Source organism: Cronobacter dublinensis subsp. dublinensis LMG 23823, from assembly GCF_001277235.1.
Classification (GTDB): domain Bacteria; phylum Pseudomonadota; class Gammaproteobacteria; order Enterobacterales; family Enterobacteriaceae; genus Cronobacter; species Cronobacter dublinensis.
Genome location: NZ_CP012266.1, coordinates 2408024 through 2465694, shown reverse-complemented (window position 1 = coordinate 2465694; position 57671 = coordinate 2408024). Strand labels below are relative to the sequence as shown.

The 57671-nt window shown below is 58.1% G+C and carries 48 protein-coding genes, 2 tRNA genes, 1 other RNA gene and 1 pseudogene (2 of these 52 running past the window's edge); 30 read left to right on the top strand and 22 right to left on the bottom strand.

Features of this window, described 5'->3' with window-relative positions; genetic code table 11:
* From AFK67_RS11185 to AFK67_RS11160, 6 genes are all read left to right on the top strand, one after another.
* On the top strand, positions 1 to 608 hold the 3' portion of the coding sequence (locus AFK67_RS11185) for a nitrate regulatory protein (protein WP_007715827.1). 598 nt of this gene lie to the left of the window's left edge; the window shows 608 of its 1206 coding nt (coding positions 599-1206); its start codon lies off the left edge, out of view; the stop codon is at positions 606 to 608.
* Positions 609 to 1282: 674 nt separating this feature from the next.
* Positions 1283 to 2533, top strand: coding sequence for a CmpA/NrtA family ABC transporter substrate-binding protein (locus tag AFK67_RS11180; protein WP_007715831.1), 1251 nt, complete (start codon positions 1283 to 1285; stop codon positions 2531 to 2533).
* 9 nt (positions 2534 to 2542) lie between these two features.
* Complete coding sequence (gene ntrB / locus AFK67_RS11175; RefSeq protein ID WP_007715835.1) at positions 2543 to 3424, top strand: nitrate ABC transporter permease; 882 nt, start codon at positions 2543 to 2545, stop codon at positions 3422 to 3424.
* A 9-nt stretch (positions 3425 to 3433) separates the two neighbouring features.
* On the top strand, positions 3434 to 4222 hold the full coding sequence (locus AFK67_RS11170; protein WP_007715837.1) for an ABC transporter ATP-binding protein: 789 nt from the start codon (positions 3434 to 3436) through the stop codon (positions 4220 to 4222).
* Between the two features lie 9 nt (positions 4223 to 4231).
* Positions 4232 to 8299, top strand: a complete 4068-nt coding sequence (gene nirB, locus AFK67_RS11165) for a nitrite reductase large subunit NirB (RefSeq protein ID WP_007715838.1) — start codon at positions 4232 to 4234, stop codon at positions 8297 to 8299.
* Positions 8296 to 10998: a nitrate reductase gene (locus AFK67_RS11160; RefSeq protein WP_038883462.1), complete on the top strand. Its 2703-nt coding sequence runs from the start codon at positions 8296 to 8298 to the stop codon at positions 10996 to 10998. The genes nirB and AFK67_RS11160 overlap by 4 nt, the downstream gene beginning before the upstream one ends.
* Here the strand turns inward: AFK67_RS11160 and AFK67_RS11155 are convergent.
* Entirely contained in the window at positions 10894 to 11445 is a 552-nt protein-coding gene (locus tag AFK67_RS11155) for a YbhB/YbcL family Raf kinase inhibitor-like protein (RefSeq protein WP_032966782.1), read from the bottom strand. The two genes, AFK67_RS11160 and AFK67_RS11155, sit on opposite strands and share 105 nt — an antisense overlap.
* Positions 11446 to 11623: 178 nt before the next feature.
* Between AFK67_RS11155 and AFK67_RS11150 the strand changes: the two genes are divergently transcribed.
* Positions 11624 to 13039: a YchO/YchP family invasin gene (locus tag AFK67_RS11150; protein ID WP_134792909.1), complete on the top strand. Its 1416-nt coding sequence runs from the start codon at positions 11624 to 11626 to the stop codon at positions 13037 to 13039.
* Here AFK67_RS11150 and narL read toward each other — a convergent pair.
* Both narL and narX read right to left on the bottom strand, forming a co-directional pair.
* Complete coding sequence (gene narL / locus AFK67_RS11145; protein WP_007715850.1) at positions 13036 to 13686, bottom strand: two-component system response regulator NarL; 651 nt, start codon at positions 13684 to 13686, stop codon at positions 13036 to 13038. The two genes, AFK67_RS11150 and narL, sit on opposite strands and share 4 nt — an antisense overlap.
* Complete coding sequence (narX, locus tag AFK67_RS11140) at positions 13679 to 15487, bottom strand: nitrate/nitrite two-component system sensor histidine kinase NarX (protein WP_007715859.1); 1809 nt, start codon at positions 15485 to 15487, stop codon at positions 13679 to 13681. The genes narL and narX overlap by 8 nt, the downstream gene beginning before the upstream one ends.
* Before the next feature lie 312 nt (positions 15488 to 15799).
* Here narX and AFK67_RS11135 point away from each other — a divergent pair, with 312 nt between their 5' ends.
* From AFK67_RS11135 to narI, 5 genes are all read left to right on the top strand, one after another.
* Positions 15800 to 17191 carry a NarK family nitrate/nitrite MFS transporter gene (locus tag AFK67_RS11135; protein ID WP_085958819.1) on the top strand — a complete coding sequence of 464 codons (1392 nt, stop codon included), beginning with the start codon at positions 15800 to 15802 and terminating at the stop codon, positions 17189 to 17191.
* Between the two features lie 446 nt (positions 17192 to 17637).
* Positions 17638 to 21384 (top strand): nitrate reductase subunit alpha, encoded by a 3747-nt coding sequence (locus tag AFK67_RS11130; protein WP_038883467.1) that lies wholly within the window; start codon positions 17638 to 17640, stop codon positions 21382 to 21384.
* A complete protein-coding gene (narH, locus tag AFK67_RS11125; RefSeq protein WP_007715866.1) occupies positions 21381 to 22916 on the top strand; it encodes a nitrate reductase subunit beta in 1536 nt (511 codons plus the stop codon). Before AFK67_RS11130 ends, narH begins: the two co-directional genes overlap by 4 nt.
* Positions 22913 to 23623: a nitrate reductase molybdenum cofactor assembly chaperone gene (gene narJ / locus AFK67_RS11120; RefSeq protein WP_007715870.1), complete on the top strand. Its 711-nt coding sequence runs from the start codon at positions 22913 to 22915 to the stop codon at positions 23621 to 23623. The genes narH and narJ overlap by 4 nt, the downstream gene beginning before the upstream one ends.
* Positions 23623 to 24300: a respiratory nitrate reductase subunit gamma gene (gene narI, locus AFK67_RS11115; protein ID WP_007715873.1), complete on the top strand. Its 678-nt coding sequence runs from the start codon at positions 23623 to 23625 to the stop codon at positions 24298 to 24300. The genes narJ and narI overlap by 1 nt, the downstream gene beginning before the upstream one ends.
* Positions 24301 to 24447: 147 nt before the next feature.
* Here the strand turns inward: narI and AFK67_RS11110 are convergent, their stop codons facing one another.
* Positions 24448 to 25392, bottom strand: coding sequence for an AraC family transcriptional regulator (locus AFK67_RS11110; protein ID WP_032966786.1), 945 nt, complete (start codon positions 25390 to 25392; stop codon positions 24448 to 24450).
* A gap of 94 nt (positions 25393 to 25486) precedes the next feature.
* On the opposite strand from AFK67_RS11110, the gene AFK67_RS11105 reads away from it, so the two are divergent.
* Together AFK67_RS11105 and AFK67_RS11100 are read left to right on the top strand one after the other, a co-directional pair.
* Positions 25487 to 26257, top strand: a complete 771-nt coding sequence (locus tag AFK67_RS11105; protein WP_007715879.1) for an SDR family oxidoreductase — start codon at positions 25487 to 25489, stop codon at positions 26255 to 26257.
* 113 nt (positions 26258 to 26370) lie between these two features.
* Positions 26371 to 26727, top strand: a pseudogene (locus tag AFK67_RS11100) (MFS transporter); the annotation flags it as partial.
* 111 nt (positions 26728 to 26838) lie between these two features.
* On the opposite strand, the gene AFK67_RS21845 reads toward AFK67_RS11100, so the two are convergent.
* From AFK67_RS21845 to AFK67_RS23525, 6 genes are all read right to left on the bottom strand, one after another.
* Positions 26839 to 26970: non-coding RNA, RtT sRNA (locus tag AFK67_RS21845), on the bottom strand.
* 48 nt (positions 26971 to 27018) lie between these two features.
* Positions 27019 to 27103: transfer RNA gene (locus tag AFK67_RS11095), tRNA-Tyr, on the bottom strand.
* A gap of 29 nt (positions 27104 to 27132) precedes the next feature.
* Positions 27133 to 27217 (bottom strand) — tRNA-Tyr (locus tag AFK67_RS11090).
* A gap of 155 nt (positions 27218 to 27372) precedes the next feature.
* On the bottom strand, positions 27373 to 28215 hold the full coding sequence (gene purU, locus AFK67_RS11085) for a formyltetrahydrofolate deformylase (protein WP_007719907.1): 843 nt from the start codon (positions 28213 to 28215) through the stop codon (positions 27373 to 27375).
* A gap of 52 nt (positions 28216 to 28267) precedes the next feature.
* Complete coding sequence (locus tag AFK67_RS11080) at positions 28268 to 28726, bottom strand: YchJ family protein (RefSeq protein ID WP_071602723.1); 459 nt, start codon at positions 28724 to 28726, stop codon at positions 28268 to 28270.
* 52 nt (positions 28727 to 28778) lie between these two features.
* Positions 28779 to 28913, bottom strand: a complete 135-nt coding sequence (locus tag AFK67_RS23525; protein WP_265093940.1) for a hypothetical protein — start codon at positions 28911 to 28913, stop codon at positions 28779 to 28781.
* Between the two features lie 213 nt (positions 28914 to 29126).
* On the opposite strand from AFK67_RS23525, the gene rssB reads away from it, so the two are divergent.
* The 4 genes from rssB to AFK67_RS11060 all read left to right on the top strand — a co-directional run bounded on the left by rssB (position 29127) and on the right by AFK67_RS11060 (position 33640).
* Positions 29127 to 30140 (top strand): two-component system response regulator RssB, encoded by a 1014-nt coding sequence (gene rssB / locus AFK67_RS11075; protein ID WP_007719912.1) that lies wholly within the window; start codon positions 29127 to 29129, stop codon positions 30138 to 30140.
* Between the two features lie 201 nt (positions 30141 to 30341).
* Complete coding sequence (galU, locus tag AFK67_RS11070) at positions 30342 to 31250, top strand: UTP--glucose-1-phosphate uridylyltransferase GalU (protein ID WP_007719915.1); 909 nt, start codon at positions 30342 to 30344, stop codon at positions 31248 to 31250.
* A gap of 21 nt (positions 31251 to 31271) precedes the next feature.
* Positions 31272 to 32612, top strand: a complete 1341-nt coding sequence (locus tag AFK67_RS11065) for a UDP-glucose dehydrogenase family protein (protein ID WP_007719917.1) — start codon at positions 31272 to 31274, stop codon at positions 32610 to 32612.
* Positions 32613 to 32626: 14 nt separating this feature from the next.
* On the top strand, positions 32627 to 33640 hold the full coding sequence (locus AFK67_RS11060) for an NAD-dependent epimerase (protein WP_007719919.1): 1014 nt from the start codon (positions 32627 to 32629) through the stop codon (positions 33638 to 33640).
* Between the two features lie 114 nt (positions 33641 to 33754).
* Here the strand turns inward: AFK67_RS11060 and hns are convergent, their stop codons facing one another.
* Positions 33755 to 34168 carry a histone-like nucleoid-structuring protein H-NS gene (hns, locus tag AFK67_RS11055; RefSeq protein WP_007679581.1) on the bottom strand — a complete coding sequence of 138 codons (414 nt, stop codon included), beginning with the start codon at positions 34166 to 34168 and terminating at the stop codon, positions 33755 to 33757.
* 541 nt (positions 34169 to 34709) lie between these two features.
* Between hns and tdk the strand changes: the two genes are divergently transcribed.
* Positions 34710 to 35315: a thymidine kinase gene (gene tdk / locus AFK67_RS11050; protein WP_038883475.1), complete on the top strand. Its 606-nt coding sequence runs from the start codon at positions 34710 to 34712 to the stop codon at positions 35313 to 35315.
* A 305-nt stretch (positions 35316 to 35620) separates the two neighbouring features.
* Here tdk and adhE read toward each other — a convergent pair whose 3' ends face one another.
* Positions 35621 to 38299 (bottom strand): bifunctional acetaldehyde-CoA/alcohol dehydrogenase, encoded by a 2679-nt coding sequence (adhE, locus tag AFK67_RS11045; RefSeq protein WP_007719924.1) that lies wholly within the window; start codon positions 38297 to 38299, stop codon positions 35621 to 35623.
* Between the two features lie 480 nt (positions 38300 to 38779).
* Here adhE and AFK67_RS11040 point away from each other — a divergent pair, with 480 nt between their 5' ends.
* From AFK67_RS11040 to AFK67_RS11010, 7 genes are all read left to right on the top strand, one after another.
* Positions 38780 to 39418, top strand: coding sequence for a YchE family NAAT transporter (locus AFK67_RS11040; RefSeq protein WP_007719927.1), 639 nt, complete (start codon positions 38780 to 38782; stop codon positions 39416 to 39418).
* A 790-nt stretch (positions 39419 to 40208) separates the two neighbouring features.
* Positions 40209 to 41837, top strand: a complete 1629-nt coding sequence (gene oppA, locus AFK67_RS11035; RefSeq protein ID WP_038883478.1) for an oligopeptide ABC transporter substrate-binding protein OppA — start codon at positions 40209 to 40211, stop codon at positions 41835 to 41837.
* Between the two features lie 83 nt (positions 41838 to 41920).
* The gene (gene oppB, locus AFK67_RS11030; RefSeq protein ID WP_007673995.1) at positions 41921 to 42841 is read left to right on the top strand and encodes an oligopeptide ABC transporter permease OppB; all 921 of its coding nucleotides are present in this window, start codon (positions 41921 to 41923) and stop codon (positions 42839 to 42841) included.
* A 14-nt stretch (positions 42842 to 42855) separates the two neighbouring features.
* Positions 42856 to 43764 (top strand): oligopeptide ABC transporter permease OppC, encoded by a 909-nt coding sequence (gene oppC / locus AFK67_RS11025; RefSeq protein WP_007719938.1) that lies wholly within the window; start codon positions 42856 to 42858, stop codon positions 43762 to 43764.
* 11 nt (positions 43765 to 43775) lie between these two features.
* Positions 43776 to 44792, top strand: a complete 1017-nt coding sequence (oppD, locus tag AFK67_RS11020) for an ABC transporter ATP-binding protein (protein ID WP_007719940.1) — start codon at positions 43776 to 43778, stop codon at positions 44790 to 44792.
* Positions 44789 to 45793 (top strand): murein tripeptide/oligopeptide ABC transporter ATP binding protein OppF, encoded by a 1005-nt coding sequence (gene oppF / locus AFK67_RS11015; RefSeq protein WP_007719941.1) that lies wholly within the window; start codon positions 44789 to 44791, stop codon positions 45791 to 45793. Before oppD ends, oppF begins: the two co-directional genes overlap by 4 nt.
* 45 nt (positions 45794 to 45838) lie before the next feature.
* On the top strand, positions 45839 to 46675 hold the full coding sequence (locus AFK67_RS11010; RefSeq protein ID WP_007719943.1) for an ion transporter: 837 nt from the start codon (positions 45839 to 45841) through the stop codon (positions 46673 to 46675).
* A 26-nt stretch (positions 46676 to 46701) separates the two neighbouring features.
* On the opposite strand, the gene AFK67_RS11005 is transcribed toward AFK67_RS11010, so the two are convergent.
* Together AFK67_RS11005 and cls are read right to left on the bottom strand one after the other, a co-directional pair.
* Positions 46702 to 47031, bottom strand: a complete 330-nt coding sequence (locus AFK67_RS11005; protein ID WP_007719944.1) for an HI1450 family dsDNA-mimic protein — start codon at positions 47029 to 47031, stop codon at positions 46702 to 46704.
* Between the two features lie 34 nt (positions 47032 to 47065).
* Positions 47066 to 48526, bottom strand: a complete 1461-nt coding sequence (gene cls, locus AFK67_RS11000) for a cardiolipin synthase (RefSeq protein WP_007749599.1) — start codon at positions 48524 to 48526, stop codon at positions 47066 to 47068.
* Between the two features lie 144 nt (positions 48527 to 48670).
* Between cls and AFK67_RS21835 the strand changes: the two genes are divergently transcribed.
* Both AFK67_RS21835 and AFK67_RS10995 read left to right on the top strand, forming a co-directional pair.
* A complete protein-coding gene (locus tag AFK67_RS21835) occupies positions 48671 to 48844 on the top strand; it encodes a YciY family protein (RefSeq protein ID WP_100207185.1) in 174 nt (57 codons plus the stop codon).
* 498 nt (positions 48845 to 49342) lie between these two features.
* Complete coding sequence (locus AFK67_RS10995; protein WP_007719948.1) at positions 49343 to 49612, top strand: hypothetical protein; 270 nt, start codon at positions 49343 to 49345, stop codon at positions 49610 to 49612.
* A gap of 82 nt (positions 49613 to 49694) precedes the next feature.
* On the opposite strand, the gene AFK67_RS10990 is transcribed toward AFK67_RS10995, so the two are convergent.
* Complete coding sequence (locus AFK67_RS10990) at positions 49695 to 49991, bottom strand: YciI family protein (protein WP_007719949.1); 297 nt, start codon at positions 49989 to 49991, stop codon at positions 49695 to 49697.
* A 213-nt stretch (positions 49992 to 50204) separates the two neighbouring features.
* Here AFK67_RS10990 and tonB point away from each other — a divergent pair, with 213 nt between their 5' ends.
* Entirely contained in the window at positions 50205 to 50945 is a 741-nt protein-coding gene (gene tonB / locus AFK67_RS10985) for a TonB system transport protein TonB (protein ID WP_197336853.1), read from the top strand.
* Positions 50946 to 50997: 52 nt separating this feature from the next.
* Here the strand turns inward: tonB and yciA are convergent, their stop codons facing one another.
* From yciA to AFK67_RS10960, 5 genes are all read right to left on the bottom strand, one after another.
* A complete protein-coding gene (gene yciA / locus AFK67_RS10980; protein ID WP_007698407.1) occupies positions 50998 to 51399 on the bottom strand; it encodes an acyl-CoA thioester hydrolase YciA in 402 nt (133 codons plus the stop codon).
* Between the two features lie 172 nt (positions 51400 to 51571).
* Complete coding sequence (locus tag AFK67_RS10975; protein ID WP_007719951.1) at positions 51572 to 53761, bottom strand: TonB-dependent siderophore receptor; 2190 nt, start codon at positions 53759 to 53761, stop codon at positions 51572 to 51574.
* Positions 53762 to 53994: 233 nt separating this feature from the next.
* Positions 53995 to 54531: a septation protein A gene (locus tag AFK67_RS10970; protein WP_007719952.1), complete on the bottom strand. Its 537-nt coding sequence runs from the start codon at positions 54529 to 54531 to the stop codon at positions 53995 to 53997.
* A 52-nt stretch (positions 54532 to 54583) separates the two neighbouring features.
* On the bottom strand, positions 54584 to 55327 hold the full coding sequence (locus tag AFK67_RS10965; RefSeq protein ID WP_007719953.1) for a YciC family protein: 744 nt from the start codon (positions 55325 to 55327) through the stop codon (positions 54584 to 54586).
* 23 nt (positions 55328 to 55350) lie between these two features.
* Positions 55351 to 55758 (bottom strand): YkgJ family cysteine cluster protein, encoded by a 408-nt coding sequence (locus AFK67_RS10960; RefSeq protein ID WP_007719954.1) that lies wholly within the window; start codon positions 55756 to 55758, stop codon positions 55351 to 55353.
* A 281-nt stretch (positions 55759 to 56039) separates the two neighbouring features.
* Between AFK67_RS10960 and ompW the strand changes: the two genes are divergently transcribed.
* Complete coding sequence (gene ompW, locus AFK67_RS10955) at positions 56040 to 56672, top strand: outer membrane protein OmpW (protein ID WP_007719956.1); 633 nt, start codon at positions 56040 to 56042, stop codon at positions 56670 to 56672.
* A gap of 142 nt (positions 56673 to 56814) precedes the next feature.
* Here ompW and AFK67_RS23520 read toward each other — a convergent pair whose 3' ends face one another.
* Together AFK67_RS23520 and trpA are read right to left on the bottom strand one after the other, a co-directional pair.
* Complete coding sequence (locus AFK67_RS23520) at positions 56815 to 56943, bottom strand: hypothetical protein (protein ID WP_265094091.1); 129 nt, start codon at positions 56941 to 56943, stop codon at positions 56815 to 56817.
* 404 nt (positions 56944 to 57347) lie between these two features.
* A protein-coding gene (trpA, locus tag AFK67_RS10945) for a tryptophan synthase subunit alpha (RefSeq protein WP_038883486.1) crosses the window boundary here: on the bottom strand, positions 57348 to 57671 show its final stretch. 486 nt of this gene lie beyond the right edge of the window; the window shows 324 of its 810 coding nt (coding positions 487-810); its start codon lies beyond the right edge, outside the window; it ends in the stop codon at positions 57348 to 57350.

Genomic DNA, 57671 nt, shown 5'->3' with positions numbered 1-57671 from the left:
ACGGTCAGCAGCGCTGTTTTGAGACTTTTTTAGCGCTGGCGGCGGCGGAGATCCGCGAAGGTTACTGGCGTCACGGCGAGGCGGGCCTGGAGCTGGAGCAATTACGTCGACTCGCCTGCACCCGTCTGCCTGCGGATAACGACAACGGCGCACGGGCGGTGCGCTGGTTTTCGCTGCAAACCACGCGGCTCGACGCGCTGCGTGAAACCGAAGAGGCGCTTATCGCCGCACTGCTGGCTGAGGCGCGCAGGCTGCTGGCCGAGGAAAACAGCGGCGAATCGCCACAGACGCTGCTCGCCAGGCGTGCAAGCCAGCAAAGCGAGCAGGACGCCCCGGCGCTGGAGCGGCACCTGTTACCGCTGGTGCGCCAGCAGGCCCGCGAGGTGGAGTCGCTGACGCGCCAGCTCGCGTCGTTACAGACAAGCCTTGAGGAGCGCAAGCTTATCGAGCGTGCCAAAAGTTTACTGATAACCCATCAGCAGCTCAGCGAAGAGCAGGCGTGGCATCAGCTGCGCAGGCTCGCGATGGACCAGAATAAGCGGATGGTGGACATCGCCGAAGCGATGCTGGCGGTCGCCCGGCTCTGGCCGGTTACCCCAAAGGAGTAGCTGCACAGCAACCGGGCATGTTATGCATGGTTATGGGGCAGGGATGGAGCGGTGTTTACCCGCCAGGATGCGTCAGGCACGCCTTTTGTAGGGTGGGTAAGCGAAGCGCACCCACCGTTTTGATGGCGGGAGCCGTGGCGGGTTGTAGGGTGGGTAAGCGAAGCGCACCCACCGCCCGGTTTCGGGGCCGCGTTGACGGGAAATATGCAACGGCGGTGAAATCGTTCCGTTCGCCATCACGCTGCGCTTATATGTGCCTCTTCCTCAAGCGAACGTGCAAAGGGGGCTCGCCGCCGCCCCCTTTGCAATCCCGGCTCCCGGCAGAAAATCGCCCCTTCGGGGAAGCCTCGCCTTATTCCCTCCGGCCACGGGTCGGGCATGACAATACATCCCTGTATTGTCATGCCCTCGCACCGGGTCCCTCCGGTGCGTCCCGGCCTGCGGCGAAACGGCGCGGCCGATTTTTTTAAGCCGGAGCAAAACCCCCCACATTGACGCCGTGACGTACGATTACCCAACATGCCACCCCTTAAACCTGGCACACCCCTTGCTTAATTCTTTCTGACAAACATTTTCGGCGGCTCGCCAACGGCGGCGGGCTAACCGGAAGGATAAAGGCGTCCTGCAATGTCTTCGGACATTGGCGGACGCCTTTTTTATTTTCAGGAGCAGCCATGAGCGATTCATCTTTTTCTCTTTCACGCCGTCGCCTGTTACAGGCCGGGGCGGCGCTTGGCGGCGCGATGCTGTTGCCGGGGCTGATGGGCAGCGTCTGGGCCGCAGGCACGGACAAACCCGAGCTCGACACCGTGCGCGTCGGCTTTATCCCGCTGACCGACTGCGCGCCGGTGGTAATGGCCGCGCTGAAAGGCTTCGATCAAAAATATGGCATCCGCATCGTGCCGAGCAAAGAGGCGAGCTGGGCGGCGGTGCGCGACAAACTGGTCTCCGGCGAGCTCGATGCCGCGCACGCGCTCTACGGCCTTCTCTACGGGCTGGAGCTTGGCATCGCCGGGAAAGCGCAGCCGATGGCGACCCTGCTGACGCTCAACCAGAACGGCCAGGCGATTTCGCTCAGCGCCGAACTGCTCAATAACGGCATCACCACGCCCGAGGCGCTGAAAAAGCTTATCGCGGCAAGCGCGCCTGGCACTTACACCTTCGCTCATACCTTCCCGACCGGCACCCACGCCATGTGGCTTTACTACTGGCTGGCGGCGGCGGGTATCCACCCGTTCAATGATGTGCGCACCGTGGTGGTGCCGCCGCCGCAGATGGTGATGAACATGCGCATCGGCAACATGGTCGGCTTTTGCGTCGGCGAGCCGTGGAACGCGCGCGCGATCAACGACCGCATCGGTTTTACCGCCGCCACCTCGCAGAGCATCTTCCCTGATCACCCCGAAAAAGTGCTCGGCACCCGCCGCCAGTGGGTGGAGCAGAACCCGCATACCGCCCGCGCGCTCACCGCCGCCGTGCTGGAGGCCGCCCGCTGGATAGACGCCTCGGATGATAACCGGCGCGAAACCGCGCAGGTGCTGGCGAAACGCGCGTACCTCAACACCAAAGCGCAATACCTCACGCCGCGCATGCTTGGGGAGTACGACGACGGCGCCGGAAAGCGCTGGAAGGACGACCACGGCATGCGCTTTTTCCGCGACGGCGAGGTGAGCTACCCGTGGCACTCCGACGGCATGTGGTTCTTAACCCAGTTCCGCCGCTGGGGATTGCTGAAAACCGACCCGGATTATGCGGCCATCGCCGCGCGCATTAACCGCACCGACATCTATCAACAGGCCGCAGACGCGGTGGGCGGCGTCGCGCTGCCCGGCACGCCGCTGCGCACCAGCCGTCTGATGGACGGCAGTCTCTGGGACGGGCGCGATCCCGCCGCGTATGCCGCCCGTTTTGCCATGCAACGTTAAGGGGGAACCATGAAAGAACTCAAACAGACCGTGAGCGCGCCGCAGGCGCAGCCCGGTGGTGAAGTGATTGTGATGCCGCGCGCGGTGGTGCGTAAACGCCGCACGCCGCGGGTCGCCCGGCTCAACGCCATCGCAGGCCATGTCGTGCCCGCATTGCTCGGTCTCGGGCTGCTGGTCATCGCCTGGCAAATCGCGGCCATCAATACCACAGGCTTTCCGACTCCGCTCAGCACGCTTGACTCGGCGCTGACGCTGTTTGCCGACCCGTTCTACAACGAAGGGCCGAACGATCAGGGCATCGGCTGGAACGTGCTGGCCTCGCTCAGTCGCGTGGCGGTGGGCTTTGGTCTCGCGGCGCTGGTGGGGATTCCGCTCGGCTTTCTGATTGGCCGCTTTACGTTTCTTGGCCGTATGTTCAACCCTCTCATCGCGCTGCTGCGCCCGGTAAGTCCGCTCGCCTGGCTGCCCATCGGCCTGCTGCTGTTTCAGAAGGCCGAGCCCGCCTCCAGCTGGACCATTTTCATCTGCTCTATCTGGCCGATGGTCATCAACACCGCTGAAGGGGTGAAACGCATCCCGGAGGATTACCTCAACGTGGCGCGCGTCTTACAGCTCTCTGAATGGACCGTGATGCGCCGCATTCTCTTTCCGGCGGTGCTGCCTGCGGTGCTCACCGGCGTGCGGCTCTCCATCGGCATCGCCTGGCTTGTGATTGTCGCGGCGGAAATGCTCACCGGCGGCCTCGGCATCGGCTTTTGGATCTGGAACGAGTGGAACAACCTCAACGTGGAAAACATTCTCATCGCCATCGTCATCATCGGCGTGGTGGGGCTTTTGCTGGAGCAGGGGCTGATGTTTATCGCCCGGCGGTTCAGCTGGCAGGACAAATAAGGAGCGAACATGAAACCCGTTATTCAGGTACAGAACGTCAGTCAGCGCTTCAACACCGCCAGCGGCGAATTTCTGGCGCTGCAAAACGTCAGCTTTGACATTAACGCGGGCGAAACCGTGAGCCTTATCGGCCACTCCGGCTGCGGTAAATCGACGCTGCTTAATCTTATCGCGGGCATCACGCTGCCGAGCGAAGGCGGGCTCTTGTGCGACAACCGCGAAATCGCCGGCCCCGGACCCGAGCGCGCCGTGGTGTTTCAGAATCACTCGCTGCTGCCCTGGCTGACCTGCTTCGACAACGTCGCGCTGGCGGTGGATCAGGTCTTTCGCAAAACCATGAATAAAGCGCAGCGCCGGGAGTGGATCGTGCACAACCTGGAGCGGGTGCAGATGGGCCATGCGCTTAACAAACGGCCCGGCGAAATTTCCGGCGGCATGAAGCAGCGCGTCGGCATCGCCCGGGCGCTGGCGATGGAGCCGAAAGTGCTGCTGATGGATGAGCCCTTCGGCGCTCTGGACGCGCTGACCCGCGCGCACCTTCAGGATGCCGTCATGCATATCCAGCAGGAACTTAATACCACCATTGTGCTGATCACCCACGACGTCGACGAGGCGGTGCTGCTCTCCGACCGCGTGCTGATGATGACCAACGGCCCGGCGGCCACGGTCGGCGACGTGCTGGAGGTGAGTCTGCCGCGCCCGCGCAACCGGGTCACGCTTGCCGACGACAGCCGCTACCACCAGATGCGCCAGCAGATCCTCCATTTCCTCTACGAAAAACAGCCGAAGGCGGCGTAAGGAGCGGCGATGGCGCAACGACTGGTGATTATCGGCAACGGCATGGCGGCGGTGCGTCTGGTGGAGCAACTGCTGGCGCGCGCGCCGGAGCGCTTCGCCATCACGCTTATCGGCGAAGAGCCGGCTGTGCCCTATAACCGCATATTGCTCTCGCCGGTGCTGGGCGGCGAAAAGCCTGCCGAACAGACGCAGCTCCACGACGCGTTGTGGTATCAGCGTTACGGTGTCACGTTACTGACCGGCGAGCGGGCGGTGGCGGTGAGTCTGACCGCGCGCACCGTCACCACGACGGCCCGCACGCTGCACTGGGATGAACTGGTGTTCGCCACCGGCTCAACGCCGTTTTTGCCGCCCGTTGAGGGCGGCGCGCTTGCGCATGTTCACGCCTTTCGCACGCTGGCGGATGTCGAAGCCATTCTCGCGACGCCCGGCCCCGCCGTGGTGCTGGGCGGAGGGCTGCTCGGCGTCGAGGCCGCGGCGGCGCTGGCGCGTCACGGCGCGGACGTCACGCTGGTACACCGCCACCCGTGGCTGATGGAGCAGCAGCTGGACGCGCAGGCGGGCGAATGGCTCGCGCAAAGCCTTCGCGCGCGCGGGATCCGCGTGGTCACCGGCAGCGGCATCGCCCGCATTACGCAAGGTAACGTCACGCTCGCCGACGGCGAAACCATAGCGGCCGGGCGGGTGGTGATGGCGACGGGCGTGCGTCCGGCCATCGGACTGGCGCAGGCCGCCGGGCTGCGCTGCGCGCGTGGAATTGTAGTGGATGACGCGCTGCGCGCCTCGCACCCGCAGGTGAGCGCGGTAGGCGAATGCAGCGAAATCAACGGGCAGACCTGGGGGCTGGTGGCGCCTGGTCTGCAACAGGCGGACGTGCTGGCCGCGAGGCTCTGCGGGGAGACGGCGCGCTTTGCTTATGAGGAGCGCGGCACGCGCCTCAAGGTGACCGGCATCGCGGTATTCAGCGCAGGCGTGGTCGACCCCGGCCCACAGGCGCAGACGCTGATAAGCCTCGACCCCATCGCCCGGCACTACCGCCGCCTGATTATCGAGGACGGCAGGCTCACCGGCGTGCTGCTGTATGGCGATACCGACAGCGCAGGCGCGCTGATGACTCACTTCGGGCAGCCGCTGCGCGCAGGCGTCGGGCTGCTGTTTGATGAACCCCATGAATCGCAGCCCGCGGCTGCAGGATGTGAAACGATGACGAAACAAACTCTGGTGGTCGTGGGCCACGGCATGGTTGGACACCACTTTCTTGAGCAGTGCGTAAACGCCGGGCTGCAGGAGCGTTTTCATATCGTTGTCTTCGGCGAAGAGCGCCACCCGGCCTACGATCGCGTGCATCTCTCGGAGTATTTCGCCGGACGCAGCGCGCAGTCGCTCTCGATGGTGCAGGGCGATTTCTTCGCGCAGACCGGCATTGAGCTGCGTACCGGCTGCCAGATTGTCGCCATTGACCGCGCCCGACAGACCGTGCGCGACGCGCAGGGCCATGAAACGCATTTCGACAAACTGGTGCTCGCCACCGGCTCCTGGCCGTTTGTGCCGCCGGTGCCGGGGCGCGACCTGCCGGGCTGCTTCGTCTACCGCACGCTTGACGATCTGGACGCCATCCGCGAGCGCGCGCAGCATGCCACGCGCGGCGTGGTGGTCGGCGGCGGGCTACTGGGGCTGGAGGCGGCGAACGCGCTCAAACAGCTGGGGCTGAAAACGCATGTGGTCGAGTTCGCACCCGGGCTGATGGCGGTACAGCTCGACGCGCCGGGGGCGGCGATGCTGCGTGAGAAAATCGAGGCGCTGGACGTCAGCGTGCATACCAGCAAATCCACCACCGCGATTGTGGAAGAGGAGGGCGGCCTGACCCTGCAGTTTGCCGACGGCGACCGCCTGCATACCGACCTGATTGTTTTTTCGGCAGGCATCCGCCCGCAGGACATGCTGGCGAAAGCCGCCGGGCTCACCACGGGCGAGCGCGGCGGCATTGTGATTAATGACCAGTGCCAGACCAGTGATGAGCATATTTTCGCCATCGGCGAATGCGCGCTGTGGGAGAGCAAAATCTTCGGCCTGGTCGCGCCGGGCTATCAGATGGCGCGCGTCGTCGCGGCGACCCTCGCGGGCGAGACGGCGGCGTTCCGGGGCGCGGACATGAGCACCAAACTCAAGCTGCTCGGCGTCGAGGTGGCGTCTTTCGGCGACGCGCACGCGCGCACGTCCGGCAGCCAGAGCTACCAGTGGACTCACGGGCCGAAGCAGATCTACAAAAAAATCGTCGTCTCGGCGGACGGCAAAACGCTGCTCGGCGGCGTGCTGGTGGGCGACAGCAGCGACTATGCGACGCTGTTGCAGATGATGCTTAACGGCATGGCGCTGCCCGCCGCGCCGGAGACGCTGATCCTGCCCGCAAGCCAGGGCGCGCCCGCGAAGGGCCTTGGCGTGGCGGCGCTGCCGGAAACCGCGCAGATCTGCTCGTGCCATAACGTCAGCAAGGCAGACATCTGCGCGGCGGTGGCGGGCGGCGCGAGCGACATGGGCGCGGTGAAAAGCTGCACCAAAGCGGCGACCGGCTGCGGCGGTTGCAGCGCGCTGGTAAAACAGGTGCTGGAGTACCAGCTTGAACAGCAGGGCGTGGCGGTTAAAAAAGATATCTGCGAACACTTCCCGTACTCGCGCCAGGAGATTTATCACCTGGTGCGCGTTAACCACATCCGCACCTTTGAGCAGCTCATCAGCCGCTATGGGCAGGGCCACGGTTGCGAGATCTGCAAGCCGCTGGCGGGCTCGGTGCTCGCCTCATGCTGGAACGAATACCTCCTGAAACCGGCGCATCTGCCGCTCCAGGACACCAACGATCGCTACTTCGCCAATATCCAGAAAGACGGCACGTACTCCATCGTGCCTCGCATGGCCGCGGGCGAGGTGACGCCGGACGGGCTTATCGCCATCGGGCAGATTGCGAAGCGCTACCACCTCTACAGCAAAATCACCGGCGGGCAGCGCATCGATCTCTTCGGCGCGCGGCTTGAACAACTCCCGGCGATCTGGGCAGAGCTGGTGGCGGCGGGCTTTGAGACCGGCCACGCCTACGGCAAATCGCTGCGCACGGTGAAATCGTGCGTCGGCTCCACCTGGTGTCGCTACGGCGTCCAGGATTCGACCGGGCTCGCGGTCGAACTGGAGAACCGCTACAAGGGGCTGCGCGCGCCGCACAAAATCAAAATGGCGGTCTCCGGCTGCACCCGTGAATGCGCCGAAGCACAGGGCAAGGATGTGGGCGTGATAGCGACCGACAAAGGCTGGAATCTGTACGTGTGCGGCAACGGCGGCATGAAGCCGCGCCACGCGGATCTTTTCGCAAGCGATCTCGACCGGGAGACGCTGCTGCGCACTATCGACCGCTTCCTGATGTTCTACATCCGCACCGCTGACCGTCTGCAACGTACCAGCACCTGGATGGATAATCTCGAAGGCGGCATCGACTATCTGCGTGAGGTTATCCTGGAGAATTCCCTCGGTATCGGCGAGGAGCTGGAGCGCGAGATGGCGCAAGTGGTGGAGAGCTACCAGTGCGAATGGCAGACCACGCTCGCGAGCCCCGACCGGCTGGCGCTGTTCCGCTCTTATGTGAATAGCGATATACCTGATGAAGCGGTGCAGCGCCGCACGCTGCGGGGCCAGCCGCAGCCGGTCGAGGTGGTGCAGCCGTTTACGCCCCGCGCGCCGGAGCGTCCGTGGCAGGCGGTGTGCGACGTCACAGACATTCCGCCGCAGGCCGGGATCGGCGCGCGTCTTGGCGAGAGGCAGATCGCGCTGTTCCGCTTCGGCGAACGTGTCTACGCGCTCGACAATCTGGAGCCGGGCAGCGACGCCAACGTGCTGTCGCGCGGCCTGCTGGGCGATGTCGGCGGCGAGCCGGTGGTGATTTCGCCGCTCTATAAACAGCGCATCCGGCTGCGCGACGGACGGCTGGCGGATACGCTCACCGACGCGGTGCGCGCCTGGCCGGTGAAAGTCGAGGACGGCAAAGTGTGGGTGGCGGGGCAGGCGCTGCTGTTACAGGCGCAGGCGTCATGAACGGCGTACACACGACCTGCCCGTACTGCGGGGTCGGCTGCGGGGTCGTGGCGCAGCGCGACGCGCGTGGCGCGGTGAGCGTGCGCGGCGACACGCAGCACCCGGCGAATCTCGGGCGGCTGTGCGTCAAAGGTGCCGCGCTTGGCGAAACTACCGGGCTCGACGGACGGCTGCTCTACCCGGAAGTGGACGGCGAACGCGCGACGTGGGAAGCGGCGCTGGATGCGGCGGCTGCGCGCTTTGGCGCGGTGATTGAGAAACATGGGCCGCAGGCGGTGGCGTTTTACGCCTCCGGCCAGCTGCTGACCGAGGATTACTACGCCGCCAACAAGCTGATGAAAGGGTTTATCGGCGCGGCGAATATCGACACTAACTCGCGGCTCTGTATGTCTTCCGCCGTGGTGGGCTACAAGCGGGCGTTTGGGGCCGACGCGGTGCCGTGCTGCTATGAGGATCTGGAACAGACGGATCTGCTGGTTTTCGTCGGCGCGAACGCCGCCTGGGCGCATCCGGTGCTGTATCAGCGCATCGCGGCGGCAAAACAGGCGCGCCCGGCGATGAAAATCGTGGTTATCGACCCCCGGCGCACCGCCACCTGCGATATCGCCGATCTGCATCTGGCGCTCGCACCCGGCAGCGACGCCGGGCTGTTTGTCGGGCTGCTGAACGCGCTGGCCGACGCGATGCCGTCTGAGGCGTTCGACGGCCAGGCGCAGGCGCTTGCGGCGGCGCGGGAATGGAGCGTGGCGCGCGTGGCGCAGTTCTGTGGGCTGCCAGAAGCCGAAGTGGCGCGCTTTTATGACTGGTTTTTGCGCGCGCCCACGGCCATGACGCTCTACACGATGGGCATTAATCAATCCTCCAGCGGCAGCGACAAGTGCAACGCCATCATTAACGCGCATCTGGCGAGCGGGAAGATCGGGCGGCCCGGCTGCGGGCCGTTTTCGCTGACCGGTCAGCCAAACGCGATGGGCGGGCGCGAGGTGGGCGGGCTTGCCAGTCAGCTCGCCTGCCACATGGCCTTCGAACCGGCGGATATCGCGCGGCTCGGGCGGTTCTGGGGCAGCGAGCGCATCGCGCAGACGCCCGGCCTGATGGCGGTGGAGCTGTTCGACGCCATCGGGCGCGGCGAGGTGAAAGCCGTCTGGATCATGGGTACCAACCCGGCGGTCTCGCTGCCGGACAGCGACGCGGTACGCCAGGCGCTGGCGCGCTGCGAACTGGTGATCGTCTCCGACATTACCGCGCAGACCGACACGGCGGCATTCGCGCATATTCGCTTCCCGGCGCAGGGCTGGGGCGAGAAAAACGGCACCGTGACCAACTCTGAGCGGCGGATTTCGCGCCAGCGGCCCTTTCTGCCCGCCCCTGGCGACACGCGCCCGGACTGGTGGATAGTCGCGCAGATGGCGCGTCGTCTGGGGCATGGCGAGGCGTTCGCCTGGCAGCATCCCCACGAGATTTTCTGCGAGCATGCGGCGCTCTCGGGGTTTGAGAACGATGGCGCACGGGCGTTTGACATCAGCGCGCTGGCGACCCTGACCCGCGAGCAGTATGACGCGCTCGCGCCGTTGCAGTGGCCGGTAACGGCGCAGCAGCCGCAGGGCACGCCGCGTCTGCTGGCGACGGGCGAGGGCTGGCGTGGCGGACGGCTGAACATGGTCGCCGTCACCCCGGCGCTGCCGCAGGCGCGGCCGGGCGCGGCGTATCCGCTGTGGCTTAACACCGGGCGCATTCGCGATCAGTGGCACACCATGACCCGCACGGGCAGCGTGGCGCGCCTGATGCAACATCAGCCGCTGCCGCAGGTGGTGATGCACCCGAGCGACGCGGCGCGCGCGGGTATTGGCGATGGCGACCTTGCAGAGGTGGCCTCAGCACAGGGCTTTATGGTGGGCTGGGCGGCGCTCAGCGATGCCCAGCCGCCGGGCGCGCTGTTCGCGCCGATGCACTGGAACGCGCGCTTTGCGAGCCACGGGCGGGTGAATACGCTGGTGGCGCCGGTCTGCTGCCCGCATTCCGGCCAGCCGGAGAGCAAACAGACCGCCGTGCGCCTGCAAAAGCGCCACAGCGCCTGGCAGGGCGAACTGTTTTGTCGCGTTATGCCGCCGCTCGCGCCAGACATGCTGTGGTGGCGACGGGCGCTGGACGGTTGCCTGCATTTCACGCTGGCAGGCCGCACGCCGCCGCACGGCTGGCTGCGTCAGCTGGCCGATAGTGAGGGCTGGCAGATACAGTACGCCGATGGTGTCGGCGGCTTTCACGCGCTGGCGTGGCGCGACGGCGCGTTGATGCTGGCGTTTTACAGCGCGCAGCGCCGCCCGACGGTGCAGACTGAGACGATCGCGGCGGCGTTCAGCGCGCCGCCCGCATCAGCGGCGGCTCGTCACGCGCTGCTGGGCGGAAAGGGCGCGGGCAACGCGCCCGCGAAGGGGCGCATCATTTGTAGCTGTTTTGGCGTGGGCGAGAACGCGATCCGGGCCGCCATCGCGAACGGCTGCGACAGCGCGGCGAGGCTTGGCGACGCCCTGCGCTGCGGCACTAACTGCGGCTCCTGCATCCCGGAGCTGAAAGCGCTGCTGGCGCAGACGGCGTCACTGCCCGAAGCGGCCAATGAGACCCGTGGCGGCGAGCGCGTGACCCTTGAGTTTGGTGAAGAGTTCCTCGCGCGTCAGGCCGGTGGGCAGGTCGGCCGGTAAGTCGGTGGCGATAAGCGTGAAGATGTAGTGGTGCGCGCCGCTGCCAGGCGGCGGGCAGGGGCCGTGCCAGACGCTGCTGCCGGGCGTGTTTTTGCCGCCGGTAAAGCCTTTGCCTTCGGTGAGCGCATTGGCGGCAAGCCCGGTGGTGGTGGCCGGAATGTTATAGGCGACCAGATGCGTGACGCCGAGCCCTTTCGCGCCCTCCGGGTCGTGAACGATCAGCGCGAAGCGGGTCGTGCCCTGCGGCGCATGGCTCCAGATAAGCGCCGGCGACTGGTTTTCGCCGGTACAGTTGGGGTTTTGCTTCGCATTACCGGCGAATTTTTTCTCCATCATGGCGTTATCGGCAAACGACGGGGACTGCAACATAAAAATGCCGTCGTCGGACGCGGCGACGGCGTTAAAGGCGGCAACAGCAAGCAGGGATGCAAGCAGCGTGTGTTTCATCGGCGTGTCTCACGCAGGGTGGGAATGTTAAGCGTAGCGCACCGGGCGCAAACGCGATGAGGATTATCCCTAAAAGCCGCGCCAGGGCTTGTCGGGAGCGGGGAACGCGGTATGGTATACTGTATAAATGTGTACAAATTCCGGCAAAACCGGTCCAGGAGAGAAAACTTCATACGTGATGCGGTGGTTATCAGTCGTTCTTCCTTCATTGCTTACCGCCGCCCTGCTGCCGGCCCGTGCATATCCGGCCAGCCAGAGCGACGACTACGTGCGTCAGGCGCAAAATCCCTTCGATGAAAATGGCGATAATCTGCCCGATCTCGGCCTCGCGCCTGAGACCAACGCGGCGGAGAAACACCTCGCGCGCATGGCGAAAGCCTTCGGCGAGGCGAGCCAGACCGACAGCGCGCTCTCGCCAGGCCAGCAGGCGCGCCACTTCGCCTTTACCCGCCTGCGTGACGCGGTCAGCGACACCATTACCAGCGAGGCCGAAAGCCTGCTGTCGCCGTACGGCAGCGCCACGGTAGATCTGCTGGTGGATGAAGAGGGGAATTTCAACGGCAGCAGCGGCTCGCTGTTTACACCGTGGCAGGATAATGACCGCTATCTCACCTGGAGCCAGGTCGGCGTCAGTCAGCAAAACGACGGGCTGGTGGGCAACGCGGGCATCGGCCAGCGCTGGGCCGCCGGGCACTGGCGGCTGGGCTATAACACCTTTTATGACCGTCTGTTTGATGAAAATTTATCGCGTGCCGGGCTTGGCGCCGAGGCGTGGGGGGATTACCTGCGTCTGTCGGCGAACTACTATGAACCGCTCGGCGGCTGGCAACACCGCGCCGGATTGCTGGAGCAGCGTATGGCACGCGGCTATGACGTCACCGCCCAGGCGTACCTGCCGTTTTATCAGCACATCAACACCAGCGTCAGCTTCGAGCAATATTTCGGCGACCAGGTGGAGCTGTTCGACAGCGGCACGGGCTACCATAACCCGGTGGCGGTGAAAGTGGGGCTGAGCTATACGCCGGTGCCGCTGGTGACCGTCAGCGCGCATCACCGCCAGGGCGAGAGCGGCGTGAGCCAGAACGATTTAGGACTGAAGCTTAATTACCGTTTCGGCGTGCCGCTGACAAAGCAGCTGTCGCCGGGGGAAGTGGCGGCGTCGCGGTCGCTTCGCGGCAGTCGTTACGATCGCGTGGAGCGCACCAGCGTGCCGGTGATGGAGTTTCGCCAGCGCAAAACGCTGTCGGTGTTTCTCGCGACGCCGCCCTGGGATATCAGCGCGGGTGAAACGGTGGCGCTGAAGCTCCAGGTGCGCAGCCGTCACGGCATTCGCCAGCTCTCCTGGCAGGGGGATACCCAGGCGCTGAGCCTGACGCCGCCGCTTGATGGCACCAGCGCCGATGGCTGGACGGTGATTATGCCCGCGTGGGATAACACGCCGGGGGCCAGCAACAGCTGGCGGCTGTCGGTCACCGTCGAGGACGATCAGGGCCAGCGGGTAACGTCGAACTGGATAACCCTGAAACTGACCGCGCCGGTGCAGACGCTCCCGCAGGACGATCCGCGCTACGACCTGCTGACGCCGGATCCTTAAAAAATACGTTCCTGATGCACCCAGACCGCCGCTTCGACGCGCGACTTGAGCTTCATTTTCTTCAGCAGATGCTTCACATGCACCTTGACGGTGCTTTCGGTGATATCGAGCTTGCGGGCGATCATTTTGTTCGGCAGGCCCTGGGCGATGAGCTTGAGGATATCGCGCTCGCGCGGCGTGAGCTGGGAGACATCGCGGCCCGACGTCGCGCGGCTGGCGCGCAGGCTCGCCGCCAGCACCGGCGTTAACGCTTCGCTTAACACCATTTCACCCGCCGCTGCCTGTTGCAGCGCCTTGAGCAGATCTTCCGGCTCCATATCTTTGAGCAGATAGCCATCGGCGCCGCGCTTGAGCGCCGTCACCACATCTTCTTCATGGTTGGAGACGCTAAAGACCACCACGCGGCCCGAGAGCGCTTTTTCGCGCAGTTTGTCGAGCGTTTCGAGGCCGTTCATGCCGGGCATATTGAGATCAAGCAGGATCAGATCCGGGTCGAGCGCTTCGGCCATTTCGATGCCCTGTTCGCCGTTTCCGGCCTCGCCGACTACCGTAATGGCGGGCGCCATGCTGACCAGCTGCTTAACGCCGCTGCGCAACATCGGGTGATCGTCTATCAGCAGGATGGTTGCCGCTTCCGGGTTATTCATGAACTTCTCCTTCTACAAGAGCGGGTACGGATGAAAACGGCGCATCGGGAATAAAGGTCACCACCACTTCGGTGCCGCCTTCTGTCCGTCGCCGTACCTGACAGTCGCCGCGCAAACTCTGGGCGCGGTCGCGCATAATAATGAGGCCGTAATGGTTGGTGCGCCCGGCGTTTTCCGGCAGGCCGCAGCCATTATCGGCGACGCAGAGGCGTACCTGGCCCTGATGCAGCGTCACGCTGACATCAATCGCGCTGGCATCTGCGTGTTTTAAGGCGTTGTTTAATGCCTCGCGGGCAATTTGCACCAAATGGATAGCCTGATGCGACGGCACCAGGCGCGGCGGCAGCTGATAATTGAGCGCTACCGGAAAGCCGAGCCGGGCGCTGAATTCCTGACAGCTCGCCACCAGCGCGGCTTTCAGCCCCGGCTCGTTAAGCTGGAGGCGGAACGTTGTCAACAGCTCGCGCAACTGACGCCAGGAGGCGTTAAGTTCGTGGCGGATCTGGCCGAGCAGCGCGCGGCTCTCTTCCGGCAGCGCCTCGCCCTGCATTTGCAGACAGCTGACCTGCATTTTCATACAGGAAAGCGACTGGGCGATGGAGTCGTGCAGCTCGCGGGCGATGGCGGCGCGCTCCTCCATCACCAGCAGCTGCTGTTTACGCTCCTGCTGGCGCTCCAGCGCCAGTGTGGCGGTGAGCTGCTCCATCAGCGTGTCGATGAGCTGCTGCTGATCGCGGCTTAAGTGACAGCCAGCGGGCAGCGTTGCCAGCAGCAGACCGTACTGGGTATGGGCGTCGCCAAGACGCCACTTGAGCGTGGTGCCGGTTTCGGTTTCGGCGGGCAGCTGGCGGGGGCAGAGATGACAGCCGATTTCGTCGCAGCGCTCGTCGGGCTGCCAGACAAACTCCTGATAGTGCTCTTCGTCATCCACTTCATAGACGCGCAGCGCGATGTCGCGCAACAGCGTGAGGCTTTGCAGACGCGTCAGGACAGGCGCCAGACGTTCGCACAGCGGGACATCGGAATGCAGGCGGCGGTTCGCCTCCCATAAAAACGACAGGATCTGGTTTTTCTGCTCCAGCCCGGCGGTTTTCTCCTGCACGCGCTGCTCAAGGCTGGCGTAGCTTTCGGCCAGTTCGGCGGACATGCTGTTGAGCGCGCGACCCAGCGTCGCCATCTCATCGCGCCCGGAGACGCTGGCGCGCTGGCTGAAATCGCGATGCGCGACGGCGTGGGCGATGGCGAGCAGCTGACGCCACGGGCGCAGCAGACGACGGCGCAGCCACATCAGGGTGAAGAGCAGCAGCAGCCCCATCAGCAGCGCCATGCCGCGTTGCAGCATTACCACCTGCGCGATGCGCCGCTCGGTAGAGCTGTCGAACGCGCTGACCAGCGCGTCTATCTGGCCGACGAACTGCGCCACCTGCGCGCTGACCTCCTGCGGCGAGCGGGCGTCGCGCAGCGCAGGTGAAAGATGCTGACGCCAGTAACGTTGAATCGATTGCAGCGCGGCCTGCTGGCCGTCGCGTACTGCCGCTTGCTCAAGCTCATCGCTCCAGGCGGTGCGTTCCATATCGTAAAACATCGTGGTCTGCGTATTGCCGACCGGCACGGCGGCCAGCAGGCGGTAGCTCTGCATACGCAGCGACCCGGCTTTGTTGATGGCATGCGCGCTGCCCTGAACCCCCTGCGCCAGCCACCCCGCCAGCGCCATCCCGCCCATGCCGAGAAAGGCGAGCAGCAGCACGATCATCGCCAGTTGATTGGCGAGGGTGAGCGGGGAAAAGAGTCGTTTCAGCATGGCAATGCGCACTCCTTAACAGGGCGTCGGGGCAAGCGTGGAGCCTATTCTCAGTTATCCCCCGGAGTATACCCATACCCACAGGGGATTACTCCTTTATTGCCATTCACCTCATCCATTGTTGATCCCGTCAACGCGAACCAGCGCTGCGCCTGAAAAACCACACCTTTTTTACCGTTTATGTCTACCCCCAGGGGGGTAAGGCGATTTTTTGCGCGAATTACAGAGCGTATGTCCATTGATTTACATCAACTTAAGCGCGCCGCCAGGCTCTATCGTGGCGGCAGTATTCCCTTAATGTTTGAGGTGTTTATGAGTGACTCTTCCGCTGCGGCACGTTCCACAAGCGGGTTGATTACCGACTGGCGGCCTGAGGATAACCAGTTCTGGCAGCGTCTTGGCCAGCGCACCGCGCGTCGCAACCTGTGGATCTCCGTGCCTTGTTTGCTGCTTGCTTTCTGCGTCTGGATGTTGTTCAGCGCAGTGGCGGTTAATCTCAATAAAGTGGGCTTTGCCTTTACCACGGACCAGCTGTTTATGCTGACCGCGCTGCCGTCGGTTTCCGGCGCGCTGCTGCGCGTGCCGTATGCCTTCATGGTGCCGGTGTTTGGCGGCCGTCGCTGGACCGCGTTCAGCACCGGCATTCTGATAATCCCATGCGTCTGGCTGGGTTTCGCGGTGCAGGATCCTGCCACGCCGTTCAGCACGTTTATTTTTATTTCACTGCTGTGCGGCTTTGCCGGAGCGAATTTTGCCTCCAGCATGGCGAACATCAGCTTTTTCTTCCCGAAACAGAAACAGGGCGGGGCGCTCGGTATTAACGGCGGGCTCGGCAACCTCGGCGTCAGCGTGATGCAGCTGGTGGCGCCGCTTGCGATTTCGCTCTCTATCTTCGCCGCCTTAGGCAGCGAGGGCGTCACCCAGAACGACGGCACGCGCCTCTATCTGGAAAACGCCGCGTGGGTGTGGGTGCCGTTCCTGGCCGTGTTTACGCTTGCCGCATGGTTTGGCATGAACGATCTTGCGGCGTCGAAAGCGTCGCTGCGCGAGCAACTACCGGTGCTGAAACGCGGCCACCTGTGGATGATGAGCCTGCTTTATCTGGCGACGTTCGGCTCGTTTATCGGCTTCTCCGCCGGTTTCGCGATGCTCTCAAAGACCCAGTTCCCGCAGGTGGACGTCATGCATTTCGCGTTCTTCGGGCCGTTGCTCGGCGCGCTGGCGCGCTCGGCGGGTGGGGCGATTTCCGACCGTCTCGGCGGAACGCGCGTGACGCTGGTGAACTTCATTCTGATGGCGGTCTTTAGCGCGCTGCTGTTCGTTACGCTGCCGTCCGGCGGCACTGGCGGGAACTTCGCGGCGTTCTTCGGCGTGTTCCTGGCGCTGTTCCTGACGGCCGGGCTGGGGAGCGGCTCCACCTTCCAGATGATTTCCGTGATTTTCCGCAAGCTGACGATGGACCGCGTAAAAGCGGCGGGCGGCAGCGACGAGCAGGCGATGCGCGAAGCGGCAACCGACACGGCGGCGGCGCTCGGGTTTATCTCCGCCATCGGCGCTATCGGCGGCTTCTTCATTCCGAAAGCGTTCGGCACCTCGCTGGCGCTGACCGGATCGCCGGCGGGCGCGATGAAAGTCTTTTTAGTGTTTTACATTGTTTGCGTGGTGCTGACCTGGGCCGTCTATGGCCGTAAATCAGCACGCTAACCGGTTAACCTTTTGGTTATCCTTTGCGCGGCCTGGCCGCGCTTTTTTTTACGCTCATATTAGTTACAACATATTTACTGGCAGACGAAGCGGTTGCAGTGAGCGCAGTGAGCGCAGTGAGCGGGGAGCTGCAGCTGTGCAAAAACAGGCGGTTAAACGCGACGGCGCTCACACTCGCTTTCAGACTACCCCTTAATACCCGACGGGTAACAAAAAGCGGTCACTCTCTCATCGATTTTTAAAATTAACTTTATATAACAAACAGTTAAGAAAAATAACAGCATCACCCTTTGGGGGTAATGACGTTTCGGCGGCTTTTTTCTAAGCCAGACCGTGTTGATCGTTGTCAATTCTGACGCCCGGCCCGCGCGTTAACTTGCCCGCAAATTGAGCCAATGTCGATTTGACCAGAGAGCCAACAGGCTCCACACAGGAGAACACCCCCGATGAGTAAATTCCTGGACAGGTTCCGCTATTTCAAACAGAAAGGCGAAACCTTTGCCGATGGGCATGGACAACTTCTGGAAACCAACCGGGACTGGGAAGAGGGTTACCGTCAACGCTGGCAGCATGACAAAATTGTCCGCTCCACCCACGGCGTTAACTGCACCGGTTCCTGCAGCTGGAAGATTTACGTGAAAAACGGTCTCGTGACCTGGGAAACCCAGCAGACCGATTACCCGCGCACCCGCCCCGATATGCCGAACCACGAGCCGCGCGGCTGTCCGCGTGGGGCGAGCTACTCCTGGTATCTCTACAGCGCTAACCGCCTGAAATATCCGCTGATGCGCAAACGCCTGATCAAACTCTGGCGTGAAGCGAAAGCGCAGCACAGCGACCCGGTAAATGCCTGGGCTTCCATTATGGAAGACAGCGAAAAAGCGAAAAGTTACAAACAAGCCCGCGGACGCGGCGGCTTTGTCCGTTCGTCCTGGCAGGAAGTGAATGAACTGATTGCGGCGGCTAACGTCTGGACCGCCAAAACCTTCGGCCCGGACCGTATCGCGGGCTTCTCGCCGATCCCGGCGATGTCGATGGTGTCTTACGCCTCCGGCGCGCGCTATCTGTCGCTGATTGGCGGCACCTGCCTGAGCTTCTACGACTGGTATTGCGACCTGCCGCCGGCGTCGCCGATGACCTGGGGCGAGCAGACCGACGTGCCGGAATCCGCCGACTGGTATAACTCCAGCTATATCATCGCGTGGGGCTCCAACGTGCCGCAGACGCGTACCCCGGACGCCCACTTCTTTACCGAAGTACGTTACAAAGGCACCAAAACGGTCGCCGTTACCCCGGACTACGCCGAAATCGCCAAGCTGTGCGATCTGTGGCTGGCGCCGAAGCAGGGCACCGACAGCGCCATGGCGATGGCGATGGGCCACGTGATGCTGCGCGAATTCCACCTCGACAAACCGAGCCAGTATTTCACCGACTACGTGCGCCGCTACACCGACATGCCGATGCTGGTGATGCTGGAAGCGCGCGACGGCTTTTATGCCGCAGGCCGCATGCTGCGCGCGTCTGACCTGGTCGATAACCTGGGCCAGGAGAATAACCCGGAGTGGAAAACCGTCGCGTTTGATAACCGCAGCGGCGATATGGTGGCGCCGAACGGCTCCATCGGTTTCCGCTGGGGCGAAAAAGGTAAATGGAACCTGGAGCAGCGTGACGGCACCAGCGGCGAAGAGACCGAACTGCGTCTTTCCCTGCTCGGCCACCAGGATGAAATCGCCGACGTCGGCTTCCCGTATTTCGGCGGCGAAAGCAGCGAGCATTTCAACAGCGTCAAACTCGACAACGTGCTGCTGCATAAGCTGCCCGTACGACGCCTGACCCTGGCCGATGGCAGCACCGCGCTGGTCGCGACCGTGTATGACCTGACGCTCGCCAACTACGGTCTGGATCGCGGCCTCGGCGACGCCAACTGCGCCGCCAGCTATGACGACATCAAAGCGTACACCCCGGCCTGGGCCGAGCAGGTCACCGGCGTGCCGCGCGCACAGATCATCCGCACCGCCCGCGAGTTTGCTGATAACGCCGATAAGACGCATGGCCGTTCGATGATTATCGTCGGTGCCGGTCTGAACCACTGGTATCACATGGATATGAACTACCGTGGGCTTATCAATATGCTGGTGTTCTGCGGCTGCGTCGGCCAGAGCGGCGGCGGCTGGGCGCACTATGTGGGCCAGGAGAAACTGCGCCCGCAAACCGGCTGGACGCCGCTTGCCTTCGCGCTGGACTGGAATCGTCCGCCGCGCCATATGAACAGCACGTCGTTCTTCTATAACCATTCCGGCCAGTGGCGTTATGAGTCCCTGACGACGGACGATCTGCTGTCGCCGCTGGCGGATAAATCGCGCTACAGCGGGCACCTGATTGACTTCAACGTGCGCGCCGAACGTATGGGCTGGCTGCCGTCTGCGCCGCAGCTTGGCACTAACCCGCTGCACATCAAAGCCGCCGCCGACGCCGCGGGGATGAGCCCGGTGGATTACACGGTTAACGCGCTGAAATCGGGCGAGATCCGCTTCGCCGCCGAAGAGCCGGAGAACGGTAAAAATCATCCGCGTAACCTGTTTGTCTGGCGCTCGAACCTGCTGGGCTCCTCCGGTAAAGGGCATGAGTACATGCTCAAATACCTGCTCGGCACCGAAAACGGCATCCAGGGCAAAGATCTGGGCCAGCAGGGCGGCGTGAAGCCAGAAGAGATCGAATGGCAGGACAACGGCCTCGACGGCAAGCTGGATCTGGTGGTGACGCTGGACTTCCGTCTTTCCAGCACCTGTCTTTACTCTGACATCGTGCTGCCGACCGCCACCTGGTATGAGAAAGACGACATGAATACGTCGGATATGCATCCGTTTATTCATCCGCTTTCCGCCGCCGTCGACCCGGCCTGGGAATCAAAAAGCGACTGGGAGATCTACAAAGGCATCGCGAAGACATTCTCCGAGCTGTGCGTCGGCCATCTGGGTGTGGAAACCGATGTGGTGACGCTGCCGATTCAGCACGACTCCGCCGCCGAACTGGCGCAGCCGCTGGACGTGAAGGACTGGAAAAAAGGCGAGTGCGAGCTGATCCCCGGCAAAACCGCGCCGCACATCATTGCGGTTCAGCGCGACTACCCGGCGACGTATGAGCGCTTTACCTCCATTGGCCCGCTGCTCGATACCATCGGCAACGGCGGCAAGGGCATCGCCTGGAATACCCAGAGCGAAATGGATCTGCTGCGTAAGCTCAATTACACCAAACAGGACGGCCCGGCCAAAGGCCAGCCGATGCTGAACACCGCGATTGACGCCGCCGAGATGATTTTAACGCTCGCGCCGGAAACCAACGGCCAGGTGGCGGTGAAAGCCTGGGCGGCGCTAAGTGAGTTCACCGGTCGCGACCATACGCATCTGGCGACCAACAAAGAAGAAGAGAAGATTCGTTTTCGCGATATCCAGGCGCAGCCGCGCAAAATCATCTCCAGTCCGACCTGGTCAGGCCTTGAAGATGAACATGTCTCTTACAACGCCGGTTATACCAACGTGCATGAGCTGATCCCGTGGCGCACGCTCTCGGGTCGTCAGCAGCTGTATCAGGATCACCCGTGGATGCGCGACTTCGGCGAAAGCCTGCTGGTGTACCGTCCGCCGATTGATACCCGTTCCGTTAAAGCGGTGATGGGGCAGAAATCGAACGGCAACCCGGAACGCGCGCTGAACTTTATTACGCCGCACCAGAAATGGGGCATTCACTCCACCTACAGCGACAACCTGCTGATGCTGACGCTCTCGCGTGGCGGCCCGATTGTCTGGATGAGCGAGGTGGACGCGAAAGCGCTGGGCATTGAGGACAACGACTGGATCGAAGCGTTTAACAGCAACGGCGCGCTGACCGCCCGCGCGGTGGTGAGCCAGCGCGTGCCGGAAGGCATGACGATGATGTATCACGCCCAGGAGCGCATCGTGAATATTCCGGGCTCGGAAATTACCGGCCAGCGCGGCGGTATCCATAACTCCGTTACCCGCATCAGCCCGAAACCGACCCATATGATAGGCGGCTATGCGCAGCTGGCTTACGGTTTTAACTACTACGGCACTGTAGGCTCTAACCGCGATGAGTTCGTGGTGGTACGTAAGATGAAGAACATTGACTGGTTAGACGGCGAAGGCAATGACCAGAAACAGGAGAGCGTAAAATGAAAATTCGTTCACAAGTCGGCATGGTGCTGAACCTTGATAAATGCATCGGCTGCCACACCTGTTCGGTGACCTGTAAAAATGTCTGGACCAGCCGCGAAGGCATGGAGTACGCGTGGTTTAACAACGTGGAAAGCAAGCCGGGCGTCGGCTTCCCGAACGACTGGGAAAACCAGGAGAAGTGGAAAGGCGGCTGGGTGCGCAAAATCAACGGCAAGCTGCAACCGCGCATGGGCGGCCGCGGCATGCTGCTCGGCAAAATCTTCGCCAACCCGCATCTGCCGGGCATCGACGATTACTACGAACCGTTCGACTATGACTATCAGCATCTGCATAACGCGCCGGAGGGCAAACATCAGCCGATAGCGCGCCCGCGCTCGAAAATCACCGGTCAGCGGATGAACAAAATCGAAACCGGCCCGAACTGGGAGGAGATCCTGGGCGGCGAGTTCGACAAACGTTCGCAGGACCAGAACTTCGAGAACATGCAGAAGGCGATGTACGGCCAGTTCGAAAACACCTTCATGATGTATCTGCCGCGCCTGTGCGAGCACTGCCTGAACCCGGCGTGCGTGGCGACCTGCCCGAGCGGCGCGATTTACAAGCGTGAAGAAGACGGCATCGTGCTGATCGACCAGGACAAATGCCGCGGCTGGCGTATGTGCATCACCGGCTGCCCGTACAAAAAAATCTACTTCAACTGGAAGAGCGGTAAATCAGAGAAGTGCATCTTCTGTTATCCGCGTATCGAAGCGGGGATGCCGACGGTTTGCTCTGAAACCTGCGTAGGCCGTATTCGTTACCTGGGCGTGCTGCTCTATGACGCAGACGCCATCGAGCAGGCAGCGAGCACCGAGCATGAAACCGATCTCTATCAGCGTCAGCTGGACGTGTTCCTCGACCCGAACGATCCGGCCGTGATTGAACAGGCGCTGAAAGACGGCGTGCCGCAGAGCGTGATTGACGCCGCGCAGCAGTCGCCGGTCTGGAAACTCGCGATGGACTGGAAGCTGGCGCTCCCGCTGCACCCGGAATACCGCACGCTGCCGATGGTCTGGTATGTGCCGCCCCTGTCGCCGATCCAGTCCGCCGCCGACGCGGGCGAGCTTGGCCGCAACGGCATTCTGCCGGATGTCGAGAGCCTGCGTATTCCGGTGCAATATCTGGCGAACCTGCTGACCGCCGGCGATACCGCGCCGGTGCTGCTGGCGCTCAAACGTATGCTGGCGATGCGCCACTACAAACGAGCGGAAACCGTCGACGGCGTGAATGATGTCCGCGCGCTGGAAGAGGTGGGGCTGAGCGAAGCGCAGGCGCAGGAGATGTATCGCTACCTGGCGATCGCCAACTACGAAGACCGCTTCGTGGTGCCGTCAAGCCATCGCGAACTGGCGCGTGACGCGTTCCCGGAACGCAACGGCTGCGGCTTTAGCTTTGGCGACGGCTGCCACGGTTCGGACACCAAATTCAACCTGTTCAACAGCCGCCGCATCGACGCTATCGACGTAACGGTGAAAACGGAGCCGCGCCAATGACTGAACTGCTGATGATCTCCCGCCTGCTGGAGTACCCGGATGCTGCCCTGTGGCAGCATCAGCAGGAGCTGTTTGACGCGCTGGCCGGCACGGAACAGCTGTCACTGCAAAACGCCCATCATCTGGGCGTCTTTATCCGCGATCTGTTGCAGGAGGATTTGCTGGACGCCCAGGCGGCGTACAGCGAGCTGTTCGACCGTGGGCGTGCCACCTCGCTGCTGCTGTTCGAACATGTGCATGGCGAATCGCGCGATCGCGGCCAGGCGATGGTGGATCTGCTGGCGCAATATGAACGCGCGGGTCTGGTGCTGGACAGCCGCGAGCTGCCGGACCATCTGCCGCTGTATCTGGAATATCTGGCGCAGCTACCCGCGCAGGAAGCCGTTAACGGCCTGCAGGATATCGCGCCGATCCTGGCGTTGCTCGGCGCGCGCCTGAAACAGCGCGAAAGCCGCTATGCCGTGCTGTTTGACCTGCTGATAGCGCTCTCTGAGGCGCAGGTCGATACGCGCAGGGTGAGCGAGACCATCGCCGACGAGGCGCGCGACGACACGCCGCAGGCGCTGGACGCCGTCTGGGAGGAAGAGCAGGTGAAATTCTTCGCCGACCAGGGCTGCGCAGAGTCTGACATCGCCGCGCATCAGCGCCGTTTCGCTGGCGCGGTGGCGCCGCAATATCTGAATATCACTGCCGGAGGACAGCAATAATGCACTTCCTGAATATGTTCTTCTTTAGTATCTACCCGTACATCGCCGGTACGGTCTTTCTGGTCGGTAGCTGGCTGCGTTACGACTACGGGCAATACACCTGGCGCGCCGCCTCCAGTCAGATGCTGGATCGTAAAGGGATGAACCTGGCCTCGAACCTGTTTCATTTCGGTATTCTCGGGATTTTCTTCGGTCATCTCTTCGGGATGCTGACACCGCACTGGATGTATGAATCGTTCCTGCCTATCGCCGTGAAACAGCAGCTGGCGATGATCGCAGGCGGCATCTTCGGGGCGATGACGCTGGTCGGCGGTCTGCTGCTGCTGAAGCGTCGCCTGTTCAACCCGCGCGTGCGCGCAACGTCCACCGGTGCCGATATTCTGATCCTGGCGCTGCTGATGGCGCAGTGTACGCTGGGGCTTATCACTATCGCGTTCTCCGCGCAGCATATGGACGGTAGCGAGATGATGAAGCTGGTGGGCTGGGCGCAGAGCGTGGTGACGTTCCGCAGCGGCGCGGCGGAACATCTGGACGGCGTGGCGTTTATCTACCGCGTGCATCTGGTGCTCGGCATGACGCTGTTCCTGGTGTTCCCGTTTACCCGCCTGGTGCACGTCTGGAGCGCGCCGGTGGAGTATCTGACCCGCAAGTATCAGGTAGTCCGCGCGCGTCGCTAAGCGTGTCGCGCTGTTAACCAGCCCCGGTCCGTCGTCTCCTGACGGGCCGGGGATCGCGGCGCCTGTCAGCGACGTGGTCGTTCCGCTGCTGGCGGCGGCAAGCGAAGGGCCGGGTTAAATCCAGGCTGTCACCGGCAGCGTCCATCCTCAGGTCAGCAGCGGCTCGTCATGCAGGGCTGGCGAATCAGGCCGCTCCGTTCTGCTCCGGCGGCGAAATTCGCCCGGCGGCATGCCGGCGTGTTTCGTGAAGGCGACGCTGAACGCGCTCGCCGACTGGTAGCCGGTTCGCAAGGCTATCTGCTCGATGTTATCCTGGCTACTCGTCAGGGCTTTTCTGGCCAGCGACATTCGCCAGAAGAGCAGATATTGCATGGGCGACATGCCCACGGTTTCGCTGAAGATGGCGAAAAAAGAGGAGCGTGACATCGCGCACTTGCGGGCGAGGTGAGCGATTTGCCAGTCCGCGCCGGGTTTTTCATGGATAAGATGCAGCGCGGTGGCGATCCTGTCATGTTGTAACCCGCGCAGAATACCTGCCGTTTTCGCGAGCTCTGGATCGCTTCTCAACGACTCTACCAGCAGCAGTTGCAAAAGATGCGTCATTACCACGTCCCGCCCTGGCCGTCGGGTCCGGCTTTCATCAAGCAGGAGTTCAAAGAGCGTAATGAAACGGCGTTGTCCTTTAATCAGGATCTCGTTTGGAAGTAACGCGACGATTAGCGCTTTGTCCGGCGTGTCGAATTCACAGTGACCCACATTCATCAGAAGCTCAGCGGGCCCCGCTGTTGAGCCAATTCTTACGTGCCCGTCGCCAAGGAGGGTCGGCATTGAGATCTCAGCGGAAGGGGCGACGCCCGCACTGGTGTTTTCAAAGGTGTATGTGGCAGGGATCAGCATGAAATCCCCGGCCGCCAGCCGCCTGGGCGCTTTACCGTTAATGCTCATCAGACATTCGCCCTGCAACACGGCGCAATAAAACGCCTCTCCCGCAGATTCGCGCAGAATACGCCATTGACCCGCACCCTCAACGAGTTTCGCACGCGTGGGTCTGGGGTTGAGTAACGCAACAATATCGGTTAACGGATCTGACACTGGACGATCTCTGAAGTTAAGTGGATTTTTGATTATATATTGTCCAGACGGCGGCGGCTATGATGGCCACTCTTGCCAACAGAGAGGATTAACCATGTCAACGGCACTGATTACCGGATGCTCTTCAGGTTTTGGGCTGGCAACAGCAAAACTGTTTTTAGCCAGAGGCTGGAACGTGATCGCCACCATGAGAACGCCCGATCCGACGCTGTTTCCTGAAAGCGACAGGCTGACAATTCTGCCGCTGGATATCACGTCTGAGGAGAGCATTGATCATGTGATGAAACAAGCGGGCGCGATTGACCTGCTGGTGAATAATGCAGGCCTCGGCGCGCCGGTTCCCGTGGAGCTGACTCCCCTGGCCACCGCACAGCAATTGATGAACACCAATGTTCTGGGCACGCTTTTATTAACGCAGGCGTGTCTCCCGCTGATGCGAGAAAAACAGTCAGGCGTGATCATCAATGTGTCGTCATCTGTGACCACTAAAGCGATGCCGCTGATTGGGCTTTATCGTGCCAGTAAGGCGGCGCTGAATGCCTGGAGTGAGTCATTAGCCCTTGAGGTCAGGCCTTTTGGTATTCGCGTGCATGTGGTATTACCGGGACGCTCGCCCGAAACGAAGTTTGGTGAAAATGCGCGGGCATACTTTTGCGGGCGAGACGATGCGATATATGGAGAAATGGTGGATGAATTTATCCGCAGGGCAGGCGAGGCCGGATCGCCCGTGACGCACGCAGACGATGTGGCGGAAGCTATTTTCGCCGTCGCGACCGATCAACATGCGCCGCTGTACACCGCGGCGGGTGAAGATGCCCGTCAGTTTCTTACCGAAGCCCAGCAGCATTCCCCGTTTTCTTACTGATTATGCGGGCGAAAACATGAAGAGAGGGGGTTCCCTCTCTCTTTTTTGCGTGACGTGCGGGAAGCGCGCTTACGGCTCCAGCGCCTCCTGCTGGCGCGCGTACACCACCAGCCTCAGGTGCCGGTCTTCATCCACGGTCAGTGTTGAGCCGGGCGCTTATCATGATCGGTGCCGGGCAGGGGTACATTATGACGCCCTTGCTAAACCTGGTGCTGGGGCTTGTTGACGAGGCGGAATCAGGCATGGCGTCGGGCGTGATATCGACCGTGCAGCAGGTCGGCGCGGCGCTCGGTGTCGCCGTCGTGGGTATCCTGTTTCATGGCGCGCTTTCCGGAGTGGTATCGCTGGCGCCAGCCGGGCAATATGCCAGCGCGTTTGTGGCCGGGATGGGCTACAACCTCGGCGCGGCGGTGTTAATCTGCCTGCTGTTAATGAAACTGGTGAAACGCAGCGAGCCCGTTCCCCGTTAAGGCTGAGCTTTCCGGCAGGGTCTTATGCCGGAAAGCATCATCCTTCCCCGGCACGGAGAATCATGAGGCAACAAATCAGAAAACATGGGGAATAAAGCGATATGCAGAAGATGATGGTGGGGGAAGGATTATTCGGCGCGTTGCGCCTCACCCTTCGGGCCGCTGCCTGCGGCAACGTTGTCTCGCATTCGCTCGACTCGAACCTTAGTCGAAGGTTCTCATCCTTCCCCGCACAGAGAATCATGAGGCAACAAATCAGGGTACATAGGGAATAAAGCGATATGCAGAAGATGGTGGTGGGGGAAGGATTCGAACCTTCGAAGTCTGTGACGGCAGATTTACAGTCTGCTCCCTTTGGCCGCTCGGGAACCCCACCAGGGGTATTGCGCTAAATTGTCATGAAGATGGTGGTGGGGGAAGGATTCGAACCTTCGAAGTCGATGACGGCAGATTTACAGTCTGCTCCCTTTGGCCGCTCGGGAACCCCACCACGGGGTAATGCTTTTTACTGGCCGCCTCCACTGCGGGAAGCGGGGCGCATCATACCAAATGACGCGCCCCTGTAAAGTATTCCGTTAATTAATACCGACTGTTTGCGTACTTTTTACGCGTAACGTGTTAAAGCTAAACAGAAACGGGTATTTCTTACAGAATGATCGTGCGATTACCATAGACGAACACGCGCTGGGCCAGCACCTGATAGAGCGCGCGGCTGAGTACGTTTTTCTCCACGTCACGACCGGCGCGCATCATATCTTCCGCCGTGTAGGTGTGATCCACATGGATAACGTCCTGCATGATGATGGGGCCTTCATCCAGATTGTCATTCACGTAGTGCGCCGTCGCGCCGATGATTTTCACGCCGCGCTCGTACGCCTGATGATAGGGACGCGCGCCGATGAACGCGGGCAGGAACGAGTGGTGAATGTTGATAATCTTGTTCGGGAAGCGGGCGACAAAATCCGGCGTCAGCACGCGCATATATTTCGCCAGCACCACGTAATCGGGCTCGTGCGCCGCGATGGCGTCCGCCATCAGGTTATCGTGCGCTTCGCGGGTCAGCCCTTCATGGCTTACCAGCTCAAACGGAATATCGAAACGCTCCACGAGCGTGCGCAGGGTGTCATGGTTGCCGATGACCGCCGCGATTTCGACGTCGAGGCCGCCATAGTTGGCCTTCATCAGCAGATCGCCCAGACAGTGCGCCTCTTTGGTCACCAGAATCACGATGCGGCGACGTCCGGCGGGCGTCAGTTCACGTACCGAGCCCGCAGGCAGGGCGCTGTCGAGATCCGCAAGTAGCGTGGCGTCGTTAAAAATGCCTTCCAGCTCGGTACGCATAAAGAAGCGGCCCGTGCGGTGATCGACGAATTCGTTGTTCTGCACGATATTCAGCTCGTGCTTGTAGCAAATATTGGTGATGCGCGCGATGAGCCCTTTCTGATCCGGGCAGATGGTGCGCAGTACTTTACGTTGTAATGCTTGCATGGCAGGGGTTGATCCTGTTGATGGTTTGCCAGATGTGTTGTCCGTCGGCGTTTTATTGCCCGCAACACTTTTTAAATTTTTTCCCGGAGCCGCACGGACACGGATCGTTGCGTCCAAATACCGGGCGGGTGCCGTCAATATAGTACCAGCGCCCCTGCTCGTGGAGAAAACGGGAACGCTCAATGATGGCGCCGGATTTGCCATTTTCCTGGAAACGCGCCACGAAACTGACGTACGCTTCACGGTCGGTATGACCAGGCGCTTCTTCAAAAATCGTCAGGCCAAGCCACTGTGTATGGGCGAAACCCGCTTCGATATCGGCGCGCAGCGCGTCAGCCTGACATGCGGGATGCCATGTCTTTATCAGATAATCCGCATTTTTCATCACGAACGCGCAATAACGAGAGCGCATCAGTTGAGATGCAAGGGCCGCGCTCTTATCACCGGAAAGATAAGGCTGGCAACATAGGCTATACTCCAGAGCGCTACCGCAAGGACAAAGTTGCGACACGATTTCTCCTTGAGGACAAAATTAAGGCGTGAAACGCCACAGCGGCACTATGTTAACCGAGCGACGGCCTCGACGCCACGCTGCCCGCACCATCAGGCGTCTGGCGGCGAATTTGCAGCCAGAACAGGTGCCGCTGATAATGCAGATCTTTACGCCCCGGCGCTGATGCCGGGGCGAACCGACACACAGCAAGGCCTGGCCTTACACAAAGGTATAAAAAAAGTATCCACATGCTGCAGTTTATCTTTTGGACACAGGGCACTATCACCCCCGCTTGCAGGCGCAAAGCGCAAAAGCGTTATGTTTCTTCCAGTTGCGCTGACATTCTTCGGGCAATTCTGACAGGCACAGCCCGCCTGAGCATGCCAAACTTGGCAATAAGTCATTCAGGGGGGGAGAGATGACGCAACCATTAGCCGGCAAACATATCCTCATTGTTGAAGATGAAGCGGTTTTTCGCTCGATGCTTGAGGCATGGCTTTCTTCGTTGGGCGCGCAGACGCACGTCGCTGAAGATGGCGTGGGCGCGCTCGAGAAAATGCACGGCGCGTCGCCGGATCTGCTGATTTGCGATCTGGAAATGCCGCGGATGAACGGCCTGCAGTTAATCGAGCGCCTGCGTAATGACGGCGACCAGACGCCCATTCTGGTGATTTCCGCCACCGACAACATGGCCGATATCGCCAAAGCCCTGCGTCTCGGCGTCCAGGACGTGTTGCTAAAACCCGTCAAAGATTTTAATCGGCTGCGTGAAACCGTTTACGCGTGTCTGTATCCCAATATGTTTAATTCGCGCGTTGAGGAAGAGGAGCGGCTGTTCCAGGACTGGGACGCGCTGGTCAATAACCCGCACGCCGCGGCGAAGCTGTTGAAAGAACTCCAGCCGCCGGTGCAGCAGGTGATGTCGCACTGCCGCGTCAATTATCGCCAGTTGGTCGCCGCCGACGAGCTCGGGCTGGTGCTCGATATTGCGCCGATTTCCGACAACGATCTGGCGTTTTATTGTCTCGACGTTACGCGCGCTGGCGATAATGGCGTGCTGGCGGCGTTGTTATTAAGGGCGCTGTTTAATGGTTTGCTGCAAGAACAACTCTCTCAGCAACGCCAGCGATTACCTGAGCTTGGGGCTTTACTTAAGCAGGTAAATCAATTGTTACGCCAGGCGAATTTGTACGGACAGTTTCCTTTGCTGGTGGGTTATTACCACAGCGAATTAAAAAACCTCATATTAGTCTCCGCCGGTCTTAACGCTGCGCTTAATACCGGAGATAACCAAATTCAGCTCAGTAATGGTGTCCCTTTGGGCACGTTGGGTAATACTTACTTAAATCAAATCAGCCAGCGCTGCGAGTCCTGGCAGTGCCAGATCTGGGGCGCAGGTGGCCGCTTAAGACTCATGTTGTCTGCGGAATGAGCATTTGATTTATCTGATGCAGATAGCTTTTCCAGGCTGTCTGCGCAGGTGCTAATATCGCGTCAGTTTTCTTCGTATTTGTCCTAAATTGCCATGACATAAGGGTATTCAGACTCTTTCCCCAAATTTAAGCTGATATACTCGAACGCGTTTTTAATTGACGAACAAGTGTGAAACTTGAACAGTCCAGGAGAATATTCAATGGCTGCCATTAATTCGAAAGTGAAAAAAGCAGTAATCCCGGTTGCGGGATTAGGAACCAGGATGTTGCCGGCCACGAAGGCGATTCCAAAAGAGATGCTGCCGCTGGTGGATAAACCGTTAATTCAGTATGTCGTTAATGAGTGTATTGCCGCTGGCATTACTGAGATTGTTCTGGTTACTCACTCCTCAAAAAATTCCATCGAAAACCACTTCGATACCAGCTTTGAGCTCGAAGCGATGCTGGAAAAACGCGTTAAGCGCCAGCTGCTGGAAGAAGTTCAGTCTATCTGCCCGCCGCACGTCACCATCATGCAGGTGCGTCAGGGCCTCGCCAAAGGTCTGGGCCACGCGGTGATGTGCGCGCACCCGGTGGTCGGCGACGAGCCGGTCGCGGTTATCCTGCCGGATGTGATTCTGGATGAATTCGAATCCGATCTCTCTCAGGACAACCTGGCGGAAATGATTAAGCGTTTCGACGAGACGGGCCGCAGCCAGATCATGGTTGAGCCAGTGGCTGACGTGACCGCGTACGGCGTGGTGGATTGCCAGGGCGTGCAGCTGCAGGCAGGCGACAGCGTGCCGATGGTCGGCATCGTCGAGAAACCGAAAGCCGATGTAGCGCCGTCTAACCTTGCTGTGGTTGGCCGTTACGTTCTGGGCGCGGATATCTGGCCTCTGCTTGCCAAAACGCCTCCGGGAGCGGGTGATGAAATCCAGCTGACCGACTCCATCGCCATGCTGATGGATAAAGAAACCGTCGAGGCTTACCACATGAAAGGCAAGAGCCACGACTGCGGTAACAAACTGGGTTACATGCAGGCCTTTGTTGAATACGGCGTTCGCCATAATACGCTGGGTGAAGAGTTTAAAGCCTGGCTCAACGAAACCGTTGGCGACAAGAAGTAATTAACCACCCAGGACAACGTAATGAAAGTAACCGTATTTGGTATTGGCTATGTGGGGCTGGTACAGGCCGCTGTACTGGCTGAGGTTGGGCACGACGTGATGTGTATCGATGTCGACGCCAACAAGGTTGAGAACCTGAAAAAGGGGATCATCCCGATTTATGAACCCGGCCTGACGCCGCTGGTGAAGAAGAATTATGAAGAAGGGCGTCTGCATTTCAGCACCGATGCCCAGGAAGGCGTTAACCACGGCGTGATGCAGTTTATCGCCGTGGGCACACCGCCGGATGAAGACGGCTCCGCTGACCTGAAATATGTGACTGCGGTAGCGCGTACTATCGCGCAGCATATGACTGGCCATAAAGTCGTGCTGGATAAATCCACCGTTCCGGTGGGTACCGCCGACAAAGTGCGTCAGGTGATGAGCGAGACGCTGAAAGCCCGCGGCGCGGATTTCCCGTTCGACGTGGTCTCTAACCCGGAATTCCTGAAAGAAGGCGCCGCGGTAGCAGACTGTATGCGTCCTGAGCGTATCGTGGTCGGTACCGACAATGACGACGTTGTCGAGCTGTTGCGCGAGCTCTATGAGCCGTTCAACCGTAATCACGATCGCATGATCCTGATGGATATCCGCAGCGCCGAGCTGACCAAATATGCCGCCAACTGCATGCTGGCGACCAAAATCAGCTTTATGAATGAGATCTCAAACCTGGCGGAACGTCTGGGCGCGGATGTCGAAAAAGTGCGTCAGGGTATCGGCTCCGATTCCCGTATCGGTTACCACTTTATCTATCCGGGCTGCGGCTACGGCGGCTCCTGCTTCCCGAAAGACGTGCAGGCGCTGATTCGCACGGCTGAGCATATCGGCTACGTGCCGCGTCTGTTGCGTGCGGTGGAAGACGTCAACAACGATCAGAAAATGAAGCTGCCGGAATTTATTCGCCGTCATTTTGGCGACAATCTCGAAGGCAAAACTTTCGCGTTGTGGGGCCTCTCCTTCAAACCGAACACCGACGACATGCGCGAAGCCTCCAGCCGCGTGCTGATGGAAGAGCTGTGGAAACACGGCGCGACCGTACAGGCTTACGACCCGGAAGCGATGGATGAAACCCAACGCATTTACGGTCATCGTGCGGATTTACGTCTGATGGGCACCAAAGAAGCGGCGCTGCAGGGCGCGGACGCGCTGATTATCTGCACCGAGTGGCAGGCATTCCGCGCACCGGATTTTGATTTCATCAAAAATTCCCTGAAAGAACCGGTTATCTTTGATGGCCGTAACCTGTATGATCCGGCAAGGCTCAGCAAACGCGGCTTTGTTTATTATGCAATTGGCCGTGGAGCGTCCATTAACATTGCATAATTAATGAGGATCGTATGAAATTTCTGGTTACCGGCGCAGCAGGCTTTATTGGTTTTCATGTCAGCGAACGTCTGCTGGCTGCCGGTTACCAGGTTATCGGTATCGATAACCTGAATGATTATTATGACGTCAACCTCAAACTCGCCCGCCTCAATCTGCTTCAACAACACACCGCATTTCATTTCGAAAAAATGGATCTGGCAGATCGTCAGGCCATGGAAACATTATTTGCGCAGCATCAACCGCAGCGCGTGATTCATCTGGCGGCACAGGCCGGCGTACGTTATTCGCTGGAAAATCCTCATGCGTATGCAGATGCGAACCTCACCGGGCATTTAAACGTGCTGGAAGGGTGTCGCCACCATAAGGTTGAGCATTTATTATACGCATCATCAAGCTCGGTTTATGGGCTCAACCGTAAAATGCCATTTTCCACCAATGATTCCGTCGATCATCCGGTCTCTTTATATGCGGCGACCAAAAAAGCCAATGAGCTGATGTCGCATACTTATTCGCATCTTTATGGTTTGCCGACGACGGGGCTACGTTTTTTTACCGTTTATGGTCCGTGGGGCCGCCCGGATATGGCGCTGTTTAAATTTACCCAGGCGATTGTCAAAGGCAACAGCATTGATGTTTATAACCACGGTCAGATGCGTCGCGATTTTACTTATATCGACGATATTGCCGAGGCGATTGTCCGTCTGCAGGATGTTATTCCACAAGCCGACCCGCAATGGACCGTGGAAAACGGCTCACCGGCCACCAGCTCTGCGCCATATCGTGTATATAATATCGGCAACAGCTCGCCTGTGGCGTTAATGGATTATATTTCCGCACTGGAAAAGGCGCTCGGCAAAGAGGCGCAGAAAAATATGCTGCCGATGCAGCCGGGCGATGTGCTGGAGACCAGCGCTGATACGTCCGCGCTCTATAACGTGATTGGTTTTAAACCGCATACCTCGGTAGAAGAGGGCGTTAAACGCTTTGTGGAGTGGTATAAGGCGTTTTATAACGTGGCAGGCTAATTCCCTGTCGCTCTACTGCTTAGCGCCTCTTACAGTCTGTGAGAGGCCTTAAAAACAAAAATCCCGCCGAGGCGGGATTTTTTATACAGCACCGAAAGCACTGTCTGAACGGAATTAATCCTTAATCAGGAAATCGTCCAGCTGTTTACCCTGCTCGTCGATCGCTTTTTTGATCACAGCAGGAGTACGGCCCTGGCCGGTCCAGGTTTTGCTTTCGCCGTTTTCATCGGTGTAGCGATATTTAGCCGGACGCGCAGCACGTTTAGCTTTGGTGCCGGTTTTAGCGGCAGACATGCTGTTCAGCAATTCATTCGGGTCAATACCGTCAGCAATCAGCATTTCACGGTACTGCTGTAATTTACGAGTACGTTCTTCGATTTCCGCAGCGGCGGCGCTTTCTTCTTCACGGCGCTCATTTACAACCACTTCTAATTTCTCCAGCATCTCTTCCAGAGTTTCCAGAGTACATTCTCTCGCCTGTGCACGAAGAGTACGGATGTTGTTCAGAATTTTAAGTGCTTCGCTCATTGTAGTAATCTCAAACTTATAATGGGGTGGTGTGTTGAGCTAATAATAGAGCGTTAAATTCAGTTCTGCAATAGGGCCAAATGTAAGGAAGTCAAAATATCGGGTTATTTGTGGTCATTTAAAAAGGCGAAACTTAAATTTTCCTTGAACTGACGCACAGACTTACCGACATAGAACCTGCCCGCCAGGCATGGCGCCGGGTCTCAATTCGACCGAGAAACACCATTTTTTAAGGGATTATTATCCCTGTGGTGAAATAGGCTGCCTTTGTATTAGTGGAACGCTCACTGGCAAAGCGTGGTTGATATTAGAATAGTAAGCAGACAGCACTTATTTGTTTAGCGGCCTGAAATGACCCTCATCTCCACAGTTTTTCCACAATCAGAGCGGTAAATTTGTTTCAAAGTGTTGGGCGCTGCACGTTTTGCGTATCGCTATATAAGAAATGTCTACGGTGCGCAAAGGCGGCCGCACGCCAGTTACCGAGAATATGATACACTGGCGGCAACGTACCAACACTTAAGCCAGGGTTATCGAGCAGATGGCGCAACTTTATTTTTACTATTCGGCGATGAATGCCGGTAAATCGACGGCATTACTTCAGTCGTCATATAACTATCAGGAAAGGGGAATGCGCACGCTGGTTTATACCGCGGAAATTGATAACCGCTTTGGCACGGGTAAGGTCAGTTCGCGCATAGGATTATCCTCGCCTGCAAAGCTTTATAACAACCAGACTTCGTTATTGAACGATATTCGCGCGGAACATCAGCAGGCACCCGTTCATTGCGTCCTGGTTGATGAATGCCAGTTCCTGACTCGTGAACAGGTATATGAACTTTCAGATGTCGTCGACAAACTGGATATTCCGGTGCTCTGTTATGGGCTGCGTACGGATTTTCGCGGCGAGCTGTTTGGCGGTAGCCAGTATTTGCTGGCCTGGTCCGATAAACTCGTGGAGCTTAAAACCGTCTGCTTTTGTGGGCGCAAGGCAGGCATGGTGCTTCGTCTTGACCACGAAGGGCGCCCTTATAATGAAGGCGAGCAGGTCGTTATTGGCGGCAACGAGCGTTATGTGTCCGTCTGCCGTAAGCATTATAAAGAGGCGCTGGAAAAGGGCTCTCTGAAGGCCGTACAGGGCCATTAAAAGACACACCGCGTGGGTTAGCCTTAGTTCCATATATAAAGCCTCACAAACGCGCTGAGGCTTTTTTACATGAGGCACGGGCGAAGACATTGCGCATAGCTTCAGCGCATTCAGGCGTGGCGGCCAGGGCGACGTGTTCATTGAGTAGTGGCATAGCGCAAGGGCAGGACGCGTCAGATGCTCAAAGCGATGACGCGCATTGATTAATACCGCTACTGATAACGGCAACACGTACCGGACTTTTAAATTTTTCGTACAGGCATAAAAAAACCCGCCAGGCGGCGGGTTTTTACGGTTAAACCATCTTAAACGGTTTTCTTCGCTTTCTTGTCTGCTTTCACGGCAGGCGCCGCTTCCACTTTCGCAGCTTCCGCGCCTTCTTTGTATTCGCGGCCGTAGAAGCTGTCCAGCAGGATCTGTTTCAGCTCGGCAATCAGCGGGTAGCGCGGGTTAGCGCCGGTGCACTGATCATCGAAGGCATCTTCAGAGAGCTTATCAACGTGTGCCAGGAAGTCGGCTTCCTGAACGCCAGCCTCACGGATGGATTTCGGAATGCCCAGCTCTGCTTTGATGCTTTCCAGCCATGCCAGCAGCTTCTCGATTTTCGCTGCGGTACGGTCGCCCGGCGCAGAGAGACCCAGATGGTCAGCCACTTCAGCGTAACGACGACGTGCCTGCGGACGGTCGTACTGGCTGAAAGCAGTCTGCTTGGTCGGGTTATCGTTCGCGTTATAGCGGATAACGTTAGAAATCAGCAGTGCGTTCGCCAGACCGTGCGGAATATGGAACTGAGAGCCCAGTTTGTGCGCCATAGAGTGGCAGACGCCCAGGAAGGCGTTGGCAAACGCGATACCGGCGATAGTGGCCGCACTGTGCACACGTTCACGCGCTACCGGGTTTTTCGACCCTTCGTGGTAGGACGCCGGCAGGTTTTCTTTCAGCAGTTTCAGCGCCTGCAACGCCTGACCATCGGAGAATTCAGAGGCCAGTACGGAAACGTAAGCTTCCAGCGCATGCGTTACCGCATCCAGACCGCCGAAGGCGCAGAGGGATTTCGGCATATCCATCACCAGGTTGGCATCGACAATCGCCATATCCGGGGTCAGCGCGTAGTCCGCCAGCGGATATTTCTGCCCGGTTTCGTCATCGGTCACCACCGCGAACGGCGTCACTTCAGAACCGGTACCTGACGTTGTGGTCACCGCGATCATTTTCGCTTTTACGCCCATTTTCGGGAACTTGTAGATACGTTTACGGATATCCATAAAGCGCAGCGCCAGTTCTTCGAAGTGGGTTTCCGGGTGTTCGTACATGACCCACATGATTTTCGCGGCATCCATTGGGGAACCGCCGCCCAGCGCGATGATGACATCCGGTTTAAAGGAGTTCATCAGCTCGGCGCCTTTACGCACCACGCTCAGGGTCGGGTCAGCTTCTACTTCAAAGAACACTTCGGTTTCAACGCCGGCCGCTTTCAGAACGGAGGTGATTTGATCGGCATACCCGTTGTTAAACAGGAAGCGGTCAGTGACGACCATAGCGCGTTTGTGACCGTCGGTAATCACTTCATCCAGCGCAATGGGCAGCGAGCCGCGACGGAAGTAGATAGATTTCGGAAGTTTATGCCACAACATGTTTTCAGCTCGCTTAGCAACGGTTTTCTTGTTGATCAGGTGTTTCGGACCAACGTTTTCAGAGATGGAGTTACCACCCCATGAACCACAACCCAGAGTCAGGGAAGGCGCGAGTTTGAAGTTATACAGGTCACCGATACCACCCTGAGAAGCAGGGGTGTTAATCAGGATACGGGCAGTTTTCATCATCTGACCGAAGTGCGCGACGCGCTCCGGCTGGTTGTCCTGGTCGGTGTACAGGCAGGAGGTGTGGCCAATACCACCCATCGCAACCAGTTTCTCGGCTTTTTCTACCGCGTCTTCGAAATCTTTCGCGCGATACATGGCAAGCGTCGGAGAGAGTTTTTCGTGAGCGAACGGCTCGCTTTCGTCAACGACGGTGACTTCACCAATCAGGATCTTAGTGGTTGCTGGTACGGTAAAGCCTGCCAGCTCAGCGATTTTCACCGCAGGCTGACCCACGATAGCGGCGTTCAGTGCGCCATTTTTCAGGATGATGTTCTGAACTGCTTTCAGCTCCTGACCCTGCAGCATGTAGCCGCCGTGGCTGGCGAAGCGTTCGCGAACGGCGTCGTAGACGGAATCCACCACGACAACGGACTGTTCAGATGCGCAGATAACGCCGTTATCGAAGGTTTTAGACATCAGTACCGATGCGACAGCGCGTTTGATATCCGCGGTTTCATCAATAACCACCGGGGTGTTACCCGCGCCGACGCCGATAGCAGGTTTACCGGAGCTGTACGCGGCTTTCACCATGCCCGGGCCACCTGTCGCGAGGATCAGGTTGATATCCGGGTGATGCATCAGCGCGTTCGAAAGCTCAACAGACGGTTCGTCAATCCAGCCGATCAGGTCTTTCGGCGCACCTGCGGCGATAGCAGCCTGCAGTACGATATCCGCCGCTTTGTTCGTGGCGTTTTTAGCACGCGGATGCGGGGAGAAAATGATAGCGTTACGCGTCTTCAGGCTGATGAGCGATTTGAAGATAGCGGTAGACGTCGGGTTAGTAGTTGGAACGATACCGCAGATAATGCCGATAGGTTCGGCGATAGTGATAGTACCAAAGGTGTCATCTTCAGACAGGACGCCGCAGGTCTTCTCATCTTTATAGGCGTTGTAGATATATTCAGAAGCAAAGTGGTTTTTGATCACTTTATCTTCGACGATACCCATTCCGGATTCGGCAACGGCCATTTTAGCGAGGGGAATTCGAGCATCTGCAGCGGCCAGAGCGGCGGCGCGGAAGATTTTGTCAACCTGTTCTTGGGTGAAGTTGGCATATTCACGCTGGGCTTTTTTAACGCGCTCGACGAGGGCGTTCAGTTCAGCGACATTAGTAACAGCCATAATGCTCTCCTGATAATGTTAAACTCTTTTAGTAAATCATCTGCTCGAAACGACAGTATAGTCAGCCTCAAACAGCGTGCGTTACAGAACGGTTTACCAGCAAAACGACCAGAAACCTTCGCTGATTTACTAAAAGAGCCTTGCCTTAAAACATTTATCGGGAAAATGTTTTACTCCCTGGCGGCATCATCAAGATACTCACTTCTGAGTAGCAAAAGCGTGATCTAAATCAATTTAACCCCATGCTGACTCCTTTCAGCACGCCTTCTGACGGTAATTCAGCGATGGTTAATATATTTGCTACAGCTTTGAATATTTAAATTACCATAAAACTAACAAAAGAATAACACAGGTCGACGCGGTCAATCGGCCGCCAGATCCAGAATGCATTAAGACGTAATGGCGTAGCGTAAGCAGGGGTTTTGGATTACATTACGCGACGCCGTTGCCCTACCAATCGCGGAGCTTCCCTTGAATTCAATGTGGTTTGATTTACCAACGTTTTTTAAATTTTTTATTGGTCTGTTCGCGCTGGTGAACCCGGTGGGTATCATTCCCGTCTTTATTAGCATGACCAGCTACCAGACGGCGGTGGCGCGCAATAAAACCAACCTTACGGCTAACCTCTCGGTCGCCATAATTCTCTGGACGTCGCTGTTTCTCGGCGATGCCATCCTGCAGGTCTTCGGCATATCCATCGACTCGTTTCGCATCGCGGGCGGTATTCTGGTCGTCACCATCGCCATGTCGATGATTAGCGGCAAGCTTGGCGAGGATAAGCAGAATAAACAGGAGAAGTCGGAAACCGCGATCCGCGAGAGCATCGGCGTGGTGCCGCTGGCGCTGCCGTTAATGGCGGGGCCGGGCGCTATCAGCTCGACAATCGTCTGGGGAACACGCTATCACAGCTGGCAATATATGCTGGGCTTCACGCTCGCCATCGCGCTGTTCGCCGCCTGCTGTTGGGGCGTGTTTCGCCTGGCGCCGTGGCTGGTGCGGTTACTTGGCCAAACGGGCATTAACGTTATTACTCGCATTATGGGCTTGCTGCTGATGGCGCTGGGCATTGAATTTATTGTGACAGGAATAAAAGCGCTGTTTCCAGGGCTTGTAAGTTAGTCATTTCTTTTCATTCATAAAGCGGAGCGGAAGCTTCGCTTTTTTCTTTTATTATTAGCATTTCCTATAGCACGCATCCCTTCGCTTTTTTATGTATAACTTTATCTGATATCTGGTAAAGCTTTATTAAAACAATGAATTACCGTATCTGTAATCTTCCTTCCGTTCATAAAAAAAGCAATCAGTCTGATATTTTTGTCACATGATACTTTGAGTATTGATGCGGGTTTAACGAAATGTTATTAGTAATTTCAACGCCACTGCAGACAAATGTGCTAATTTTTGTTCAATTGTTAATTTTATGTTGTGATGCGCTGCGAGCCGGGTCACACGTCACGTTGAAGGTGTGTTTTGTTTGCAACTAATTGATTTAAAAGAAGAATAACGAGAAAAAAGAGGTTTTCTTGACGGCAAGCGTAAGACTCTCCTGCACGTCAAAAGAGAAGCGGTTAACAAATTTGTAAATTGTATTGGCGCACAATTCACGCATTTGATACTTTCCGGCAAAACATTTGCCTGCAAATTATCAGCAGATGAGAATGATTTTCGTATGAAAGCGCTTTCCTTCCACAGGTCGCGCCATATCACACTGCCCTTAAAACAGGGAAGGGCAGTAAAGAATCGACGACAGGCTGCCAGAGAGCGGTCGTGATAAATAAAGTCGGTGATAGCAAGCAGTAAAAAGAAAAACCACCTGGCAGACGCGAAAGCTCCTGCGCTGCACAGGTTTCCCTAAGGGGAGAACGGGCTGGCTTTGGTCAGTAATAATAATGAGTGGAGTACCAACACAATGTCCATCATCACAAAAAAAAGTCTGGTAGCGGCAGGGATCCTTTCTGCGCTAATCGCGGGTAACGCAATGGCTGCGAATGTTCCTGCGGGTGTGCAACTGGCGGAGAAACAGACGCTGGTGCGCAACAACGGTTCGGAAGTCCAGTCTCTCGACCCGCACAAAATTGAAGGCGTGCCTGAGTCGAACATTAACCGCGACCTGTTTGAAGGTCTGCTGGTAACCGACGTAGAAGGCCACCCGAGCGCGGGCGTTGCCGAGAAGTGGGATAACAAAGATTTTAAAGTCTGGACTTTCCATCTGCGTAAAGACGCGAAATGGTCCAATGGCGAGCCGGTCACGGCGCAGGATTTCGTATACAGCTGGCAGCGCCTGGCTGACCCGAAAACCGCCTCTCCGTATGAAAGCTATCTGCAATACGGCCACATTACCAATATCGACGATATCATCGCCGGTAAAAAACCAGCCACCGAGCTTGGCGTGAAAGCGATTGACGACCACACGCTGGAAGTCACCCTGAGCGAGCCGGTGCCCTATTTCTATAAACTGCTGGTGCACTCCTCTATGTCTCCGGTGCCTAAAGCCGTCGTTGAGAAATTCGGCGAGAAGTGGACTCAGCCCGCGAACATCGTTTCCAACGGCGCGTACAAACTGAAATCCTGGGTGGTGAACGAGCGCATCGTGCTTGAGCGCAACACCAACTACTGGGATAACGCGAAGACCGTGATTAACGAAGTCACCTATCTGCCTATCTCTTCTGAAGTGACTGACGTCAACCGCTACCGCAGCGGTGAAATCGACATGACCTATAACAACATGCCGATTGAACTCTTCCAGAAGCTCAAGAAAGAAATTCCAAAAGAAGTGCACGTCGACCCGTATCTGTGCACCTATTACTACGAGATCAACAACCAGAAAGCGCCGTTTAACGACCCGCGCGTGCGTACCGCGCTGAAACTGGGCCTGGATCGCGACATCATCGTTCATAAAGTGAAAAACCAGGGCGACCTGCCGGCGTATGGCTATACCCCGCCGTACACCGATGGCGCGAAATTCACCGAGCCGGCCTGGTTCAAAATGACCCAGGAACAGCGTAACGCCGAAGCGAAAAAACTGCTGGCCGAAGCAGGCTATACCGCCGACAAACCGCTGACGTTCGATCTGCTGTACAACACCTCCGATCTGCATAAGAAACTGGCTATCGCTGCCGCGTCCATCTGGAAGAAAAACCTGGGCGTGAACGTGAAGCTGGAAAACCAGGAGTGGAAAACCTTCCTGGATACCCGTCATCAGGGCAACTTCGACGTGGCGCGTGCGGGCTGGTGCGCGGATTACAACGAACCGACCTCCTTCCTCAACACGATGCTGTCCAATAGCTCGAACAACACCTCGCACTATAAGAGCGAAGCGTTCGATAAAGTGATGCAGGAAACGCTGCAGGTCTCCGACGAAGCGCAGCGTAGCGAGCTCTACAACAAAGCAGAGCAGCAGCTGGATAAAGACTCCGTTATCGTGCCGGTGTATTACTACGTGAACGCCCGTCTGGTGAAACCGTGGGTCGGTGGTTACACCGGTAAAGACCCGCTGGATAATGTCTACGTTAAGAACCTGTATATTATCAAACATTAATGGCAATGCGTGGGGCAGGGTTTCCTGCCCCACTGTGTCTTATTTTTCCGTGAGTCAAAGGCACACGCCAGAAGGTACGGGCAATGTTGAAATTCATTTTACGTCGCTGTCTGGAAGCGATTCCGACACTCTTTATTCTCATCACTATCTCCTTCTTTATGATGCGTCTCGCACCGGGCAGTCCTTTTACCGGCGAACGTAATCTGCCGCCGGAAGTCATGGCGAATATCGAGGCGAAATATCATCTTAACGACCCCATCATGACCCAGTACTTCAATTATCTGAAGCAACTGGCGAAAGGTGATTTCGGTCCGTCCTTTAAATACAAGGACTATTCGGTTAACGATCTGGTGGCCTCCAGTTTCCCGGTTTCCGCAAAGTTAGGCGCTGCGGCGTTTTTACTTGCTGTGATTCTGGGCGTTGCGGCGGGCGTAATGGCCGCGCTTAAGCAAAACACCAAATGGGATTTCGCCGTCATGGGGGTGGCGATGACCGGCGTGGTCATTCCGAGTTTCGTGGTGGCACCGCTGCTTGTGATGATCTTCGCGATAACGCTGCACTGGCTGCCCGGCGGCGGCTGGAACGGCGGGGCGCTGAAATTCATGATCCTGCCGATGGTCGCGCTCTCTCTGGCTTACATCGCCAGCATTGCGCGTATCACCCGCGGCTCGATGATTGAAGTGCTGCACTCCAACTTTATCCGTACCGCCCGCGCCAAAGGGCTGCCGATGCGTCGCATCATCTTGCGCCACGCGCTGAAACCCGCGCTGCTGCCTGTACTCTCGTATTTAGGGCCGGCGTTTGTCGGGATTATTACCGGGTCAATGGTTATTGAAACCATTTATGGCCTGCCGGGTATCGGCCAGCTGTTCGTGAACGGCGCGCTCAACCGCGACTACTCACTGGTGCTGAGCCTGACTATTCTGGTCGGCGCGCTGACCATTCTGTTTAACGCGATCGTCGATGTGCTGTATGCCGTTATCGATCCGAAAATTCGTTACTGACGCTGGAGTACGCCATGATGTTGAGTAAGAAAAACAGCGAGGCGCTGGAAAACTTCAGTGAAAAACTGGAAGTAGAAGGACGTAGCCTGTGGCAGGACGCCCGTCGTCGCTTTATGCATAACCGCGCGGCGGTGGCGAGCCTGATTGTGCTGGCCTTTATCGCGCTCTTTGTCACGCTCGCGCCGATGCTGTCGCAGTTCAGCTACTTCGACACTGACTGGGGCATGATGTCGAGCGCGCCGGATACTGAATCCGGCCACTGGTTTGGCACCGACTCCTCCGGGCGCGACCTACTGGTGCGCGTCGCTATCGGCGGGCGCATTTCGCTGATGGTCGGCGTTGCGGCGGCGCTGGTAGCGGTGATTGTCGGCACGCTCTACGGTTCGCTTTCCGGCTATCTTGGCGGCAAAGTGGATTCGGTCATGATGCGTCTGCTGGAGATCCTCAACTCCTTCCCGTTCATGTTCTTCGTTATCCTGCTGGTGACCTTTTTCGGCCAGAACATCCTGCTGATTTTCGTTGCCATCGGGATGGTCTCCTGGCTCGACATGGCGCGTATCGTGCGCGGCCAGACGCTGAGCCTGAAACGTAAAGAGTTCATCGAAGCAGCCCAGGTGGGCGGCGTCTCGACGGCTAATATTGTCGTGCGTCATATCGTGCCGAACGTACTGGGCGTGGTGGTGGTTTACGCCTCGCTGCTGGTGCCCAGCATGATCCTCTTCGAATCGTTCTTAAGCTTCCTCGGCCTCGGTACGCAGGAGCCGCTCAGCTCCTGGGGCGCGCTGCTGAGCGATGGCGCCAACTCAATGGAAGTGTCGCCCTGGCTGCTGCTCTTCCCGGCGGGTTTCCTGGTGGTCACCCTGTTTTGTTTTAACTTTATCGGCGATGGCCTGCGTGATGCCCTCGACCCGAAAGATCGTTAAGGAGTACCGCCATGAGCACCATTGAACTCTCTGCGCCGCAGAGCACTACCGCGGCGTCACAAGCGGCGCTGCTGGACGTTAAAGATCTGCGCGTTACCTTCGAAACGCCTGACGGCGACGTAACTGCGGTTAACGATCTGAATTTCAGCCTGCGCGCCGGTGAGACGCTCGGTATCGTCGGTGAATCCGGCTCCGGCAAATCCCAGACCGCGTTTGCGCTGATGGGCCTGCTCGCCGCCAACGGCCGCATCGGCGGCTCGGCGAAATTCAACGGCCGTGAAATCCTCAACCTGCCGGAGCGCGAGCTTAACCGCCTGCGCGCCGAGCAGATTTCGATGATTTTCCAGGATCCGATGACCTCGCTGAACCCGTATATGCGCGTCGGCGAACAGCTGATGGAAGTGCTGATGCTGCATAAAGGCATGAGCAAAGGCGAAGCGTTCGAAGAGTCGGTCCGCATGTTAGATGCGGTGAAAATGCCGGAAGCGCGCAAGCGCATGCGCATGTATCCGCATGAGTTTTCCGGCGGTATGCGCCAGCGTGTAATGATTGCGATGGCGCTGCTGTGCCGTCCTAAATTGCTCATCGCTGATGAACCGACTACCGCGCTCGACGTAACCGTCCAGGCACAGATCATGACGCTGCTGAACGAGCTTAAACGCGAATTCAACACCGCCATCATTATGATCACCCACGACCTCGGCGTGGTCGCGGGCATCTGTAATAAAGTGCTGGTGATGTATGCGGGCCGTACCATGGAATATGGCGCCGCGCGCGACGTGTTCTACGATCCGGCGCACCCGTATTCTATCGGTCTGCTGAACGCCGTACCGCGCCTTGACGCCGAAGGAGAGTCGCTGCTCACCATTCCTGGCAACCCGCCGAACCTGCTGCGTCTGCCGAAAGGCTGTCCGTTCCAGCCGCGCTGCCCGCACGCGATGGAGATTTGCAGCACGGCGCCGCCGCTTGAGGAGTTCGCTCCTGGCCGCCTGCGCGCCTGCTTTAAACCGGTGGAGGAACTGAAATGAGCACCGTAGCTGAAGACAGAAAAGTGCTGCTCGAAGTGGCCGATCTCAAGGTGCATTTCGACATCAAAGACGGCAAACAGTGGTTCTGGCAGCCGTCCAAAACGTTAAAAGCGGTTGATGGCGTTACGCTGCGCCTGTACGAAGGGGAAACCCTCGGCGTGGTGGGCGAGTCCGGCTGCGGCAAATCCACCTTTGCGCGCGCCATCATCGGTCTGGTGAAAGCCACCAGCGGCCGCGTCGCGTGGCTCGGCAAAGATCTGATGGGCATGAAGCAGGAAGAGTGGCGCGATGTGCGCAGCGACATTCAGATGATTTTCCAGGATCCGCTGGCCTCACTGAATCCGCGCATGACCATTGGCGATATCATCGCCGAACCCCTGCGGACGTATCATCCGAAAATGCCGCGCCAGGAAGTGCGTGACCGCGTCAAAGCGATGATGATGAAAGTGGGGCTGCTGCCAAACCTGGTTAACCGCTATCCGCATGAGTTCTCCGGCGGCCAATGCCAGCGTATCGGTATCGCCCGCGCGCTTATTCTTGAGCCGAAGCTTATCATCTGCGATGAGCCGGTTTCCGCGCTCGACGTGTCTATTCAGGCTCAGGTGGTGAACCTGCTGCAAAAACTGCAGCGCGAGATGGGGCTGTCGCTTATTTTCATCGCCCACGATCTGGCGGTAGTGAAGCACATCTCCGATCGCGTACTGGTGATGTATCTGGGTCATGCGGTGGAGCTTGGCACCTATGATGAGGTTTATCATAACCCGCTGCACCCTTACACCCGCGCGCTGATGTCGGCGGTTCCTATCCCGGACCCGGATCTCGAAAAGAACAAGAAGATCCAGCTGCTGGAAGGCGAGCTGCCGTCGCCCATCAATCCGCCGTCAGGCTGTGTGTTCCGCACCCGCTGCCCGATGGCGGGCCCGGAATGCGCCCAGACGCGCCCGGTGCTGGAAGGCAGTTTCCGCCATGCGGTTTCCTGCCTGAAGGTGGACCCGTTATAATCGCAAGGGCTGGCAGGTGCCAGCCCTTTTTTCTGCGAGGACAACGTGTCAGGGATAACAGAGTTTCGTCAACGCGCTTACCATTTCCTTTTCGATCAACGCACGCGTAGCGGCCGACGCTTTGAGGCGCTCTGCGGCCTGTTCGCGCTGTTCAGCGTCATCGTCGTTTTTATCGAATCTGGCATCGGCACCCAGTATCACCTTACCTACGAGGAATGGCATATTTTCGTCTGGCTGGAGATGGGCATTACGTTCGTCTTTACGCTGGAATATCTGCTGCGCCTCGCCGTCTGGCCTAATCCGGCGCGCTACGCGCTGAGCTTCTGGGGCATTATCGATCTGGCGACGGTGTTGCCGCTCTATGTGCTGTGGCTCTGGCCTGAACTCGGCATGAACTATCTGTTCATCTGGCGGACGCTGCGCGCGGTGCGCGTACTGCGTATTCTCAAGCTGTTGCGGATGATGTCGTCTGCAAGCATTCTCTGGCAGGCCATCGTTAACGCCCGTCACCAGCTCATCGTCTTTTATGCGTTTATTTCCATCGTCATGATCATCGCTGGCGCACTGATGTATGGCATTGAAGGCGCTTCCAGCGGCTTTACTACGCTCGGCACGTCGGTTTACTGGGCCGTGGTGACGGTAACGACGGTCGGGTATGGCGATATCACGCCGCATACGGCGGGCGGTCGCGCGGTGGCGTCGCTGTTAATACTTATCGGCTATTCGGTGATTGCGATCCCGACCGGCATAATTACCGCGCAGATGACCAGCGCGCTTGCGGAGCGCAACGCGGCGCGACGCTGTCCGTCATGCGGGAGCGCGCATGACGCGCAGGCGAAATATTGTCAGGCGTGTGGGACGAAAATCGCGGGTGAGAACTAGCGCGGCGAAGGCCGCGCCGCGGGCGTTTATTCACGCCACAGGATGTGGCACAGCTTGTGATCTTTTTCGCGGCACAGCAGCACGCGGGCGAACACGTCGGTGATCTCTTCACCGTCTTCCTCGGCAAGGCCGATGACCACTTCGGAGAAGAAATCCGGGTTTAAATCGTAATCGACGTGTTGCAGCCACTCTTCAGACGGGTCGAACAGCTCCGCGCCGCCGCGCTCTTCAAACTGTAAATTAAACAGAATGATATCCGCCGGGTCGAGATTGTCCGGCGCCAGCTCCAGAAAAATGTCATAGGCCTGGTCGAGTGTTTCATCTTCCGTCAGGCGGTTATTCAGATCCATTTCCATCGTGACTACCCCAGTAAGTGATGTTGGGCACGTTTTACAGCAACGGGCTGAAGAAGTAAAACAGTCGCTCCACCACGCGGTGCCAGAACGGTCGTTTCACCCAAAGGCGCGCATCCAGCAGGCGCGAGCGGGAGATATAGTCATCCTGCACCTCGGCCAGATCGGCGCCGAATCCGGCGTCGTCGATAACCAGCGTAATTTCAAAGTTAAGCCACAGGCTGCGCATATCCAGATTGACGGTGCCGACCAGGCTCAGCTCGCCGTCCACCAGCACGCTTTTGGTATGCAGCAGGCCGCCCTCGAACTGGTAAATTTTCACGCCCGCCGCCAGCAGCTCGCTGAAGAAGGCACGGCTTGCCCAGCCTACCAGCAGAGAGTCGTTTTTACGCGGCAGAATAATGCTTACATCGACGCCTCGCTGCGCCGCCGTACAGATGGCGTGGAGCAGATCGTCGCTCGGCACGAAGTAGGGCGTGGTCATAATCAAATATTCACGCGCCGCATACACCGAGGTTAACAGCGCCTGGTGAATCAGATCTTCCGGGAAACCAGGACCCGAGGCGATAGTATGAATAGTGTGTCCGCTCGCCTGTTCAAACGGCATGATATTGGCATCCGGCGCGGGCGGCAGCAGCCGTTTGCCGGTTTCAATCTCCCAGTCACAGGAGTACACAATACCCATCGCGGTGGCGACCGGGCCTTCCATGCGCGCCATCAGATCCACCCACTGACCAACGCCCGCGTCCTGTTTGAAATAGCGCGGGTCGACCATATTCATACTGCCGGTGTAGGCAATATAGTTGTCGATCATGATCATTTTGCGGTGCTGACGCAGGTCCATGCGGCGTAGGAACACACGCATCAGGTTAACTTTCAGCGCCTCCACCACTTCGATACCCGCATTGCGCATCATGCCCGCCCAGGGGCTGCGGAAAAAGGCGACGCTGCCTGCGGAGTCGAGCATCAGACGACAGTGCACGCCGCGTCGGGCAGCGGCCATCAGCGATTCCGCCACCTGGTCCGCCATGCCGCCGGGCTGCCAGATATAAAAGACCATTTCGATATTATGACGCGCAAGCTGAATATCGCGGATCAGCGCCTGCATCACATCATCGGAGGTGGTGAGCAGTTGCAGCTGATTACCCTTGACGCCCGCAATACCCTGGCGGCGTTCGCACAGCTGAAACAGCGCGCTCGCCACCGCGCTGTTTTCTTCGGCAAAAATATGTTTGCAGGCTTTCAGATCGCTCAGCCATTTGGCGGTGGAGGGCCACATGGCGCGGGCGCGCTCGGCGCGACGCTTGCCAAGATGCAGCTCTCCAACGGAGAGATACGCGATAATCCCTACCAGCGGGAGAATATAAATGACCAGCAGCCAGGCCATGGCAGAGGGCACGGCGCGGCGTTTCATCAGAATACGCAGCGTCACGCCTGCGATAAGCAACCAGTATCCCAGAATGACCAGCCAACTCACGACCGTGTAGAAGGTTGTCATAGATTAAAAATCCTTTAAAAAGCGTATCGTTAAGAGTGTACGCACAACCCTGTCGCGCTCCAATAAGAACCTGCCAGAAAAGCGCTGGCCTGCGGGCGGGAAGGGGCTATAATGACGCTTCTGTTTCAGTCAAGAGTATCAGAAATGAGGCGTAGTAGAACCGAAGTTGGGCGCTGGCGCATGCAGCGACAGTCTCAACGACGTAAAGCTCGCTGGCTGGAAGCACAATCCCGACGCAATATGCGAATTCACGCTATCAGAAAATGTCTTGTGAATCGTCAGCGCAATTCGTTGCTGTTTGCCATCCACGATCGCTAAACGTAGTGCAAGGGCACCGCCTGCGGTGCCCCCCGACTATCTTCCCGACTCACTTCCGCTTTCGCCATTTCCCGCCGCGCTAATTGCGCGAATCATGTCTTGTGTTTGCACCTTTAATCGGGCGCAATTTGAGATAAATTCCGTCTGGTGACTTCTCGCGTCGCGCTAATGGATTTAAATAAAATTAGGAATATTCTGGTTTAAAAAGTCGCCACTGGAAACGTTTCTATTTTTAATATTTCCAAAATGAGAATATGCTGAATGCTTTAATAAAATTACCTTAAAATCAAAGGCTTGCTATTGATTTTGAAACTTAACGTAAATTCACAATTTGTAATATATGCTGTATTCCCGCCGGTGATAATTGCTGCAATGTAAAATGAAGCATTTTTAATGTTATTTCCGGCGATTGTTTCTGGTCAGGCCAGGTTAGATTAATGTCATCGACAGCGACTTTTCCTGCAACTGCAAATTTCATCCGTAACTGATGGAGCGTTTATGACCAAGCAAGAGGAATTTCTGACAGAAATCCACAAATTTTTGTTACGCAAAGGAGCCTGCGGCGCACGTCCCAGAACTTTCGAAGACAGAACGTTAACCAGCGGCATTTTCGGTTTTGCGAAAGAAGCCGTCACTGCCAGCCAGCGCTTGCCTGAGAGTGTCTCCGCCTGCGAAGCGGCCCGTCAGTTTGTGACGTCGCACAAGTGTCATGCCGCCAGAAATAACGCGCCTGCCACTATGTTGCGCCTGGTCGCCGGCGGCAAATAACACCTGCCAGGCAAAACAAGCGCAAAAAAAGGGCATAACGTCAGTTAATGCCCTCAGGGTTCGCGCAGCCTGCTGGCTGCGGTCAGAATACTTTTTTGTAAGGCTTCACGGACACGGTTTTGTAGACGCCCGCCGCGATATACGGATCGGCTTCAGCCCATGCCTGAGCCGCTTCGAGCGACGCGAACTGCGCAATCACCGTTGAGCCGGTAAAACCCGCCGCACCCGGATCGTTGCTGTCTACCGCAGGCATTGGCCCTGCGGTCAGCAGACGCCCCTCATCATGCAACAGCTGCAAGCGAGCCAGATGCGCAGGGCGCACCGACTGGCGCTTTTCCAGAGAATCAGCCACATCTTCCGCATAGATTACATAAAGCACGCCACACTCCTTTTATGAAACGGCAAGGTGAATAACGGTAGGTGAAAGCCGCAGAGTCTGCAACGTAAAGATAAATGCGCTGTTAAATCCTTAACATCTGTGCGGGAAAATTCGCCAGTCTGGCGAACAAATGCGGGGGAAGCGGGCTGAGTTGTTGAATATGATTGCTATTTGCATTTAAAATTGAGCTCTCATTTATTCAGTGAAACGACTATGACTTCAATGACCCTCGATATGCCTCGCCGTTTTCCGTGGCCGACGCTGCTTTCCGTCGCGATCCACGGTGCCATTGTGGCGGCGGCCGTGCTTTATACTTCGGTAAATCAGGTTGTTGAAATGCCGGCGCCTTCGCAGCCGATTTCGGTAACGATGGTCGCGCCCGAAGCGCTTGAGCCGCCGAAGCCGGTGGTCGCGCCGCCGCCCGAGCCTGTCGCCGAACCTGAGCCGGAGCCAGAAATCGTACCGGAGCCGCCAAAGGAGGCGCCAGTCGTCATCGAAAAACCTAAGCCGAAACCGAAGCCGAAACCCAAACCTAAGCCGGTGAAAAAGGTCGAGGAGCAGCCGAAGCGGGAAGTAAAACCGGCCGAGCCGCGTCCGGCGTCACCGTTTGAAAATAACACCCCGACGCGTACCACGACCGCTGCATCGCGCCCGGCACCAGCGGCACCGGCGAATATCGCCCCGGCAGGCCCGCGCGCGTTAAGCCGCAACCAGCCGCAGTATCCGGCACGCGCCTATGCGCTACGCATGGAAGGGCAGGTGCGGGTGAAATTTGACGTCGCGGCGGACGGCAGCGTCGAAAACGTGCAGATCCTCTCCGCGAAACCCGCCAATATGTTCGAGCGTGAGGTAAAACAGGCGATGCGCAAATGGCGCTACGAGGCCGGAAAACCCGGCACAGGACTGATAGTGAATATTGTGTTCCGCATTAATGGCGGAGCCACCATGCAATAACGTCCCGCCAGTCAGAAAAGCCAGAGCATCGTCTCTGGCTTTTTTTATCGCCTTACGCCACGGGTGGCAGGGGGCGCGGTTTACCGTCGTCATCCACTGCGACATAAATAAACAGCGCCTCGGTGGCGCGATAGCGCTGGCCCAGCGGCTCGGAGGAGACTTTCTTCACCCAGACTTCAATATTAATGGTCACGGAGGTGTTGCCGCGCTTCACGCAGCGGGCGTAACAGCACACCACATCGCCGACCGCCACCGGGCGCAGGAATGTCATGCCGTCCACGCGCACCGTCACCACGCGCCCGTGCGCAATTTCTTTGGCAAGAATTGCGCCGCCAATATCCATCTGCGCCATCAGCCAGCCGCCAAAAATATCGCCGTTGGCATTGGTATCAGCGGGCATGGCCAGGGTACGTAAAACCAGTTCACCTTGTGGGGTGGTTTGCTCTGTCGTCATGGGGCTTCTCTGTTGTCGTTATCCGGTTGCCGGTCCGCGCGCAGGCAGGGCCGAAGGGCGCGGAGCGACCGTATCATAACACTGGCAGCGACAGGGTGAAGGCAGGAAAAGCAGGCGAGAACAGACGTTATTTCAGAAGAGAAAAAGGGGAGGCGCGCCTCCCCGTCAGGGATCAGAAGGACATCGTGACGCCGGCGTAGTATGCCCGGCCCGGTTCGTTGTACGTCGATGCGCCTTCATTTTCGCGATACAGCGTTTTGTCGAACAGGTTGCTGACGCCGCCATTCAGACGCAGATTTTTGGTCAGCGCATAGTTCATGCCCACGCCGACCACAGAGTAGGCCCCCACTTCCTTATGCGAAAGATTGCCGCCATCCTCAAGGCGAATTTCGGCGGCCTGGCGCGGCTTCTGGCGGCCATAGAATGTCCAGTTCAGGTTGGTGGAGAGCTTGTCGTTCACCTGCCAGTCGAGCATCGTATTAACGGTATATTTCGGGATAACCGACAGCGGATTGCCGTTCTTTTTGGTTTCCGATTTGATCATATACGTGGCATTGGTGCGCCAGTTCAGGGTGTCTTTCACTACCGGAAGGGTCAGGTTGCCTTCGAGGCCTTCCACCACCGCTTTACCGCCGTTTTCCCAGCGCAGAATATTGTTGCCGTTAGAGGCGTAGCCAATCACCTTGTCGCCAGAGACGATTTTGTTCTGGTAGTCGTTACGGAACCAGGTAACGCCCGCATCAAATCCCTCGTGGGTATACTCCAGGCCAATCTCTTTGTTGATACTGATTTCCGGCTTCAGGTCTTCATTGCCCAGCAGATAGCAACTGCCGCTCACGCCAATCGGGCAGCCGTTGCCGCGCGTGGAGAGCAGGTAGCCTTTACTCGACTGATAAAGGTTCGGCGCTTTAAAGGCGCGCGCGATACCGGCTTTCAGCTTGACGTTGTCGCCGAGCTCCTGTGAGAGGTTCAGGCTCGGACTCCAGTTGCCGCCGAACTGGTTGTGGTGGTCGTAACGAAGACCGGGGATCACGACGGTGCCAGGCAGCACGTCGATATTGTCTTCGACATACACAGCGGCGGTCGTGGCGCTGTTTTTACTGCTGCGCGAGGATGCCTCGCCGGACACGTCGCCAATGGTGGTGTTATCGACGTTGGTCGCCTGCATGGATGCCGGATCGTTGAGCGCTTCGCGATCCCACTCGACGCCAAGCGTCATGGTCTGGTCCACCAGCAGCGTCAGCGGCGCGTTAATTTCGCTGCTGGCGCGGTAGTTTTCGAGTCGGCTGGTGCTGTATTTCTCGTCGGTGATCATGCCTTCGACGCGGCCCGTCGTTCCTTCCTGAAGACGCGTATTATTGGTTTTTTCGTAATAGAAGCCGGTCTTCGACTGTCCCCAGTCCCAGATGCCATTATGGGTAATACCGTAGCTCTGGCGATACATCCGGTTGGTTTCGTGGCCGTAGAGCGAGGGGACAAGCCCGTTGGGGCTGGCGTTGCTGTTGCTGTTTTGCGTGTCGCCCGCGTAGATGTTGCCCTGACGGCTGTAGCCATATTCGACATCCAGGATCTGTTCTGGCGTGAGTTTCCAGGATATTACGCTGTTGATATCTTTATTGCGCACCCCTTCGCGCCCGGCGGCGTAAGAGCCATTCTGCGCGGTGTTGATGTCGTCATCGTCAGCGTCGGTTTTGTTGAGGTTACCGTAGAGGCGCATGGTCAGCGCGTCGCCGGCCAGCGGGCCGCTCAGGCTGAAGTTAGCGCGTCGGGTGGCGCCTTCTTTGTCGTTTTCCGGCTGGTTGGTAAACAGCGACAGCGAGCCGTGCCAGTCGTTGGTCGGGCGTTTGGTGATGATATTCACTACGCCGCCTGCCGCACCGCTGCCGTAACGCGCCGCCGCAGGGCCGCGCAGCACTTCGATGCGCTCGACCATCTCGGCAGGCACCCAGTTGGTGTCGCCGCGCGTGTCGCGCTCGCCGCGCCAGCTGTAACGCACGGCATTGCGGGAGCTCACCGGGACGCCATCCACCAGGATTAAGGTGTTTTCCGGGCCCATGCCGCGAATATCGATCTGGCGATTGTTGCCGCGGCTGCCGCTGGCGCTATTGCCGGTCAGGTTCACGCCGGGCATTTTGCGAATAATGTCTGAAAGATCGTTGACCGGCGGGTCTTTCTCAATGTCATCCGCCGTGATGATGGAGACGCCGGGCTGCTGCCTGAGTGCCTGTTCCGCCGTGGCCTGAACGACCATTACATCGCCATCGTCCATCTCCGTCGCCTGCGCGGCATAAGCGCTGCCTCCGAGCAGGGAGGCTATGGCCAGCGCCAGAGGCGTGCGAATGTCATGCTTTTTTTCAAACATTATCAATTATTCCATTTTGTGTAGAAATGTAATCATCCACCCGCATGATAATGATAATAATTATCATTACAATATAAAAAGTGGATTCTCCACAATTTCTCCACAATTGCCTCATGATTGCGCATGTGGCTGTAATGGCTTGTAAAATCTGGGGGATAGTGAGAGGTTCACGCATAAAAAAACGCCCCGGGCGCTAACCGCGGGGCGTTCGTTTTTAACAGAATGACAGGAACTTATTTTTCTTCCTGCGGCATATGGCGGTAGATGTAAACGCCGCTCAACAGGGTAAAGACCAGCGTCAGGCCGGGGATGCCGAACACTTTGAAATTCATCCAGACCGCTTCCGGCAGCCAGAACGCGACATAAATATTCAGCAGGCCGCAGAAGATAAAAAACACCGCCCAGGCGAGATTAAGACGCGTCCACGCCTGCGCGGGCAGGGTTATCTCTTTGCCCAGCATGCTCTGGATCAGCGGCTTTTTCATCACCCACTGGCCAATCAGCAGCGCGCCTGCGAACAGGGCGTAAATAATGGTCACTTTCCACTTAATAAATTCCGCGTTGTGGAAATAGATAGTCAGCCCGCCGAAGACCGCGACCAGCACAAAGGTCACCAGGGTCATTTTTTCGACCTTGCGGTATTTATACCAGCTGTAGATGACCGTCAGCGCGGTGGCGACGATCAGCGCGCCGGTCGCCCAGAAAATGTCATGCAATTTATAGAAAGCAAAAAAGACAATCAGCGGCAAAAAATCGAGTAACTGCTTCATACATCGGTTCCATCAAGAGGCCCGCTCACGACGACCGCACGCGGGCAAAGGGTTATTCCCGGATAAGCATATATAACCGGAATAAATAAATGAGGAGTAGTGCCGTCAGCAGGTTGCTGAGGATGCCCGCGACGACCGCGCCGATTTGCGGCGTCAGCGCGGCAAAGGCGGGGGCGAACAGCAGCAGGGCGGTGCGGGCCAGCAACCATAGCAGCACGGCAGGCGCCACCAGCCGCATATTCTGCCACGCGAGACGCATACTGTTGCGCATCGCGCCGAAAATACCGGCTTTGTCCTGCGCCATCATCACCGGCGCCAGCGACAGTAAAATCGCAAGGACAACGCCTGGCACGACGACCAGCAAAATACCCATCTGCACCAGAAATGTGGTCAGGAAGATAAGGATAAACAGGCGCGGCAGCAGCGGCGCGGCGGCGCCAATCGCGCGCAGCGCGCTGACGTTCTGCCCGGCGGAGACCGCCTGGATAAGCAGCAGCACGCCGCCCACCAGTAACGTATTGCCGAACATGCCGGAAAACGTCGAGGCCGCCGAGGCTTTCAGCAACACCTGCTGCTGTTCCGGCGTCATGTTCTGCACCAGCTCGAACAGGCTCGCGCTGCCGCGCAGCGCATCGCCTTCGTTCAGTATCGCCAGTTGCCCGGCATCCGGCGTAAAGGCGTGGCCGAGGATCATTGAGATAAAGGCGCAAAGCAGCGCAATCAGCAGGATGGTTACCAGCTGATTGCGAAAAAAATTACCCGTGTCACGGTAAACGGATTTTGCCGTGATAGACATGCACTCTCCTTGGGTTGGCAGAATTATTCCGCCGGCAATTGTACCCTGGATGATGGCGCAGTGGCAGCGCTGTAAAGGGGCGCTACAGGTAAGGAATTGTCAGGAAGCGGCGGCAGGCCATAGCGCGCGCGGGCGCGATTGCACGCCTCATTCACTACGCCGCCTTCGCCGGACATGGCGAATTCGCGACACGGCGAGGGCCGGTTTTCATACACCGTACAGCGCACCGCCTCGCCAGGCGTGCCTTGCAGCGCCACGCAGCGGCTCTGCTTCTGATTGGTGCCGCTCATGCAGCGCAGAAAAGGGGTAAGCGGCTCGGTGAGATGAGCCGGGACAGGGCCGCCGGCGTCATCCGCCTCGGCCCAGTAGAAAGAGACACGAAAATAAGCACAACAGGCACCGCACGTCATGCACGGGTTGAGATCGCTCATCATTCACCTGCAACTAAACAACGCATCGTTTCAATATTGTGAAGAGATTAAATTATTCCCCGCCGTGACGACTTTCAAGGGGGAAAAGGGGAATATTTTTGCTGTGCTGAAAGGCAAAAATTGACCTGAAATCAAATTCATCGAATCAGCAAGGTGCGCGGAAATTAATTCAGATCAATGAATGTTAAATTAGCGGCCCGAATGTGATCTGTGTTGGATCACTTCCTAACTCGTAGTGAGTATATTCACCCGGCAAATAAAACCTCAGAAGGGAAACGGGAATGAAAAAACTTATCGTGGCGATGGCGGTAGCGGGTTGTTTTTCGGGTATGGCTTCTGCGCATGAAGCAGGGGATTTCTTTATGCGCGCCGGTACGGCGACAGTGCGCCCGTCCGAGGGCTCAGACAACGTGCTGGGTATGGGCGGCTTTAATGTCAGTAATAACACCCAGCTTGGTTTGACGTTTACCTACATGGCGACGGAGAACATTGGCGTTGAACTGCTGGCGGCGACGCCGTTCCGCCACAAAGTGGGTCTTGGGGCGACTGGCGATCTGGCGACCGTTCATCAACTGCCGCCAACTTTAATGGCGCAGTGGTATTTCGGCGATTCGCAAAGCAAGGTGCGTCCGTATATTGGCGCAGGTATCAACTACACCACATTCTTTGACGAAGATTTTAACGATACCGGCAAAAAGAGCGGCCTGAGCGATCTGAGCGTTGACGACTCCTGGGGCGCGGCCGGTCAGGTCGGTCTCGATTACATGGTGAACAAAGACTGGATGATTAACATGTCCGTCTGGTACATGGATATCGACACCACCGTCAAATTCAAAGCGAACGGCCAGCAGCAGAGTATCGATACCCGCATCGACCCGTGGGTGTTTATGTTCTCGGCGGGTTACCGCTTCTGAGGCAGCGCGCGGTCTTTGTTGCGCGACTTCGCCCATAAAAAAACCAACCTCAGCGGGTTGGTTTTTTTATGACTTGAGGGTGAATCGGTTAACTGGCCTGTCGCGGGTCGCCGTTTTCTGCATTGTCGGCGTCTGCGACCTCTCAGTGAAAGGCGCTGGAGGCCGCCTGGCGCATAATGCGGTTGGCTTCATCCCATTTGCGGGCGTTTCGTTTGGTTAACGCTTCACGTGCTGCACGGCGAGCTTTATTCATCATATGCTGGTTAATCATCTTCACCTCCACCCTTTCCCGTAATCCAGCCAGACGGTTCCGGCTGCGATTGCGCGTTACGTTTTCACGCGGTTTATGGTCTGAAGTCAGTTGCCACGCTTTCCGCCGGTCATCCTGCCGGGGCGGCGTCTGTGCCGTCATGGGTGGCTCCAACAACGCTCTGGTCACCGAAACCTGCCGTCTCCTTTGCGGCGGGCGGGCAAACATGCTGCGTTTGCTGCCGGGCTTCGTTGTCATGAGAATAAGTTTTGGTCAGGAATGCGACGTCTGCCTTAAGATTTTGCTCAAAATCCGACGGTATCGCTGGACGCGCATAAAAAAATGTGAATGAAAGGCGGGATGTCCCTGATATTCAGGGAAAATAAAAAGCGCGATCGCTCGCGCTTTTTTCAAAGAAAAAATCGTTATGCAGGCAATGTGCCCGCTTTCAGTTCACGCACAAACGTCGTCAGCGCGGCCAGCATCGCGGCGCGATCGTTAAGGTTGTTCTCAATGATCCTGACGATCGCCGAGCCGGAAATCGCGCCTGCGGCGCCGGCCTCGATGGCGGCTTTTACCTGCGCAGGTTCGGAGATACCAAAACCCTGCAGGGGCGGCGCGGCATGGTATTCGGTCAGTTTGTCAATCAGATGGTTTAGCGGCAGCGCGGCGCGGTTTTCCGCCCCCGTTACCCCGGCGCGCGAGAGTAAATAAGTGTAGCCGCGGCCATACGAGGCAATCTGGCGCAG

Coding starts and splice junctions, on each gene's coding strand:
- narL (WP_007715850.1), bottom strand. CDS start 13,686: ATGAATAACCCGGAAGCGGCAACCATCCTGCTGATAGACGATCACCCG.
- adhE (WP_007719924.1), bottom strand. CDS start 38,299: ATGGCTGTTACTAATGTCGCTGAACTGAACGCCCTCGTCGAGCGCGTT.
- AFK67_RS11060 (WP_007719919.1), top strand. CDS start 32,627: ATGAAATTTCTGGTTACCGGCGCAGCAGGCTTTATTGGTTTTCATGTC.
- oppA (WP_038883478.1), top strand. CDS start 40,209: ATGTCCATCATCACAAAAAAAAGTCTGGTAGCGGCAGGGATCCTTTCT.
- nirB (WP_007715838.1), top strand. CDS start 4,232: ATGGCGCAACGACTGGTGATTATCGGCAACGGCATGGCGGCGGTGCGT.
- AFK67_RS11170 (WP_007715837.1), top strand. CDS start 3,434: ATGAAACCCGTTATTCAGGTACAGAACGTCAGTCAGCGCTTCAACACC.
- AFK67_RS11005 (WP_007719944.1), bottom strand. CDS start 47,031: ATGGAAATGGATCTGAATAACCGCCTGACGGAAGATGAAACACTCGAC.
- AFK67_RS10995 (WP_007719948.1), top strand. CDS start 49,343: ATGACCAAGCAAGAGGAATTTCTGACAGAAATCCACAAATTTTTGTTA.
- narI (WP_007715873.1), top strand. CDS start 23,623: ATGCACTTCCTGAATATGTTCTTCTTTAGTATCTACCCGTACATCGCC.
- AFK67_RS11155 (WP_032966782.1), bottom strand. CDS start 11,445: ATGAAACACACGCTGCTTGCATCCCTGCTTGCTGTTGCCGCCTTTAAC.
- AFK67_RS11065 (WP_007719917.1), top strand. CDS start 31,272: ATGAAAGTAACCGTATTTGGTATTGGCTATGTGGGGCTGGTACAGGCC.
- purU (WP_007719907.1), bottom strand. CDS start 28,215: ATGCAAGCATTACAACGTAAAGTACTGCGCACCATCTGCCCGGATCAG.
- oppF (WP_007719941.1), top strand. CDS start 44,789: ATGAGCACCGTAGCTGAAGACAGAAAAGTGCTGCTCGAAGTGGCCGAT.
- AFK67_RS11135 (WP_085958819.1), top strand. CDS start 15,800: ATGAGTGACTCTTCCGCTGCGGCACGTTCCACAAGCGGGTTGATTACC.
- AFK67_RS11160 (WP_038883462.1), top strand. CDS start 8,296: ATGAACGGCGTACACACGACCTGCCCGTACTGCGGGGTCGGCTGCGGG.
- tdk (WP_038883475.1), top strand. CDS start 34,710: ATGGCGCAACTTTATTTTTACTATTCGGCGATGAATGCCGGTAAATCG.
- AFK67_RS11040 (WP_007719927.1), top strand. CDS start 38,780: ATGTGGTTTGATTTACCAACGTTTTTTAAATTTTTTATTGGTCTGTTC.
- AFK67_RS10975 (WP_007719951.1), bottom strand. CDS start 53,761: ATGTTTGAAAAAAAGCATGACATTCGCACGCCTCTGGCGCTGGCCATA.
- narX (WP_007715859.1), bottom strand. CDS start 15,487: ATGCTGAAACGACTCTTTTCCCCGCTCACCCTCGCCAATCAACTGGCG.
- oppC (WP_007719938.1), top strand. CDS start 42,856: ATGATGTTGAGTAAGAAAAACAGCGAGGCGCTGGAAAACTTCAGTGAA.
- AFK67_RS10965 (WP_007719953.1), bottom strand. CDS start 55,327: ATGTCTATCACGGCAAAATCCGTTTACCGTGACACGGGTAATTTTTTT.
- AFK67_RS11105 (WP_007715879.1), top strand. CDS start 25,487: ATGTCAACGGCACTGATTACCGGATGCTCTTCAGGTTTTGGGCTGGCA.
- oppB (WP_007673995.1), top strand. CDS start 41,921: ATGTTGAAATTCATTTTACGTCGCTGTCTGGAAGCGATTCCGACACTC.
- ompW (WP_007719956.1), top strand. CDS start 56,040: ATGAAAAAACTTATCGTGGCGATGGCGGTAGCGGGTTGTTTTTCGGGT.
- tonB (WP_197336853.1), top strand. CDS start 50,205: ATGACTTCAATGACCCTCGATATGCCTCGCCGTTTTCCGTGGCCGACG.
- narJ (WP_007715870.1), top strand. CDS start 22,913: ATGACTGAACTGCTGATGATCTCCCGCCTGCTGGAGTACCCGGATGCT.
- AFK67_RS11180 (WP_007715831.1), top strand. CDS start 1,283: ATGAGCGATTCATCTTTTTCTCTTTCACGCCGTCGCCTGTTACAGGCC.
- narH (WP_007715866.1), top strand. CDS start 21,381: ATGAAAATTCGTTCACAAGTCGGCATGGTGCTGAACCTTGATAAATGC.
- AFK67_RS21835 (WP_100207185.1), top strand. CDS start 48,671: ATGAGGCGTAGTAGAACCGAAGTTGGGCGCTGGCGCATGCAGCGACAG.
- oppD (WP_007719940.1), top strand. CDS start 43,776: ATGAGCACCATTGAACTCTCTGCGCCGCAGAGCACTACCGCGGCGTCA.
- galU (WP_007719915.1), top strand. CDS start 30,342: ATGGCTGCCATTAATTCGAAAGTGAAAAAAGCAGTAATCCCGGTTGCG.
- yciA (WP_007698407.1), bottom strand. CDS start 51,399: ATGACGACAGAGCAAACCACCCCACAAGGTGAACTGGTTTTACGTACC.
- AFK67_RS23520 (WP_265094091.1), bottom strand. CDS start 56,943: ATGATTAACCAGCATATGATGAATAAAGCTCGCCGTGCAGCACGTGAA.
- AFK67_RS11130 (WP_038883467.1), top strand. CDS start 17,638: ATGAGTAAATTCCTGGACAGGTTCCGCTATTTCAAACAGAAAGGCGAA.
- cls (WP_007749599.1), bottom strand. CDS start 48,526: ATGACAACCTTCTACACGGTCGTGAGTTGGCTGGTCATTCTGGGATAC.
- AFK67_RS11150 (WP_134792909.1), top strand. CDS start 11,624: ATGCGGTGGTTATCAGTCGTTCTTCCTTCATTGCTTACCGCCGCCCTG.
- AFK67_RS10960 (WP_007719954.1), bottom strand. CDS start 55,758: ATGAGCGATCTCAACCCGTGCATGACGTGCGGTGCCTGTTGTGCTTAT.
- rssB (WP_007719912.1), top strand. CDS start 29,127: ATGACGCAACCATTAGCCGGCAAACATATCCTCATTGTTGAAGATGAA.
- hns (WP_007679581.1), bottom strand. CDS start 34,168: ATGAGCGAAGCACTTAAAATTCTGAACAACATCCGTACTCTTCGTGCA.
- ntrB (WP_007715835.1), top strand. CDS start 2,543: ATGAAAGAACTCAAACAGACCGTGAGCGCGCCGCAGGCGCAGCCCGGT.
- AFK67_RS10970 (WP_007719952.1), bottom strand. CDS start 54,531: ATGAAGCAGTTACTCGATTTTTTGCCGCTGATTGTCTTTTTTGCTTTC.